This is a genomic window from Enterococcus villorum (assembly GCF_007990225.1).
In the GTDB taxonomy this organism is placed as follows: Bacteria; Bacillota; Bacilli; order Lactobacillales; family Enterococcaceae; genus Enterococcus_B; species Enterococcus_B villorum.
The window spans coordinates 1-50,110 of record NZ_BJWF01000017.1 but is presented as its reverse complement, the minus strand read 5'-3'; the positions used below and the strand labels follow the sequence as shown (position 1 = coordinate 50,110).

The 50,110-nt window shown below is 35.6% G+C and carries 48 protein-coding genes, 1 tRNA gene, 3 pseudogenes and 1 riboswitch; of the genes and pseudogenes, 42 read left to right on the top strand and 10 right to left on the bottom strand.

Annotation, left to right across the window (positions count from 1 at the left end):
• Positions 1-38: 38 nt before the first annotated feature.
• Positions 39-410, bottom strand: a complete 372-nt coding sequence (gloA, locus tag EVI01_RS07805) for a lactoylglutathione lyase (protein ID WP_010752563.1) — start codon at positions 408-410, stop codon at positions 39-41.
• 129 nt (positions 411-539) lie between these two features.
• On the opposite strand from gloA, the gene EVI01_RS07800 reads away from it, so the two are divergent.
• From EVI01_RS07800 to EVI01_RS07780, 4 genes are all read left to right on the top strand, one after another.
• The gene (locus tag EVI01_RS07800) at positions 540-992 is read left to right on the top strand and encodes an NUDIX domain-containing protein (protein WP_025480761.1); all 453 of its coding nucleotides are present in this window, start codon (positions 540-542) and stop codon (positions 990-992) included.
• A 426-nt stretch (positions 993-1,418) separates the two neighbouring features.
• Entirely contained in the window at positions 1,419-3,449 is a 2,031-nt protein-coding gene (locus EVI01_RS07790; protein ID WP_010752561.1) for an alpha/beta fold hydrolase, read from the top strand.
• Entirely contained in the window at positions 3,446-3,538 is a 93-nt protein-coding gene (locus tag EVI01_RS07785; protein ID WP_010752560.1) for a hypothetical protein, read from the top strand. Before EVI01_RS07790 ends, EVI01_RS07785 begins: the two co-directional genes overlap by 4 nt.
• Entirely contained in the window at positions 3,535-4,536 is a 1,002-nt protein-coding gene (locus EVI01_RS07780) for an alpha/beta hydrolase (protein WP_010752559.1), read from the top strand. The genes EVI01_RS07785 and EVI01_RS07780 overlap by 4 nt, the downstream gene beginning before the upstream one ends.
• A gap of 134 nt (positions 4,537-4,670) precedes the next feature.
• Here the strand turns inward: EVI01_RS07780 and yidA are convergent, their stop codons facing one another.
• From yidA to EVI01_RS07765, 3 genes are read right to left on the bottom strand one after another with little or no spacing between them, the layout of a single operon-like run.
• A complete protein-coding gene (gene yidA / locus EVI01_RS07775) occupies positions 4,671-5,480 on the bottom strand; it encodes a sugar-phosphatase (protein WP_010752558.1) in 810 nt (269 codons plus the stop codon).
• 27 nt (positions 5,481-5,507) lie between these two features.
• Positions 5,508-6,869 carry an HD domain-containing protein gene (locus EVI01_RS07770; RefSeq protein WP_010752557.1) on the bottom strand — a complete coding sequence of 454 codons (1,362 nt, stop codon included), beginning with the start codon at positions 6,867-6,869 and terminating at the stop codon, positions 5,508-5,510.
• Entirely contained in the window at positions 6,853-7,683 is an 831-nt protein-coding gene (locus EVI01_RS07765; RefSeq protein WP_010752556.1) for a lipoate--protein ligase family protein, read from the bottom strand. The genes EVI01_RS07770 and EVI01_RS07765 overlap by 17 nt, the downstream gene beginning before the upstream one ends.
• Before the next feature lie 207 nt (positions 7,684-7,890).
• On the opposite strand from EVI01_RS07765, the gene EVI01_RS07760 reads away from it, so the two are divergent.
• The 12 genes and pseudogenes from EVI01_RS07760 (at position 7,891) to EVI01_RS07705 (ending at position 18,062) form a co-directional block, all read left to right on the top strand.
• On the top strand, positions 7,891-8,328 hold the full coding sequence (locus EVI01_RS07760; RefSeq protein ID WP_010752555.1) for a YwiB family protein: 438 nt from the start codon (positions 7,891-7,893) through the stop codon (positions 8,326-8,328).
• A gap of 75 nt (positions 8,329-8,403) precedes the next feature.
• Positions 8,404-9,012 carry a DNA-directed RNA polymerase subunit delta gene (gene rpoE / locus EVI01_RS07755; protein ID WP_010752554.1) on the top strand — a complete coding sequence of 203 codons (609 nt, stop codon included), beginning with the start codon at positions 8,404-8,406 and terminating at the stop codon, positions 9,010-9,012.
• 361 nt (positions 9,013-9,373) lie between these two features.
• The gene (locus tag EVI01_RS07750) at positions 9,374-9,793 is read left to right on the top strand and encodes an RNA polymerase sigma factor (protein ID WP_081630650.1); all 420 of its coding nucleotides are present in this window, start codon (positions 9,374-9,376) and stop codon (positions 9,791-9,793) included.
• A 14-nt stretch (positions 9,794-9,807) separates the two neighbouring features.
• Positions 9,808-10,701 carry an RsiV family protein gene (locus tag EVI01_RS07745; RefSeq protein WP_010752552.1) on the top strand — a complete coding sequence of 298 codons (894 nt, stop codon included), beginning with the start codon at positions 9,808-9,810 and terminating at the stop codon, positions 10,699-10,701.
• Positions 10,702-10,772: 71 nt separating this feature from the next.
• Positions 10,773-11,642 (top strand): polysaccharide deacetylase family protein, encoded by an 870-nt coding sequence (locus EVI01_RS07740; RefSeq protein ID WP_025480759.1) that lies wholly within the window; start codon positions 10,773-10,775, stop codon positions 11,640-11,642.
• 397 nt (positions 11,643-12,039) lie between these two features.
• Positions 12,040-12,759 (top strand): GntR family transcriptional regulator, LSA1692 subfamily, encoded by a 720-nt coding sequence (locus tag EVI01_RS07735; protein WP_010752550.1) that lies wholly within the window; start codon positions 12,040-12,042, stop codon positions 12,757-12,759.
• 4 nt (positions 12,760-12,763) lie between these two features.
• Positions 12,764-14,065: a Sapep family Mn(2+)-dependent dipeptidase gene (locus EVI01_RS07730; RefSeq protein WP_010752549.1), complete on the top strand. Its 1,302-nt coding sequence runs from the start codon at positions 12,764-12,766 to the stop codon at positions 14,063-14,065.
• Between the two features lie 133 nt (positions 14,066-14,198).
• Complete coding sequence (locus EVI01_RS07725; protein WP_010752548.1) at positions 14,199-15,146, top strand: glycosylasparaginase; 948 nt, start codon at positions 14,199-14,201, stop codon at positions 15,144-15,146.
• A 62-nt stretch (positions 15,147-15,208) separates the two neighbouring features.
• Complete coding sequence (locus EVI01_RS07720; protein WP_010752547.1) at positions 15,209-15,541, top strand: PTS sugar transporter subunit IIB; 333 nt, start codon at positions 15,209-15,211, stop codon at positions 15,539-15,541.
• Positions 15,542-15,595: 54 nt separating this feature from the next.
• Positions 15,596-16,951, top strand: coding sequence for a PTS cellobiose transporter subunit IIC (gene celB, locus EVI01_RS07715; protein WP_010752546.1), 1,356 nt, complete (start codon positions 15,596-15,598; stop codon positions 16,949-16,951).
• Positions 16,952-16,963: 12 nt separating this feature from the next.
• Positions 16,964-17,481: pseudogene (locus tag EVI01_RS07710) on the top strand (GrdB-related putative oxidoreductase).
• Between the two features lie 347 nt (positions 17,482-17,828).
• Positions 17,829-18,062 (top strand): hypothetical protein, encoded by a 234-nt coding sequence (locus tag EVI01_RS07705; protein ID WP_010752544.1) that lies wholly within the window; start codon positions 17,829-17,831, stop codon positions 18,060-18,062.
• A 369-nt stretch (positions 18,063-18,431) separates the two neighbouring features.
• Here the strand turns inward: EVI01_RS07705 and EVI01_RS07700 are convergent, their stop codons facing one another.
• From EVI01_RS07700 to EVI01_RS07690, 3 genes are read right to left on the bottom strand one after another with little or no spacing between them, the layout of a single operon-like run.
• Positions 18,432-18,860: a hypothetical protein gene (locus tag EVI01_RS07700; protein WP_010752543.1), complete on the bottom strand. Its 429-nt coding sequence runs from the start codon at positions 18,858-18,860 to the stop codon at positions 18,432-18,434.
• A gap of 26 nt (positions 18,861-18,886) precedes the next feature.
• Complete coding sequence (locus EVI01_RS07695) at positions 18,887-19,525, bottom strand: ATP-binding cassette domain-containing protein (protein ID WP_010752542.1); 639 nt, start codon at positions 19,523-19,525, stop codon at positions 18,887-18,889.
• Positions 19,526-19,529: 4 nt separating this feature from the next.
• A complete protein-coding gene (locus EVI01_RS07690) occupies positions 19,530-21,563 on the bottom strand; it encodes a hypothetical protein (protein WP_010752541.1) in 2,034 nt (677 codons plus the stop codon).
• Between the two features lie 143 nt (positions 21,564-21,706).
• Between EVI01_RS07690 and EVI01_RS07685 the strand changes: the two genes are divergently transcribed.
• Positions 21,707-22,327 (top strand): helix-turn-helix domain-containing protein, encoded by a 621-nt coding sequence (locus tag EVI01_RS07685; RefSeq protein ID WP_010752540.1) that lies wholly within the window; start codon positions 21,707-21,709, stop codon positions 22,325-22,327.
• Between the two features lie 256 nt (positions 22,328-22,583).
• Here the strand turns inward: EVI01_RS07685 and EVI01_RS07680 are convergent.
• Positions 22,584-22,655: transfer RNA gene (locus tag EVI01_RS07680), tRNA-Arg, on the bottom strand.
• A gap of 59 nt (positions 22,656-22,714) precedes the next feature.
• On the opposite strand from EVI01_RS07680, the gene rpoN reads away from it, so the two are divergent.
• The 11 genes and pseudogenes from rpoN (at position 22,715) to EVI01_RS07625 (ending at position 35,506) form a co-directional block, all read left to right on the top strand.
• Positions 22,715-24,046, top strand: coding sequence for an RNA polymerase factor sigma-54 (rpoN, locus tag EVI01_RS07675; RefSeq protein WP_010752539.1), 1,332 nt, complete (start codon positions 22,715-22,717; stop codon positions 24,044-24,046).
• 152 nt (positions 24,047-24,198) lie between these two features.
• Positions 24,199-25,290 (top strand): sugar-binding transcriptional regulator, encoded by a 1,092-nt coding sequence (locus EVI01_RS07670; protein WP_174270072.1) that lies wholly within the window; start codon positions 24,199-24,201, stop codon positions 25,288-25,290.
• A 40-nt stretch (positions 25,291-25,330) separates the two neighbouring features.
• Positions 25,331-26,332: a type I glyceraldehyde-3-phosphate dehydrogenase gene (gene gap / locus EVI01_RS07665; RefSeq protein ID WP_010752537.1), complete on the top strand. Its 1,002-nt coding sequence runs from the start codon at positions 25,331-25,333 to the stop codon at positions 26,330-26,332.
• Between the two features lie 109 nt (positions 26,333-26,441).
• Positions 26,442-27,632: a phosphoglycerate kinase gene (locus tag EVI01_RS07660; protein ID WP_010752536.1), complete on the top strand. Its 1,191-nt coding sequence runs from the start codon at positions 26,442-26,444 to the stop codon at positions 27,630-27,632.
• A gap of 147 nt (positions 27,633-27,779) precedes the next feature.
• Entirely contained in the window at positions 27,780-28,535 is a 756-nt protein-coding gene (gene tpiA / locus EVI01_RS07655) for a triose-phosphate isomerase (RefSeq protein WP_010752535.1), read from the top strand.
• Positions 28,536-28,650: 115 nt separating this feature from the next.
• The gene (gene eno, locus EVI01_RS07650) at positions 28,651-29,949 is read left to right on the top strand and encodes a phosphopyruvate hydratase (protein WP_010718611.1); all 1,299 of its coding nucleotides are present in this window, start codon (positions 28,651-28,653) and stop codon (positions 29,947-29,949) included.
• Positions 29,950-30,557: 608 nt separating this feature from the next.
• Positions 30,558-30,794, top strand: coding sequence for an IS200/IS605 family transposase (gene tnpA / locus EVI01_RS07645; protein ID WP_244150158.1), 237 nt, complete (start codon positions 30,558-30,560; stop codon positions 30,792-30,794).
• An 80-nt stretch (positions 30,795-30,874) separates the two neighbouring features.
• Positions 30,875-31,218: pseudogene (locus EVI01_RS07640) on the top strand (RNA-guided endonuclease TnpB family protein); the annotation flags it as partial.
• 379 nt (positions 31,219-31,597) lie between these two features.
• Entirely contained in the window at positions 31,598-32,734 is a 1,137-nt protein-coding gene (locus EVI01_RS07635; protein ID WP_010752532.1) for a hypothetical protein, read from the top strand.
• Between the two features lie 249 nt (positions 32,735-32,983).
• Entirely contained in the window at positions 32,984-33,997 is a 1,014-nt protein-coding gene (locus EVI01_RS07630; RefSeq protein WP_010752531.1) for an alpha/beta hydrolase, read from the top strand.
• A 370-nt stretch (positions 33,998-34,367) separates the two neighbouring features.
• A pseudogene (locus tag EVI01_RS07625) lies at positions 34,368-35,506 on the top strand (ArgE/DapE family deacylase).
• 97 nt (positions 35,507-35,603) lie between these two features.
• Here the strand turns inward: EVI01_RS07625 and EVI01_RS07620 are convergent.
• Both EVI01_RS07620 and EVI01_RS07615 read right to left on the bottom strand, forming a co-directional pair.
• Positions 35,604-36,176 (bottom strand): ECF transporter S component, encoded by a 573-nt coding sequence (locus tag EVI01_RS07620; protein WP_010752528.1) that lies wholly within the window; start codon positions 36,174-36,176, stop codon positions 35,604-35,606.
• 5 nt (positions 36,177-36,181) lie between these two features.
• Positions 36,182-37,156 carry a nucleoside hydrolase gene (locus tag EVI01_RS07615; RefSeq protein WP_010752527.1) on the bottom strand — a complete coding sequence of 325 codons (975 nt, stop codon included), beginning with the start codon at positions 37,154-37,156 and terminating at the stop codon, positions 36,182-36,184.
• Between the two features lie 23 nt (positions 37,157-37,179).
• Positions 37,180-37,224, bottom strand: a riboswitch (PreQ1 riboswitch).
• Positions 37,225-37,439: 215 nt separating this feature from the next.
• On the opposite strand from EVI01_RS07615, the gene EVI01_RS07610 reads away from it, so the two are divergent.
• From EVI01_RS07610 to EVI01_RS07550, 14 genes are all read left to right on the top strand, one after another.
• Positions 37,440-38,408 (top strand): alpha/beta hydrolase, encoded by a 969-nt coding sequence (locus EVI01_RS07610; RefSeq protein ID WP_010752526.1) that lies wholly within the window; start codon positions 37,440-37,442, stop codon positions 38,406-38,408.
• Positions 38,409-38,509: 101 nt separating this feature from the next.
• Positions 38,510-38,785 carry a GNAT family N-acetyltransferase gene (locus EVI01_RS07605; RefSeq protein WP_010752525.1) on the top strand — a complete coding sequence of 92 codons (276 nt, stop codon included), beginning with the start codon at positions 38,510-38,512 and terminating at the stop codon, positions 38,783-38,785.
• A 240-nt stretch (positions 38,786-39,025) separates the two neighbouring features.
• Positions 39,026-39,262: a preprotein translocase subunit SecG gene (gene secG / locus EVI01_RS07600; protein WP_010752524.1), complete on the top strand. Its 237-nt coding sequence runs from the start codon at positions 39,026-39,028 to the stop codon at positions 39,260-39,262.
• Positions 39,263-39,559: 297 nt separating this feature from the next.
• A complete protein-coding gene (locus EVI01_RS07595; RefSeq protein ID WP_010752523.1) occupies positions 39,560-40,312 on the top strand; it encodes an alpha/beta hydrolase in 753 nt (250 codons plus the stop codon).
• The gene (rnr, locus tag EVI01_RS07590; protein WP_010752522.1) at positions 40,309-42,672 is read left to right on the top strand and encodes a ribonuclease R; all 2,364 of its coding nucleotides are present in this window, start codon (positions 40,309-40,311) and stop codon (positions 42,670-42,672) included. The genes EVI01_RS07595 and rnr overlap by 4 nt, the downstream gene beginning before the upstream one ends.
• Positions 42,673-42,705: 33 nt before the next feature.
• Positions 42,706-43,170: an SsrA-binding protein SmpB gene (smpB, locus tag EVI01_RS14080; RefSeq protein ID WP_010752521.1), complete on the top strand. Its 465-nt coding sequence runs from the start codon at positions 42,706-42,708 to the stop codon at positions 43,168-43,170.
• A gap of 300 nt (positions 43,171-43,470) precedes the next feature.
• Positions 43,471-44,190: a F0F1 ATP synthase subunit A gene (atpB, locus tag EVI01_RS07585; protein WP_010752520.1), complete on the top strand. Its 720-nt coding sequence runs from the start codon at positions 43,471-43,473 to the stop codon at positions 44,188-44,190.
• Positions 44,191-44,238: 48 nt separating this feature from the next.
• Complete coding sequence (gene atpE, locus EVI01_RS07580) at positions 44,239-44,454, top strand: ATP synthase F0 subunit C (RefSeq protein WP_010752519.1); 216 nt, start codon at positions 44,239-44,241, stop codon at positions 44,452-44,454.
• Between the two features lie 209 nt (positions 44,455-44,663).
• A complete protein-coding gene (atpF, locus tag EVI01_RS07575; RefSeq protein ID WP_010752518.1) occupies positions 44,664-45,188 on the top strand; it encodes a F0F1 ATP synthase subunit B in 525 nt (174 codons plus the stop codon).
• Entirely contained in the window at positions 45,175-45,717 is a 543-nt protein-coding gene (gene atpH, locus EVI01_RS07570) for an ATP synthase F1 subunit delta (protein ID WP_010752517.1), read from the top strand. The genes atpF and atpH overlap by 14 nt, the downstream gene beginning before the upstream one ends.
• Positions 45,718-45,739: 22 nt before the next feature.
• Positions 45,740-47,296: a F0F1 ATP synthase subunit alpha gene (gene atpA, locus EVI01_RS07565; protein WP_010752516.1), complete on the top strand. Its 1,557-nt coding sequence runs from the start codon at positions 45,740-45,742 to the stop codon at positions 47,294-47,296.
• Between the two features lie 13 nt (positions 47,297-47,309).
• Positions 47,310-48,212: a F0F1 ATP synthase subunit gamma gene (locus EVI01_RS07560; RefSeq protein WP_010752515.1), complete on the top strand. Its 903-nt coding sequence runs from the start codon at positions 47,310-47,312 to the stop codon at positions 48,210-48,212.
• A gap of 22 nt (positions 48,213-48,234) precedes the next feature.
• Positions 48,235-49,641, top strand: coding sequence for a F0F1 ATP synthase subunit beta (gene atpD, locus EVI01_RS07555; RefSeq protein WP_010752514.1), 1,407 nt, complete (start codon positions 48,235-48,237; stop codon positions 49,639-49,641).
• A gap of 13 nt (positions 49,642-49,654) precedes the next feature.
• Entirely contained in the window at positions 49,655-50,077 is a 423-nt protein-coding gene (locus tag EVI01_RS07550) for a F0F1 ATP synthase subunit epsilon (RefSeq protein WP_010718593.1), read from the top strand.
• Positions 50,078-50,110 lie beyond the last annotated feature (33 nt).

Sequence of the window (50,110 nt, the reverse complement as noted above, 5' to 3'; positions counted from 1 at the left end):
CTCCTTAATACTCAGAGCTAAACGGCTCTGTCACAACCTTATCCACGGATGACTTCGATTTTGTAGCCGTCAGGGTCGACAACAAAATAATAAGAAGGTGCTGTGCCGGGAAGGCCTTTTAAGTCTGTTACGTTGAAGCCTTCTGCTTGATGTTTTTCGTGAAGTGATTCTAGATCATCTGAAGCGATGGCAATATGACCATATCCATTGCCTAAATCATACGCTTCATGATCATAATTGTAAGTTAACTCTAACTCATAATCATCTCCAGGCAAGGTTAAATAAACAAGAGTAAATTTGTTTTCTGGAAAATCGCGGCGACGACTTTCTTCAAATCCAAATGCTTTTTGATAAAATTCTAAAGATGCGTCAAGGTCTTTTACTCGAACGCATGTGTGAGCCATTTTCATTGTTAAAATTCATCCTTTCTTTTTTTATTATCATAACAAAAAAAGAAAAAGCAAGAGAAGGTTCGTGCTTGTTTATGAGAAAACTCTTATGTAAAATGAAAGGTAAATAAGTTTAAGGTGGAAAAAATGATGAATAAACCAGTATTTGGTAAAAAAGAACAAACAGCTCAGTATTCACCTCGTTATGCTGTTTATATCGTTGTCGAAAAAGACAAAAAAATAGCGCTGATTGAAGCACCAAATGGCGCCTTTTTTTTACCCGGTGGGGAGATTGAAGGAGAAGAAACCAGAGAAGAAGCTCTTAGACGCGAGTTGATGGAAGAAATGGGAATTGTCGCAGAAGTTGGTGCTTATTTAGGTGAAGCGGATGAATATTTCTATTCAAATTATCGCAAAACTTACTATTATAATCCTGGTTATTTTTATATGGCTAGTGGATGGAAAAAAGTGGCTGCACCTTCTGAAAAAACAAATAAAATTTGGTGGGTAACACCCCAAGAAGCCATTCAAAAATTAAAACGTGGCAGTCATCGTTGGGCAGTTGAAAAGTGGCTTGCCCAAAATGGAACGTGTAAAGTTTAGTGCCTGAATATACTTAAACGTAGATGATAAAGCCAAAAAAATTTGCACAGGGATTATTCATTTAACCAAAAATGTCAAAATAGAAATACTATCTTGTGTTATATCAAACTAAATTAATTATGTACCCTGTAGGAATTGAACTTACGATCGGACGGTTATGAGCCGTCTGTTCTGACCAACTAAGCTAAGGGGCAATTGTTGGATCATCTGATATTGGTTGTCGTCAATTGGCGCTTTTTTCTTTTAAAATAATTGTTTAAAAATTTTTATTATTTGGGAGCTACGAAAATTTCGTACTCCTTTTTTATTTAAAGAAAAAAATAAATGTGTTTTATTCTTTTATGATACAAATAGTTATTTTTTTATATAAAAAATGATAGCGCTTTTATACAATACCTTTAGATTTATATCGGGGGAGTGAAAAAATTGAATAAAAAAGTAAAAGTAATGATGCATGCAGGGTTCGTTCTTATGACGGTATCGGGAACATGTGCGCCGTTAATGGTGAACGCAGAGCAACTACTAAGCTCAGAAAAAAATAAAGCGGATTCTTTGGTGGAAACTTCGAAAAACTCAAATGATCTGGATGATTCATTCATTGAAGAGGGAAACTCAAGTGAATCAGCTGAACAGGACACGACAGAACAAACGGAGTCTGATGTAGTTAAAACTCAAGTTGGAGCTGAACAAACTAATACTGTTGCAGATCAAACACAAGACACAACAGAACAAATGAATCCAGCTACAGACCAAACACAAGATACAACAGAACAAATGAGTCCCATTACAGATCAAGCGCAAGAAACGGTGGAACAGTCTGATTCCACTGCAGATCAAAACCAAAATCTTACTGAGCCAAAAGAAGAACAATCAACCGAAGCAACTACACCGGTTCAAGATGATGAACAAGCAGTGATTGAGTCAATTGGAAAAGGTGAAAATTTTAATGGTAAATTGTATTTAAATTATATCGGAGAAAAGCTAAAAAATGTTTTTAGTAGTAATTCAGGTTTTATGCTTATCATAGCGCTATCTAATCTTCTTAATGACCAATTATCAGAGCAAAATGTAAAGGAACGTTTTGACGTCGAAGTTGATACGATTCGTCACTTGATTACTACGTATATTCTTTATGATATTGCTTTTGCAAAAGACAGTGCGGTGATGTCTGTTTTAGGGCAAAACAACGATGGGACAACGCCAGATACGTATACTGGTTTTTATCCAAATACGCAGCAATTAAATGGAATGGTCTTGAATAATCAAGACGGAAAAATGATGGAGGTCTATTCTTATTATGTAGATCAACATTCTGATAAAACAGTGATCATTCACGGTGGATTTCGTGGAAATTGGAATAATGGTATTGTCACAGATGAGTACAATGAATTCTATCAAGCCGGTTACAATATGCTTTTTATTGATCCGCGAGCAACAGGTGCAAGTGGGGGTGATTTTGTCACCTATGGCCAATATGAATCAGACGATGTGTTGTATTGGATCAATCGTGTGGTAAGTAAAAATCCTCAACAAAAAATTCTATTGTATGGTGGCTCTATGGGTGCGGCAACGATGATGTCTGTACTAGCTAAAAATATTCCAACAAATGTCAAAAGAATAATTGAGAATTGTGGGTTTAAATCAATTGATGAACAATTACGTTTTACTTATAGTTCCACCCTTGTACCAACTTTAGGTAAATATTTCAGCAGTTTGAACCTCGTAGCCGGTAAAGAACACGAAGACATTTATTTAGGGTTATTAAAAGAATACTATTTTGATCAGGAAATGAATTTAAACATTACAGAAAATCTCCCTGAACAAGGGATGATGAAAAATATCCCTAAACTGATCATTCACGGAAGCGAAGACTCTGTCGTACCAGCTTCTAATGCCCAAGAGCTATTTGATCTATCTGGTGGCTACAAAGATTTATTAATCGTAGAAGGTGCTGATCATGGTGATGCACAAAAAGTAGCGCCAGAAGCTTATCAATTAAAGTTAACTTCATTTATGGATATGGTATTTAATCGTTCTGTCACTGTTAAGTATGTTGATGAAAACAATCAAAGTTTGCTGGATGATCAAGAATCATTGCAACTTCAAGGTGTTTATGGTGAAAGCTACCAAACAGAACAAAAGGAATTTGCTGGCTATGAATTTGTAAAAGTAGAAGGTGAAGAACAAGGTATTTTCAATGAAACAACACCGACGATTGTTTATCATTATAAAAAAGTAACAGAAAATCCTGATGATAACGACAATAACGGTAATAACGGAAACAATGGCAATAAAGGTTATAACGGCAACAATGGCAATAAAGGTTATAACGGCAACAATGGCAATAATAGCAATAAGGGGTCGCATATAACGAATGTGAATAATAAAATAACAAAAAAACAGACTCGAATCAAAACAAAAAAACACTTCCACTCACTGGAGAACAACGTGAAATGAAATTTTCATTAATTGGTAGCTTGCTTATGATTCTCTCATTTGGTGGATGGTTTTATCAAAAAAGAAAAGGTGGGAAAATGACAAAATGAAGTGGCTAAAAAGGATATTGATCGGCATTCCAGTAGCTATTTTACTTCTTGTTGGAATTGTCTGGATCATTAATCAGGTGACACCAAAACCAGTTAGTCTACTTGTAAGAAAACAGTTTGATACTAGCGGGGTTGAACAAGTTTATCCTAGACCAAAAGATTTTGACGAAAAAATGGAAAAAATTGCGGTGGTGGAAAATGAAGAATATCCTTCTGACTATCAACAAAATACCATGGATATTTATTTACCAAAGGATAAAGAGAAAACTTTACCAGTGTTGTTTTGGGTGCATGGGGGTGCCTACGTTGCTGGTGATAAACGGGACTGCGAAGATTATTTAAAATTATTATGTGCTGACACGCAACAAGTTGTGGTGAATATAAACTATGAATTATCTCCTGAAGTTAAACACCCAACTCCATTAAAACAATTGAATGAGGCAATTAGTTACATGGAAGACCAATATGGATCAGTCATTGATTGGAATAACGTTTCAATCGGTGGTGATTCAGCTGGGGCACAAATTGCGAGCGAATATATTCTCTCTGGTCAAAATAGTCAAATACAACAAGCAATCAAAGTAACTCCAGTTTTAAAAAATGAACAAATAACAAAATTTGTTTCTTTATCAGGATTACTAGATCCTGCAAGTTTCACACAAGTGAGTGATAACATTTCCAGTTTTCTGTATGCTAAATGTGGTTGGGCTTATTTTGGAAGCAAAAAATTTGAACAATCAGATGAAGTGAAGCAATTAGCGCTTGCAAAAAATACCAGCGATTGGACGCAAAAAGTTTTTCTAACAGACGGCAATACCAACACTTTTACAGAACAAATGGATCAAGCCGAAGAAGCTTTAAAAGAAGCAGGAGTAGAAGTAACAAAAGTGAGTTATGATGAAAAGACAGCAGTGTTAAATCATGAGTATCAATTTGATATGAATATTGAACAGTCTCAAACAACGTACCAACAACTAGTCGCTTTTATGAAAGAATAGTTTATGTATTGTATATCATTCAGAATAGATATAAAAATATCGTTCGTTGTTTTTGAAAAAATAAAAGTTTTTTAGCAAATAAAGAGGAGCATGCCTTTGGCTTTAAGCAGGCGCACTCCTCTTTTTTTGTTTACTTATAATACGTATTTTTTGATGGCTTCTGCTACGCCATGTTCGTCATTCGAAACAGTAATTACGTTAGCCGCTTCTTTTACTAACGGTACAGCATTTCCCATTGCTACACCTATTCCAGCATATTCAATCATCGAAAGATCATTTTCATTGTCTCCAATTGCCATGATTTCTTCTTGATCAATGCCAAGATGTTGCGCTAGGTTAGCAACAGCTGCCCCTTTACTTGCTTCTTTATTTAATATTTCAAAATAATAAGGAGCGCTTTTAACAGTCGTATATTTTTCACGGAAAGTTTGTGGTAAACGAGCAATTGCTGCATCTAGGATTTCTGGCTCATCAATCATCATCATTTTGACTAAGCTGATATCTGGAGTCATCTCTTCCGGTGTTCGGTATTTCAACGGCATTTTCACTAAGCTTGCTTCATGAATCGTATAATCACTGATGTCACGATTTGAAGTGTAAATTGCTTGATCATCAATTGAATGTAGATGACTACCGACACGACGAGCCATGACTTCGATTTCTAAATAGTCTTCGTGCGTCAAACCATGACGTGCGATGATTTTTCCAGATTTAGTTTGTTGAACCAGTGCACCATTATAAGTGATCACATAATCATTGTCTTGGAAAAGGTCCAATTCAATTAGTTGTTCTTGTACACCAGGTAAGGGACGACCTGTACATAAAACGATGGCTACATCTTTAGCGACAGCTTCGGCAATAGCTTCTTTTACTTCTGTTGTAATTTCTCTTTTCTCATTTAATAAGGTGCCATCGATATCAATGGCGACTAGCTTGATAGACATAATTTCCTCCAATGGTATTTAGTTTGTTTATTCAATCAGTGAGCCATTGCGTATGTGGCTTGCAAATTCTTGGTATGTTTCGTCAAATAAATCATAGTGATCGCGTAAAGAGGGATCCACCATTTCTTTAGGAAAGAAAAATCGTTCATCTCCTTGTTCTTGTCCAGCCAGAGCAGCAACAAGTTGACTCACTTCTGATAATTCTACCAAAGTTCCATCATTTCGCAAGATTTCAATTTGGGTACGGTGGCGACCTTCTTCTGGACGGTAAAAATCATAAGGAAGGTCATAGCTAGAATTAATTGCTGTATAATACACTGGGTTATAGCCAACTTTTTCAACAAGTGCGGTCATTTCTTTGATCAATGAAGATGAACGGTTGCCAGAAAAAGCCGCTGATTTTAGGGGTTTCCGATTTAAAAAACGTTTGGCTAGGTCACTTAAAATGGGATCCGCTAATTCCGTCCATTGAGTAAAGTAGGTTCCTAATACACCGTCGTCTAATTTTAAATATTCCCCAAGCGTAAAATTCTCATCAAGAAAAGGCAATAACAATTGTGAGTGAGCGTCAAAATGACTGGGGTCTTCTCGATATAATTCATGTGCCCGATGCAATAAGTGCTCTAAAATGACTTCCATTCCACGAGAAGTGGGGTGGAAATAAACTTGGACATACATCTGATAACGACTAACAATATAGTCTTCTACGGCATGCATACCATTCATTGAAAAGGCGATCCCCCCTTTGTATGGACGAATGACTCGTAAAATTCTTGTTAAATCAAATGTTCCGTATTCTGTGCCAGTAAAGTAAGCATCTCGTAATAAATAGTCCATGCGATCAGCATCAATTTGGCTAGAAATCATTTGAACAACTTGTGGATTAGGGTAGGTTTTTTGGATGACACTTGCTACTTTTTCTGGGAATCCTTCTTCTACACGATTAAGGATTTGATAGACTTCTGTTTCAGGAGAAGTAATGATTTGGATAGTGATTGCTTCATGATTTGTATGGAAAATATGTTCAAACGTATGTGAATAAGGACCGTGTCCGATATCGTGAAGTAGTGCTGCACATAAAGTCACTAGTCGTTCCTGATCATTCCAACCACTGGGACCGATTTTCTCCTGTGAAAAGTTACGGGAAAAAATATCACAAATCCGTCTAGAAATTTCATAGACACCTAATGAATGGCTAAAGCGACTATGTTCTGCTCCATGAAATGTAAAAGAAGAAGTGCCCAGTTGTTTGATGCGGCGAAGGCGTTGGACTTCTTTTGAATTGATCAAATCTAAAATAACCTGATGTTGGACATGTATATAGTTATGGACAGGATCACGAAAGACTTTTTCCATTGGTAGTGTTTGATATTTATAAGGTACTGTCATGGGCAAGCTCCTTTATTCTATTTCTGTTTTCCATTCTTTGTATTTGTTCTGTCCATTGTTTAAGAGAAACATGTTTTTCTTTCCAATCAAAGGAATCAAGAAAGAGGGTCTCTCCATAAAGTTTTTCTAAAGCCATGCTAAATTTGTCTTTGACTTCTTCTATTGTTAAGGAGACCTTAAGTAATTCTTCTAATGTTGCCATACTTTCAGGCATTACTATAGGATAGCCATCCTTACCAAGTGCTTCTTGTAACGCCATTTGATAGAAAGATTTCATTGCGTTTCCTCTGCCCTGTTGATTGCCATTGACACTTAGATACATCATTACAGAAATGCCATTTTTGATTCGTCTTTGCGCAATCCCAGCAAATTTTTTGCCATTTATACTAAGATCATATGTTCCAGGACAATAAGAATGGGTGATTTCAAATGCTTGGATGATGACATTTGGAAATGCCGTTTGAGTTAGTGCCAACATTTTTTCGTAAGCAGTATCAATAGAGATTTTTTTGGTATCGTTTTGTGGAAAAATCAGCGATAGATTTAAGATTCCATTATCCGAGATGATCCCTAGTCCGCCAGAGTTTCTAACAATAGTGAAGTATCCTAATTTTTTCAGTTCTTCGATTCCTTTACCAAAGTAAGGGGTACGTGTATCCTTCATTCCAAGAATCACTGTTTGGTCATATTGCCAAAAATGTAAAAACATTTGGTTGTTTTTTCTTGAATATTCGGTTAATATATCCGTCAGAGCAAAAGGTGTAAAATCATTCTCATGGTAGATTGCTTGATCTAATACAATCATCGGATGCATGGCATTCACTCCTTTATATAAAATCAATGGATCATCGAAGCGATGAAAAGAAGATATTTTTGTCTCATACAATCATTGTTTCTTTCCTTATTATACTCTAAAAGAATCATATGTTACGAAAAAACTTGCTCATTTTTGTACGAGTTAATTGACAAATAGAGGAAAACTAGGAAAAATGTAGCTATAAGAAGTAGAGGAGAATGAAAAATGAAACAATCAAAAGGCACACCTATTTCAATCAAATTACGCACAAAAGTTCAACAAAATGGGGAACATCAAGACTTTTTCTTTGACTTAAAAGGACAAATGGTCAAAATCGGTGATACTTTATACATACGATACCAAGAAATCCAGGAGGAAGAAAAAGAGGCGATTCCTGTGACCATTAAATTAATGCCAGATGGACATGTTCAATTGATTCGAGCTGGTGAAATGCGTATGCGGCTTAAATTTGGGTACCGTGAACGATTGGAAACAACGTATAGAACGCCTTATGGGATGCTTCAAATAGAAACATTTACGAAAGAATTACATGTGAGTTTGAAAGATCGACCAACAGCTGGGAAAGTAGTTATTGCGTATGACTTACTCATGGGTCCTGAAAAACTAGGAGAATATCATTTAACTTTAGAATTTACTGCCTAAATTACAAAGAAACGTTTGATTTTTTACGTATGATTTTGTATGATAAGGAGTAGACTGTGAAAGGACGTGTCCTGATTGGAAATTAGTGTATTTGAAGGTGCAAACAAAAGCGAATTATCAATGATCGAAGTAGCACATGCGATCTTAGAACAACGTGGCGATGTCATGGATTTTTCTGATTTAGCCAACCAAATCCAAACTTACCTTGGAAAATCAGATAGTGAAATTCGTGATTCACTCGCACAATTTTATACTGACTTAAATATTGATGGTAGCTTTATTTCATTAGGTGACAATCGTTGGGGCTTACGTTCATGGTATGCGATCGACTCAATTGACGAAGAAGTAAACCATGGAATCGACGAAGAAGATGAAGACACACCTCGTCGACGCAAACGTAAAAAAGTAAATGCCTTTATCAACGATGATGAAGATGCGATCGATTATAATGATGATGACCCAGAAGATACTGATCTATCTGATGAAGATGATGATGATCTATTTGAAGACGATGACGAAGAAGATGAAGAAATCGCTGCTTATAACTCTGACCTGCAAGAAATAGGTGCAGATGATACAAGCGATGACGAAGAAGAGTTACCAGGCAATATCGAAGAGGATCTGAGCATCATTGATGAAGATGATGAAGAAGACTACGAAGACGAAGAGTTTACAGAAGAGTAAATTCTCATACGTAAAGAAGTCGTGAACGAAAGATACTAAGAAATAAGCGGAAGAATTTGAGACAAGCAGTTAATTGTTTCGAATCTCTTCGGCTTATTTTTTCTAGGTACACGTACACTTTCTGGAATAAGGGAGTATTTTTTTAGGGATTGTCGACAGTTTTTGTCACAATCTCATTTTTATTTCATCATTTTTTTATACATAAAAAAATTTTTTTTGAAACTTTTTTACTTAGCTATACGTCTTAATAAGTTGTGAAGGAAAGGAGTGAAAAGCTATTTTCAGTCGTTATAAAAAAAAGCAACAAATAGAAAGATCGAAGTATCAATTGAAACAACTGATCGAAAATGAATATGATAAAATGTTTCAGATTACGATGAATTACGTTCATAACAAAGAAGAAGCCTTGGATGTCATCCAAGATAGTTTTTATAAAGCCTTAAATAATTTTGAAAAAGGGATAGAAATCGAACAATTCTCAGCTTGGTTTTATCGAATTCTTATTCGGACAGCTATTGACGCGTGGCGTAAGCAAAAGCGAAATAATTGGTCCCAATTAGATGAAAAATTGATTCTCGGAGAATCTTCTATGTCGTACTCGATCACTGAGTTATACGCTGTTTTGGAAAAAATCGATAGTCCAGAAAAAGAGATCTTGATACTACATTTTTTTGAAGGCTTTCGTTTAAAAGAAATCGCTGAAATTTTAGAATTGAATGAAAATACTGTGAAAACGAAAATGTATCGCTCATTGAATCAATTAAGAAAAATTTTACAGTAAAGGAGAAAAAAAGAATGTATTCTGCTAAGGAAGAACTGGATCAACTGAAAAAGACCTACCAGCAAGAAAAAATTCCTCAAGGCATCAAAAGTAACCTTATCAATCGTTATTTAATAGAAGAACAACGATTCACCAAAAAATTAAAAAGAAAAAGGAGAATCAAAAGAGGTATTTTTTCTTTTGCACTTATTACTCTGATAGTAAGTAGCGTACTTTTTAATCATCAAGTACGTAGCTTTGCGAAAGACTTACCCATTATTGGTCCAGTAGTCAAACTAATCGTAGGTGAAACTCTTTCTGATGAAAAGATTAATATTCGTGTTCCTCAAATTAGTATGGATGACGAACAAGAAAATGAAACAATTCATGGGCTCAATAAAAAATACTTTCATGAAGGGCAAGAGGCGTTTGAAAAGGCAAAAATACAATACCAAAATTTTCAAACAGAGCATATGCAGATTACAGGAGATTATCAGAAAGTATTGGATGATTCGCGCTTTTTAGTCATTGAAAGAAACCTTACACAAACGGCCGCAGATAGTTACACAGAGAAAAAATTTGACACGATTGACAAAAAAAATGGCGTGGTATTATCTCTTCCCCTTTTATTTAAAGATAACAGTTATTATTCAGTGCTTACAAATGAAGTGAAAGCTCAAATGAAAAAAAAGGTGAAAGAAAATGCTAATAACTACTATTGGACAGAAGCTGATTTTAAAGATGGTGGGGTCAAGGAAGTTCCTTTAATCACTAAAAATAGTCAATTTTATATCAATGAAAATCATGAATTAGTCCTTGTCTATGAACAATTTGCGATTGCACCTGGCTATATGGGGACACCAGAATTTGTCATTCCTAAATCTGTCACGAAAAATATCTTAGCATCAAAAGATTATTTAAATAATTAAATTCAAAATTGAGAGAGGCAACTATTAAGTGGATAAAGAGTTGAAACTAGCGTAAAGGAAGAAAAAACATGTTGAAGAGAAATTTATTAGTCATTGGTACCATTGGTTTATTTATACTTTTATTTTTTGAAATCTATTCACTCACTACTCTTATTGCTGCAGATCAAAAAACAATAAGTTCATCACAGTCTTTTAAGCAAGATAAAGTAGCAGAGACGAGTCAAAGAACAGTTTCCTCCTCTAAAGAAACCGAAAAAAGTGAACAATCTGTACCAAGTAGTGAAACACAAGTTCTGGAACCAAAACAAAATACAACACAATCACAAAATCCAACGGACAAAAGTGTTGCAATCAGTTTTGATGACGGACCCGGTGCTACAACGACACCACAGCTTTTACAAATTCTCAAAGAAAAAAAAGTACATGCTACCTTTTTCGTCTTAGGTGAAAAAGCGGCACAGCATCCAGAAATCGTAAAGCAAGCAGCTAAAGAAGGACATGAGATCGGTAATCACACATTCAATCACCAAGACCTTACGCGCCTTTCTACTCAGGCAATTATGGATGAAGTGACTAAAACAGATAATGAAATTGAAAAGGCAACGGGGAAAAAAGCCACTTTTATCCGTCCCCCATATGGTTCTATCACAAAAGTAGGGGCAGAGATCATCCAACGGCCGATTATCCAATGGTCTGTTGATTCAGAAGACTGGAGAACAAGAAATACTGAATCAATTATACAAAAAATTCAAACAACGGTATATGATGGTTCCATTATATTGTTCCATGATATTTATCATGAAACAATTAACGCCATTCCTAAAGTAATCGATTATCTAAAAGAGCAAGGTTATCGCATTACGACAGTCGGAGATCTATTGGGGCATCCAACAGCTGTAGAGAACTATTATGGTAGAAACGATCGTCAAGCGTATCAATGAATCCCTAGAATACCCCATTAAAAAACGAGCAATATAATTTTTTACTTTGGAAAAATGAGAATACAGCAAAACTTCTCAAAAATAACTACAAATTCAAAAAACTAGTCCTGGAGTGTTGAGTGTAACAGCTATTCAAATTTTATAATATAAGAGTAACAAATACGTTTTTTGAAAATGGAACGAATATTTGAGTGAATAAATCAAGCCGAAACCAGCAAATCATTTGATGGTTTTTGGCTTTTTTTTTGACTAAATAGCAAGAATATAAGTATAAGTATATACCTTTTGATATATACTTTATTTGAAAGGTAAATCGTTTCTTCTAACGCATATCCCCTTATGTATAAAAATGAATAGAGAAACACGAACTTAGGATAGTCTTTAGGGAGGAAATAAAGTGAAACAACCTAAATTTCAAGAAATCGCTAATAAAATTGAACAACGAGTAGCAGAAGGCATATATGTTTCTAGTCAAAAGCTGCCTTCAGAATATGACTTAGCAGATGAGTTTCAATGTAGTCGCTTGACTGTAAGGAAAGCAATTGAACGATTGATCAGTCAGAATCTATTGATAAAAGAAAAAGGAAAAGGCACGTACGTAATGAAACGCCCGAAAATTAAAAGTGGCTCTGGCGGCCTACAAAGTTTTACTGAAACAGCACAAATACAAGGAAAAGAAACAAAAACCAAAGTATTAGAGTATGAACTGATCAAAGAATTACCAGCAAATATTAAACAAGTATTTGGAGAATATGCAGACGAACCAATGATTCATTTAAGACGATTACGTTATTTTGAAAAAGAACCGATGACAGTCGAAAATCTCTATATTTTAAAACGCTATCTTGGTGAAGCCACGAAAAAAGAATTAAGTGGTTCACTGTATCAAGTAATTGAAAAAAATATTGAAATCGCTTATTCCCATCAAGAAGTTGAAGCGATCAAAGTCACTTCAGAGATTGCCGAACTTCTAAATGTGTCCGTCGGTGAGCCATTATTATTTGTGCATTCGTTGACTTATTCTCCTGATGCTAAACCCATTTTGTATGACTGTTCTTTTTATCGTGCAGATCGTTATACATTTAAAAACACATTGATACGTCAAAAAAAGGAGTGAGAAGATGGAAAACTTAAAAATAATGTTGGCTGACCATTGGGAGGAGTTTCTTGAATTTCTTCGAGAAGTCATGAAAGTACCTAGTGTAAAAGGACAACCTCAACCTTTGGATCCGTATGGGGAAGGACCTCGCAGTGCGTTGGCGCTCGTCATTAGAAAAGGAGAAGAGGTTGGATTTAAAACAAAAGTGATTGATGATGCCATTGGCTATGTTCAATGGGGTGAAGAGGATGAAGACTATATTGGAATTATTGGGCACTTAGATGTTGTGCCAGCTGGTTCTGGCTGGGAATTTCCGCCATTTGACTTAACAGAAAAAAAGGATCGTTTTTATGGGCGGGGGATTCTAGATAATAAAGGACCGATTATTAGTTGCTTTTATGCGTTAATATTATTGAAAAAAATGGGCTTCGTTCCTCGAAAAACCATTCGTATTATTTTTGGGACAGACGAAGAAAGTGGAATGTCTGATATTACGCATTATTTAGAAGAAGAAGTACCACCAATTTTTGGCTTTACCCCTGATTGTAAGTATCCTGTTGTTTATGGAGAAAGAGGAATAGTCAATGTAACGATTCATTTACCTCTTAGCAAAGTAGATTTAACGAAAATAAGTGAGTTTAAAGGAGACCAATCCCGTGATCATGTTCCTGATTTGTTGAGTGTCAGGATCAATGAGAAAGAATATCCTATATTGGGAAAACGTTCGCCAAGTAATGCGCCAGAATTAGGTGAAAATGCGCTGACATTACTTGCTAAAAAATTAAAAGATATACCAGATATACCAGAACAACTAAAACACTATTTTTCTTGGATTTTTCAATGTTTTCATGACAAGCATTATGGAGAAGGCCTTGGTTTAACTTTAGCAGATGAAGATTCAGGAAAACTAATCTTGACCCCCGTTACTTTACAAAAAAAAACAGATGGCTTAAATTTAGAAGTTGCTTTTCGTTACCCAGTTTCCGCTACAGAAAAACAAGTTGTTGAAGGCGTGGTGCGCAATTTACCAGAGGGTGCCACACTAACCATTAATCGAAGTATTCCCGGTATTTGTCGAAAAAAAGAGACAGAAAAGATCAAACAGTTGTCAAAAATTTATGAAGAAATGACTGGCAACGACGCAACACCTGTCACGACAACAGGCGCAACTTATGCAAGGAAAGTTCCCAATATTGTCGCATTTGGGCCTTCATTTCCTGGACAAAAAGGGATTGCCCATAATAAAAATGAATACATGGATGTGGCCGATCTTCGCATGAATTTAGAAATTTATTTGCGAAGCATCAAGGCGTTAATTGAATAATTAAACTTCGATAAAAAAGAGACTTGTCTGATAAATCAATTAGATTTTAGGAAAAGTCTCTTTTTGGTATAGACATAATAGTATATACTAATTAAAATAAATGTAAGCGTTACAACGAATAGGAGGGATAACGATGTGGGGAATCATAGCCACTTGGCGAATGGCACATGAAGGCGTGATAAATGCAAAAGAGTTATTAGAAAATGAAGGAACATGTGGGGACGCAGTCGAAGCTTCGATCAAATATGTAGAAGATTATCCATTTTATAAATCAGTTGGATACGGTGGACTACCGAATGAACGCGGGATCGTAGAAATGGATGCGGCTTTTATGGATGGGAATACTTTTAAAATTGGAGCAGTAGCAAGTATCGTAGATGTAGCGAATCCGATTTCGGTTGCAAGAAAATTAAGTAATGAAAAATTCAATAGTTTTCGTGTTGGGCAAGGAGCAACGGAATATGCAATGTTAGCAGGTTTTGAACGTAAGAACATGTTGACAAATCGAGCAAAAAAAATTTGGCAAAAACGACTAGAAGAAATCGCAAAGACGAACTTAAGTCCTTATGATGGTCATGATACAGTGGGTGTTGTTTCTTTAGACAAGCATCAAGGAATGGCAGTAGGAACTTCTAGCTCCGGTTTATTTATGAAAAAAACTGGAAGAGTAGGAGATTCGCCACTGTCGGGTTCTGGTTTTTATGTGGACAGCCAAATTGGGGGAGCGACAGCTACTGGTCTTGGAGAAGACCTGATGAAAGGGTGTTTAGCTTATGAAATTGTCCGTTTGATGGGGGAAGGGAAGACGCCACAAGAAGCTTGTGATCAAGCGGTTTATTCATTTACTCATTTACTTAAAGAACGCTATGGCAAAGCGGGTGCTTTTTCTTTAGTGGCAATGAATAAAAAAGGGGAATGGGGTGTTGCAACCAACGTCGAATTTACGTTTAGTGTGGCAACAGCTAATGAAAAACCTGCCATTTATTTAGCCAACCCTGATGATAACCAGAAAACCATTATTGAACCTATTACAAAAGAATGGTTAGAGGCATATGAAAAAAGAATCAAAGCACCGATTTGACTCCATGAGTGAGTTAGATCGGCGAATGTTCCATTGTTTTTATAGATAAAGGAGGAAGAAAAATGACCACTAAAAAAATCTATTTATTTTGTGAAGCTGGGATGTCGACAAGTATTATGGTGAATAAAATGATGGAAGTAGTGAAAAAACATCAGATGCCTTTGGAAATCCAAGCGTTTCCAGCGATTCATGCAGAAGACAAGGTAGAAAAAGAAAAACCAATAGCTATTTTATTAGGACCGCAAGTCAGACACTTGAGCGACAAGATGAAAGGAACTTTTGAAGCGCAAGGTATTCCAGTAGGGATGATTGCTACGGAAGCTTACGGCATGATGGATGGCGAACGTGCGTTAAAAGATGTATTGAAGTTAATCAAAGAAAGTAAAAAAGAATAACAGCATTTGAGAACGGATACAAATAAACTTGAAAACAAGATTGGAGGAAAACTTATGCAAAAATTTTTGAATTGGTTGGAAAAAGTATTGACACCAATGGCAAAATCAGTTGGGGAAAACAAGTATTTGATTGCGATACGAGATGGCTTTTTATTATCTACTCCATTATTAATCGTCGGGTCGTTGTTTCTTGTATTGACCAATTTCCCTATTCCTAACTGGAATGAATTGATGAGCAGTTTTTTAGGAGAAGATTGGGCAACTATGTTAAACAAACCCGCTACAGCTAGTTTTGATATTATGACAATCTTAGCTGTAGCAGGTATTGGTTATAGTTTGGCCAAACAATTTAAAGTAGATGCTATGCAAGCCGCAATTATTTCTTTAGTTTCCTTTTTTATTGTCACCCCTTTTTCAACCTTGTTTACGCCAGAAGGTTCGTCCGAAGTATATGAAGTAGGAAGTTTACCTTTGCGTTGGATGGGGTCAAGTGGTTTATTTCTAGGGATGGTTGTCGCTTTATTATCGACTCGGATGTTTGTCGCTTTGATTCGAAAAGGTTGGACGATTAAAATGCCCGATGGTGTACCGCCAACAGTCGTTAAGTCTTTTGAAGCATTGATTCCAAGTTTCGTTATTTTGACATTTTTTATGATAGTGAATTGGTTAGCCGCTCATACTACTTATGGAAATCTACAAGAAATACTATTTAAATTTTTACAAACGCCATTACTAAGTTTAGGAAATACTTTAGGAGCCATGATTATTGCGTACTTATTTTTACATTTTTTCTGTTTTTTTGGCATCAATGGTTCAAGTGTCGTAGGGGCAGTATTCAACCCTGTGCTGCGTGCGTTGTCCATTGAAAATTTAAATGCCTTCAAAGATGGTCATGCAATTCCTAATATCATTACCGGACAATTTCAAGACATGTTTGCGACTTTTGGCGGAGGTGGTTCTACTTTATCACTGATTTTAGTCATGATTATTGTGTGTAAAAGTCAGCGAGTGAAGAAACTCTCACAATTGTCGCTTGTACCAGGGATTTTTGGTATCAACGAACCAATTATTTTTGGGTTACCCATCGTATTGAATCCGATTATCTTGATTCCTTTTGTTTTGGTGCCGACGATCAACATTATTATTGCATATTTCTGCATGGATTTAGGCTTAGTTGCTTATACAAATGGAATCCAACTACCTTGGACTACGCCACCAATTATTTCGGGATTTTTAGTGAGTGGCTGGCAAGCTTCTATCCTTCAAGCGTTACTTATCTTGTTAGGCATGGGTATTTACTATCCTTTTATCAAAGTTTTGGATAATCAATATTTAAAAGAAGAGCTGGAAGCAGAAGAAACAGAAGTAGAAGAAATTAACTTTGATGATTTTGATTTCGATACGTTATAGAAGGAGAGCATTATGAAAAAAATTATTTTAATTTTGAATCATGTCATGGCGGGAATGGGGAGCGATGAACAAGCGCAATTACCTCCTGGTGGGAAAAAGTGGCCATGGGTCCAGGTGAAACCTTGGCCCCTCTATTCAAAGAAAAGAAGGCGACGATTATCGCAACCCTTTACTGTGGGGATCGTTACTATTTAGACCATCCAGAAGAAGTCAAACAAAAATTTATTGGGTTTGCCAAAAAATTTGAAGCAGATGCTGTTTTATGTGGACCAGCAATGCACTATCCTTATTTTGGAGAAATGGCTGGTAAGCTAGCTCTGGCATTTCAACAAGCAGGTATTCCTGCGGTAGCAGCCATGTCGATTGAAAATCCAGCGGTAGAAGAATACCGCACGTTCATTCCAATCATTAAAATGCCTAAAAAAGGTGGAATTGGATTAAATCAGTCTTATAAAAATATGGTCGAATGCGTCACTATTCTAGCAAATGGCCAAACCTTAGATGTAATGGAAAATGATCTTTTATTTTAAATGAAGAAGAAAGGCTCTTGATTCCTTTTAAGAGTCTTTTTTTTATTTGTAAAACTACAAAATTCTCCTAGTAATCTTGCTACAAATTATAGAGAATTGAATAGACAAAAATGAATAATGAAGAAAGAAGGCACGAAAAAAATGAGATAAAAAATGTTCAATAGAATAAAATAAAGATTTCATTCAGGATGTTATTCATTTAAACTATTATTGTCATCGGTATCAATGATAATAATGTGAAAAAAATATGTAATGAAAGAAGAAAATTTTTCTTTGCTAGTTATTTATCCATATATATGGAGAAAGTCGTGTAATTTTTTAGTGAAAAAGAGTGTAAGGAGATATAGATGATTAAACCAATCTTAAAACTAATGATTAATTTATTTGCAGGATTTAGTTTATTTGCTGTTCCATTAATCGTATCCAGTTTTCTCTCAGATAGAGGGATTTTTGGAGAGGCCTTTGTAGTAGAATTTTTAGGAGCAACTCTCATTTCTAGTTTCGCTATTTTATTTTTGGCTGTTTCTCTTAATCGGTTTATTGATGAGATCCAACCATCTTCTTCTGCTAGTAAAAATTGAGTCAATTGATGAAGGCAGAGAAAAAAATGTCAGACAAAAGATAGATAGCAGAGAGAAAAAAATAGTTCATATCAAATATTCAGTTATCGTATGGAAAAATACTAGAAGGATGACGTTTTATAAACATATTTTCTCCTTTTAAAATTTTTTCGGAGGGATATGAGCTTGTTGTACCAGACTGTTTTCCTGACAAAATAAACTTACCCTAGTCGCTAACATTTAATCTGGAGTATGTATGTTATTTTTGAGGAGCACAGACTAAAAATAATAAAAAATATGAATAGAAAATCTATGGATTTTTTATTCATATTTTTTATTTAGAGGATATTAAATAGAGTAACGCATAGATATACGAGTTAGTTCAAATTTCTAATACCATCCAGTTGGATTATACCAACAAGAAAAAGTATCATTTTTCCCTCCGGAGGCTTGTGCATATGCCCACTTTTTATTTGTAGCATTTGCTGATTTTACAGCACTTCCTACTTTTGCTTTTGCACCATGCCTGTTGTAATCACGTCTGTAGTGATTAGAATTCCCTAATTTTTTATTTCCTGATTTTTCCGAATAATAGACCCATCTCCCAGAACTATGATTAATTGTAGCTCTAGAACTGGTAGTTTTTGACACATGTGAATCTATAATATTACCTTTCGCATCAAAATGAATGTAACCTGGCTCTGTCGAAGAATCATTTATTTCTCCTGATACTTCAGTAGCTGAAACTTTTTCTGAAATAGTTGAAAGAGCCAAAGCTGTTACAATAACAATAAAAAAATTCAATCCTATTTTTTTCATTTTAGCTTTCCTCGTTTCTATTAAAATTAAAGCATCATACACTTTGTTCCTAAGTTGGCTAACTCGGTATCATGCGTTACTACTATAACTAAAAAATCTTTGGCAACTAACTCTTTCAAAAGACTGAACACTATCTTTTTGTTGGATTCATCTAACGATCCTGTAGGTTCATCTGCAAGAATGATACTTCCACCTTTCAGCAAAGTTCTAGCCAAGGCAATTCGTTGTTTTTCCCCTCCAGATAGTAAATATACGGGAGTTTTTAAATCCTTTTTTAAATTGATTTTCTTCAAGGTCTCAATCTTTAATAAATTCTTTTCTTTTAGAGACATTTTTTTAAATTTCAACCCAATATTCAAATTAAAATCAATTGTTTCATATTCAATCAAACCAAAATCTTGAAATAAAAAAGAGATTTCATTTCTTTTAATCTTCGTCTTTTCTTTCCTCGTCATTTTGTTTACAGGCTGACCAAACATATGAAATGTTCCAGAAGTAAATGTTTGATTTAAACCCAAAATATTTAACAATGTGCTTTTTCCAGCACCACTCTTCCCTAGAATCGTGATAAGTTCTCCTTTGTTAGCAGAAAAATTATCTAACTGAAAAAGTTGTTGATTATTGATTTTTTTTGTAGCATTTTTTATAGAAAAAATTTCTGACATACGGTCACCATCCTGAAAGTATAAATAGATTATTCTTTTTTTCGATATACAGTAAAAAGACAATGGTCATACTTAAATCAATCATTATAAAAATGATCATATTTATAATGATCTTTAAATCACTTTCCCAAAAAATAAACATAAATATAGTTGCTAAGCCCCATTTAAAGAAGATTTGTATGAATAGTGTACGGTACGTAGACAAGAGGGAAAAACCACTTAATCTTAATAAAGCAATTGTTCTTTTGTTATAAATGAACAGAATGCTTAGTACTAAAAAACTTAAAGAAATAAACGAAATCATTGTTACAATAAAAATGCTAATTAACTGACCTAAAGATTTGCTTATCATTTTAACTACGATTTCTTCTGCCTTAGTATAAGGAAACAATAGCTGTAAATTATCACTCAGCTGATTTTTTTCCACTAGCTTTAAAATTTTTTTCCTGTTTGTTGGATCTGCCTTTACTTTTAAGGGGGGAGAACTATCACCATTAATGATATTTCTTTCCCAAAAGGTACTATTCTTAAGTGTCAAAATCTCTATAAAAGGGTAATCGTCAATCCACGGATCATGTAAAGTGAACGTATATATAGATTGATTATCCTGAATATAATAAACTTTTGTCTTTTGTTGATAAAAATCGTTATAGTAACTAATCACTTCTTCTAATTCATTTCTCAAGTCTTTTTCTTTGTAACGCTCAGGAATCAAAAGGATGTGTTTCTGTTCTTGTTCATCAATATAAATCCGTTCTCCTTTTTCATCGAGAATTTGAAATTTCTTAAGGTAATTAGGATTTACTTTAATTCCTCTACCAAAGATTTCATTTTCCTTTATATGATAATCAGATAAATTGACAAGTATACTTCCTTGTTCATTTAATGATTCGTATAATGAATCATCCATGTGTTTTTGAAGCTGATTTGCATAGATAAACTCTATGTGGTTCTTTCCTATAGTTAAGGGATAAAATACTTCATAATTTTCAGAAACAATTTCGCTAGGTACTTCATATGTATTCCATAAATTTGTTGTTGCTAAGATAATTTCAGACAAGTTTGTACTTGTTATGGCTAAAATAAAAGAAAAAAGTAGAGTGACAGTAAAGGTTAGAAATTGGAGATATTTAAGTCTTTTTTTCATGGAGGGCAACTTGATAATTAAATAAATAAAAATAAGTGAAATGAAATAGGAACCTCCTAACAATAGTGTGAGTAAAAAAGTATATGGTAGAAATTGTTCTCGGAACATCTTCCACATCAAGAATGATTCAATGGACACTACACATAGTAGAAAAAACATAGTAGTTTTACCAATTAACGTATGCATGATATGTTTCACAGAAAAGCCATAATTGGATAGTAAATGGATTTCTTTAATTAGTATGAAATAATAAGATCCTAATGCAAAGACAAAAAATAAGATCCCAATTTGAACATAAGAAGAAAAATGATATAAATCAGTACTCGATATAGGTGAATAATTTAATTCATTATTAAAATCACTAAACACATCAACCTCATAAGTTGTCTGGAAAATTTTGTTATATCCTTTTGCGAAACCTTTTGCGTAAATCTCATATTTTTCTTTATCAGAAGTTAATAAAAAAAATTCCCCTTCGAATTCTTTTTTGGTGATTGATTGCTGGATGTTTTCGATTAGAAAACGGGTATTCGAGAACGGCAGCTTAAAATTTGTTGGTTCTTTTTGGTTTTGATAATAGAAAGTAATTTCTAATTTAGGTCTGATTTTAAAATTAAAACCTTCTTTTATTTCATTTGATTCATTTGTCACTTTTTTCATATAAGGGATATCGTTCTTTAAAGAAAGAGTTTCAAATAGAGAAATGAGTTGTCGATATTCTGATTCTTGAACAAAAATTTTTGGCACACGTAACGGAGAATAATTAGTAGTATGATTAAAAGTATGCACTGTTTTATTCAAATTTTGTTGATTAATTTTTGAAAAAGATATGGCGATAGTTACCAAAATAAAAAGAAAACATAAAAAATATTTCAAAAATTTGTTGGTCAATTTGCTTCATTCCTTTATGAAATTTTAAATCACATGTAAATAGTAAAATATTTTCAACGAAATGATAATGACTTTTCAGTATATGATCTGTAGAATAAGTCTATAATACATAGAAATTGATAGGAATAGGTGAGTGGTGTGGGTTGTCCATAGATGGAATGATAAAAAAATACCGTAAATTAAACAATTTAACTCAAAAAGAACTAGGAGCCAGAATAGGTGTCTCAGATAAAACAATCTCTAGTTGGGAAAACAACAGAACAGCTCCGGATTTAGAAATGTTAGCGCTTCTTCATGAAACATTAGATATTCCTCCAAATGAGTGTATTCCCATTACTACTGGTGGCACACAACAAATGAAACATAAAGTGAGTATGAACAGCTTTTTTTTAATTCTCTTTTTATTTATTGTATTTTTCTCTTTTTTTCTAATAAATTTTCAATATAAAAATGAGTGGCTAGACAGATTTAATCCGATTCTAAAATCACAAACAGGTTATACAACTCTCCCACTGGGAAATATAGATGGTTCTACCGAATTCTGGGTAGTAAATGACGCTTTTGGTCATGGGACATGGTTAACTTTTTCAGTAGGAGAAACAACGGATGAAAAAAAATATGCGATAGTGAAGCACAAGGGTCTCTATGTTAAAGAAGCAAGACTAATTTCATGGGATTCAATTCCTACAGACATAAAAGACTTAATCCACCTAAACTATGACGAATCCATGAAACGAATGAATGGTGAACCCAATCATCATTAAGAGGAAGAATAATAAAGTATTCAGAAAAAAAGATTTTTGAAGCGTTTTTACAGTTATCCGACCAATCTTCAAACATCAAGCACTTTCTTTTTGATTGCTTTTTGTTACTTAATTCTTAGCAAATGAAGAGCTTTTTATGTTTCCTAAAATCAAAAAAGTGGGATATTTACCAGAAGTTCTTCTGATAATGTCCCACTTTTTTCACTATAAAATTTAGAAAGCAAAATTTTCACAAATATGCTAAGATAACAATAGACGCGTCCTGAGGGAATCGAACCCCCGTCTCAAGAACCGGAATCTTACGTGATATCCACTACACTAAGGACGCAAGCACTGGAACAATTGTAACGAAACCAAAAAAAAATTACAAGGGGAATGGACAAAAAAATGAAATTTCAACAAAATTTTTCACAAAAACAACAACAAACACAGAAATTAGCCATGACACAACAACTGCAACAGTCCATTCAAGTTTTGCAATATAACAGTGAAGAGCTATTGGCATTTGTTGAAAACCAAGCGCTGGAAAATCCCTTAGTAGAAGTTGTAGAACCAGAATGGCAATCGGATTATCAAAAAATAAGAACTTCGAATGAAAGTGAAGAAACTAATTACTTAAATCAAATTCCAGATACAAGTATTTCTTTGTTTGAATCACTGATTGATCAGATTCACTTAAATTATCGGGATACTTTTTTACGTAAACTGGTTTTATATTTAGTTGAATATATTGATTTAAATGGCTTTCTGACTATTGATTTGAAAGAAGCACAAGAAAAGATGAGTGCTACTTCAATTGAAATTCTTGATGCACTAACATTGGTGCAACAACTCGAACCAGCTGGTGTTGGGGCAAGAAGTTTACAAGAATGTTTGATGTTACAAACAGAAAGAGATGACTTCGCACCAGAATTAGCTTACATTGTTTTGGAAGAATGTTTTGACTTATTAGTCGATCGTAAATGGAAAGAAATTGCGCAACGTTTTTCGATTGAATTAAGTGAAGTGCAACGAATTTTTGACTATATTCAAACCCTTAGCCCAAGCCCTGGTCGTATCTTTGATCGTAGCGATGAATTATATATTATTCCCGATGTAAAAGTGATCGTGGATCAAAATGAAAATATACGAGTGGTGTCCAAACGAGGAAATCAACCAGACGTACGCTTTCAAGAAACATATTTTAATCAAATGCAAAAAAAAGCGGACAAAGAAACACAGGCGTATTTGAAAGAACGCAAACAAGAATTTGACTGGCTGAAAAAAACGATTCTACAACGTGGAGATACGATCTTGCGGGTAGCACAAATCATTGTTTCGCATCAGCAAGCTTTTTTTACAGATAAAAATAGACCAATCAAACCACTAACTTTAAAAGAAGTAGCAAAAGAAATCGAAGTTCACGAATCTACTGTGAGTCGAGCAGTCAACGGAAAGTATTTAGAAACAACATTTGGTGTGTTTGAATTGAAAAAATTCTTTACCACAAGAATTCAGCAAGTGAATACTGAAACAGCCGAAGAGTTTTCAGCAGATACCGTGCAAAAGAAAATTCAAGAACTAGTTTCTCAAGAAGATAAAAGTAAACCCCTTTCTGATCAAAAGATTGTGGAATTATTAAAAAAAGATGAAATCTTAATTTCCAGAAGGACTGTGGCAAAGTATCGAGATTTGTTAGGAATCCCAAGTTCATCAAAAAGAAAACGTTACGATAAATAATAAAATTTAAGACTAGAAAAAAATGACAAGTTTTTCTAGTCTTTTTTGTTGAAAAAACCGAACAAAACTGTTAGACTTACAGACGTGAGGTTGAGATTTTCCTTTTTAATATTTTTAAAAGTAGGAAAGTCACATTTCTTTTTTTATCATACATGGGTCGTTTTGAGTCTACATTGGACAAATATCGTCCAACTAAGGAGATCGCTATGCTAGATGAATGGAAAATGATGGAATCTGTTGCACCTGATATGATGGAGGTTTTACAGGAACGCTATAAAATTTTACGTAATATTTATTGGATGCAACCAATCGGACGCCGTAGTTTATCAGAAAGCATGGGCATCACAGAACGAGTCTTACGGACAGAAACAGATCTATTAAAACAATTAGATTTGATCAATGCCTCTAAGAGTGGGATGATGTTAACCGACAAAGGAAAAGAAGTGTATCAAAGTCTTGAACGCTTCATGGATCAACTTTTAGGAAGGCATCAAACCGAAACAAAACTGGCTGACTATTTTGGAAATCAGCGTTGTATCGTTGTGTCAGGAAACAGTGAAGAACAACCTAAAGTGGCAGATGCTTTTGGCGAAGCATTAAATGAATCTTTAGATTTGTTACTCCCAGAAGGTAATAATATCATTGCCGTAATGGGTGGAACAACCATGGCTGTAGTTGCTGAACAATTAACGAATTTGGAAAACAACAAACGGCACAATCTATTTGTCCCGGCTCGGGGTGGAATCGGTGAAGCTGTCACTGTACAAGCAAATTCGGTCAGTGCTAGAATGGCTACAAAAGCAAGTGGAAATCACCGAGCGCTATATGTTCCAGAACAATTGAGTTTGGCTACGTACAATTCTTTACTCAACGAACCATCTATTCAAGAAGTTTTAAACTTGATTAGTCAGGCAAATTGTGTTATTCATAGTATTGGACGTGCGTTGCATATGGCAGCACGACGAAAAATGACTGAAAAAGAATTAGTCATGCTGAGACAGGCGAATGCAGTAGCGGAATCTTTCGGCTATTTCTTCAATGAAAATGGAGAAGTGGTTTATAAAGTTCCTCGAATCGGCATCGAATTAAAAGACTTAGCGAATATTCCCATCATTCTTGCAATTGCTGGGGGTAGATCAAAAGCAAAAGCAATTCGCGCCTATATGAAAAATGCACCAAAACAAACGTGGCTGATTACAGATGAAGCCGCAGCAAAAGAGATTTTAAAAGGGAAATCCCTTTAAAATAAATATTTTTTTGATTTTCATAAGGAGGAAATCTTAAATGACAGTTAAAGTAGGTATTAATGGTTTTGGACGTATCGGACGTCTAGCGTTCCGTCGTATCCAAGACGTAGATGGAATCGAAGTAGTAGCAATCAACGACTTAACAGATGCTAAAATGTTAGCACACTTGTTAAAATATGATACAACTCAAGGACGTTTCAACGGAACAGTTGAAGTTCACGAAGGTTCATTCAACGTTAACGGAAAAGAAATTAAAGTTTTAGCTAACCGTAACCCTGAAGAATTACCTTGGGGCGAACTAGGTGTTGACATCGTTCTAGAATGTACTGGTTTCTTCACTTCAAAAGCAGCTGCTGAAAAACATTTAACAGCTGGTGCTAAACGTGTTGTTATCTCAGCTCCTGGTGGAAATGATGTTCCAACAATCGTTTATAACACAAACCACGAAACATTAACTGGTAAAGAAACAGTTATCTCAGGTGCTTCATGTACTACTAACTGTTTAGCTCCTATGGCTAAAACATTAAACGATAAATTTGGTGTTGTTGAAGGATTAATGACAACTATCCACGCTTACACAGGTGACCAAATGACATTAGACGGACCTCATCCTAAAGGTGACTTCCGCCGTGCTCGCGCTGCTGCTGCAAACATCGTTCCTAACTCAACAGGTGCTGCTAAAGCAATCGGTTTAGTAATCCCTGAATTGAACGGTAAATTAGATGGAGCTGCTCAACGTGTTCCTGTAGCAACTGGTTCATTAACTGAATTGGTTACAGTTCTTGAAAAAGAAGTAACTGTTGATGAAATCAACGCTGCAATGAAAGAAGCTTCAAACGAATCTTACGGATACAACACAGACGAAATCGTTTCTTCTGATATCGTTGGTATGACTTACGGTTCATTATTTGATGCTACACAAACTAAAGTAATGACTGTTGGCGACAAACAATTAGTGAAAACTGTTGCTTGGTACGACAACGAAATGTCTTACACTGCACAATTAGTACGTACTTTAGAATACTTCGCTAACTTATAAGATAGACAAACGTACAAGTGTAATTGATAAGCATGTACACTTAAAAGCGGGGAAGCAATCGCGCTTCTTCCGCTTTTTTTGATAATAAGTTTATTTAGGAGGTCATAAAATGGCTAAAAAAACAGTGAAAGATATCGATTTAAAAGACAAAAAAGTTCTTGTTCGTGTTGACTTTAACGTGCCTTTGAAAGACGGCGTGATCACTGATGACACACGTATCAAAGCTGCTTTACCAACAATCAATTATGTTTTAGAACAAGGCGGAAAAGCTATTCTATTTTCTCACCTAGGACGTGTGAAAACAGAAGAAGACAAAGCAGGTAAATCTTTAGCTCCTGTGGCGAAACGTTTGGGCGAATTATTAGGAAAAGAAGTAACTTTTGTTCCTGAAACTCGTGGCGAAGAATTAGAAACTGCTATCAACAACATGAAAGACGGCGATGTTGTGGTCTTTGAAAACACTCGTTTTGAAGATGTTGATGGTAAAAAAGAAAGCAAAAATGATGCAGATTTAGGTAAATACTGGGCTTCATTAGGCGATGTATTTGTCAATGATGCATTTGGTACAGCTCACCGTGCACATGCTTCTAACGTAGGAATTGCTTCAACTGGTATTCCAACAGTTGCTGGATTCTTAATGGAAAAAGAAATCAAATTCATCGGTGAAGCAGTAGAAGAACCAAAACGTCCAATGATCGCAATCTTAGGTGGAGCAAAAGTTTCTGATAAAATTGGTGTTATCGAGAACTTGATTCCTAAGGCGGACAAAATCTTGATCGGTGGCGGAATGACTTATACATTTTACGAAGCAAAAGGAATCAAAATTGGTAACTCTTTAGTGGAAGCTGACAAAGTAGCTTTAGCCAAAGATTTGATCGAAAAAGCTGGAGACAAACTTGTATTACCAATTGACAACGTTTGTGCACCAGAATTTTCAAACGATGTTGAAACTCAAGTAATCGAAGGAGACATTCCTGAAGGTTTAATGGCATTAGACATCGGCCCTGCATCAGTGAAATTATTTGCGGATACTTTACAAGGTGCAAAAACAGTTGTTTGGAACGGACCGATGGGTGTGTTTGAAATGAGTAATTTTGCAAAAGGTACAATTGGTGTTTGTGAAGCTATTGCGAACCTTGAAGATGCAACAACCATTATCGGTGGTGGAGACTCAGCAGCAGCAGCAGAACAACTAGGATTTGCGGATAAATTCACACATATCTCAACAGGTGGCGGCGCAAGCTTAGAACTATTAGAAGGTAAAGAATTACCTGGACTAGCAGCAATCAACGATAAATAATCAAAAAATTGCGACGAGTAACCGCAGGAGCAATCCAACAAGGAACTTAAACTGTCAAACATTAACAAATAAATAAAAATGTAAGAGAAAAGCGATGTGAGTTTTTTACTCTACGTTCCTTTTACATTTTGAATAGGAGTGCACATCATGCGTAAACCAATTATCGCTGGTAACTGGAAAATGAATAAAACTGCATCTGAAGCAAAAGAATTTGCTGAAGCAGTGAAAAACAATATCCCTTCAAACGATAAAGTAGATTCTGTTATCGGATCTCCAGCTTTGTTCTTACAAGAATTAATGGCTTCAGCTGAAGGAACAGAATTGAAAATCTCAGCTCAAAATTGCTACTGGGAAAACTCAGGTGCGTTCACAGGTGAAACTTCACCAGCTGCTTTAGCAGACTTAGGTGTTGACTATGTAATCATCGGTCATTCAGAACGCCGTGAATATTTCCACGAAACAGATGAAGATATCAACAAAAAAGCAAAAGCAATTTTTGCAAATGGTATGATTCCAATCCTTTGCTGTGGTGAATCTTTAGAAACTTATGAAGCAGGAAAAACTGCGGAATGGATTGAAGGACAAATCACTGCAGGTCTTGAAGGCTTAACAGATGGTCAAGTAAGTAACATGGTTATTGCTTATGAACCAATCTGGGCAATCGGTACCGGTAAATCTGCAGATGCTCAAATCGCTGATGAAATCTGTGGCGTTGTTCGTCAAACAGTTGAAAAATTATACGGCAAAGAAGTTTCTGATGCTGTACGTATCCAATACGGTGGATCTGTTAAACCAGAAAACATCGCTGAATACATGGCAAAAGAAAATGTTGATGGTGCATTAGTTGGTGGCGCAAGCTTACAAGCTGATTCATTCTTAGCATTATTAGATGCTGTAAAATAATTGGTGAAAATTTGCGAAAAATGCAAGAAATGTTTGCACTAACGTAAAAAATTAACTAAAATCGTATATGAGGGAAATCCCTTAGGAAAAAACAAACTCAAAGGAGAGACAAAACATGTCAATTATTACTGATGTTTACGCTCGCGAGATCTTAGACTCACGCGGAAACCCAACAATCGAAGTAGAAGTATACACAGAAAGCGGAGCTTTTGGCCGTGGAATGGTTCCTTCAGGTGCTTCAACTGGTGAATACGAAGCAGTTGAACTACGTGACGGAGACAAAGCTCGTTATGGCGGTAAAGGTGTAACTAAAGCTGTTGATAACGTAAACAACATCATTGCTGAAGCAATCATTGGCTACGATGTACGTGACCAAATGGCTATCGATAAAGCTATGATCGCTTTAGACGGAACTCCTAATAAAGGTAAATTAGGCGCAAACGCTATTTTAGGTGTATCTATCGCTGTAGCTCGCGCAGCTGCTGACTACCTAGAAGTACCTTTATACCACTACCTAGGCGGATTCAATACAAAAGTTTTACCAACTCCAATGATGAACATCATCAACGGTGGATCACATGCAGATAACTCAATCGACTTCCAAGAATTTATGATCATGCCTGTTGGCGCTCCAACATTCAAAGAAGCATTACGTATGGGTGCAGAAGTATTCCACGCATTAGCAGCAATCTTGAAATCTCGTGGATTAGCTACTTCTGTTGGTGACGAAGGTGGATTTGCTCCTAACCTTGGTTCAAACGAAGAAGGATTCGAAGTAATCATCGAAGCAATCGAAAAAGCTGGCTATGTACCTGGTAAAGATGTTGTTCTTGCTATGGATGCTGCTTCTTCAGAATTCTACGACAAAGAAAAAGGTGTTTACGTATTAGCTGATTCAGGCGAAGGCGAAAAAACAACGGACGAAATGATCAAATTCTACGAAGAATTAGTTTCTAAATATCCAATCATCTCAATCGAAGACGGCTTAGACGAAAACGACTGGGACGGATTCAAGAAATTAACTGACGTATTAGGCGACAAAGTTCAATTAGTTGGTGACGACTTGTTCGTAACAAACACTCAAAAATTATCTGAAGGTATTGAAAAAGGAATCGCTAACTCAATCCTTATCAAAGTAAACCAAATCGGTACTTTGACAGAAACTTTTGAAGCAATCGAAATGGCTAAAGAAGCTGGTTACACAGCAGTTGTTTCTCACCGTTCTGGTGAAACAGAAGATTCAACAATCTCTGATATTGCTGTTGCAACAAACGCTGGCCAAATCAAAACAGGTTCTCTTTCACGTACTGACCGTATTGCTAAATACAATCAATTATTACGTATCGAAGATCAACTTGGTGAAGTTGCTGAATACAAAGGTTTGAAATCTTTCTACAACTTAAAAAACAAATAATTTTTAACTAGAAAATCTTATTTTTTAGTATTAAAAGTTGTTTTAATATTCTGGAGACTCTTCTTTTGAAGAGTCTTTTTTTAAAAAAAGACTCTTCAAAAAATATAGATTATTGAGGTCTCATCTTAATGAGCAAAAAGCAATAAAAAATAGTAGTTAAAAATGAAGCATTTACATAAAACTTCTAACGTTGGAAATAAATAAATGAATACGATGGATATAAAAATAAAGAAAATAACTTTTGAAAGCATAGCATGGGAGAGGGAACGCTAATAAAAGCGAGGAGAAAAATAAAGAAATCTACTTATAATAGTTGATTTATGTATATTAGCTTTAGAAGATTTGTTTTTTTTTTTTTTGAACAAGGTGATGTTGATCTAAATTTTTTAACTTAATTCTGGCAGAAGTCGCCCATTCTCTATAGGTGGGTGATGAATGCCGTTTTTGTATGAGGGTATCGTAGGGAGATCGAAGACGACACATAAGGCTTATTGCCTTTTTATTTTGCTTTATATTATAATCAGTTTATATAAGAAATGAGCAGATATCACATGGAATGAGAGACTGATAATCATTCAGTATTTCTACGCTATTATCATCTTGTACGAATTGCAGAAGCTTATCACATCACTTTAGTTGAGTGGAACCATGTTCATCTCATATTCAAAGCACAACCTAAAACAGAACGAACAAAATTCATCCATGCCTATGAAAGTGCCTGTTCACGTTTGATCAAATGTGACTTTCCACGAGTCAAACAGTTTTCTTGGAAAGAAATATTTTGGTCTAAAAGTTTTTGCCTTTTGACAACTGGTGGTGCACCTAGTGAGGTCATCGAGAAATAGTTTCAAAATCAAGGAGACAATCACAAACAGAGAGGTGAAGTTTATGGAACGGCTAAAAGCATATAAATTCAGAACCTATCCAACAAAAGAAATTGGCACATTTACACGAGAAAGTAATGAATCAGCGCACTGATTTTCTGAATAAGTTAAGTACAGAAGCCCACGATATTATCTGTATGGAAGACTTAAATACAAAAGGGATGTTGCGTAATCATAAACTAGCGAAAAGTATTTCGGATGTTCCTTGGTCTAGTTTTATGACTAAATTACAATACAGAGCGGACTGGTACGGTCGGAAAATCATCAAAGTGGATAAGTGGTTTCCATCTAGTCAAATTTGCTCAAAACGCGGACAAAAAGACGATAAGAAATCCCTCGAAATCGAGAATGGACCTGCCTTATTTGTCATACCCATCATGACTGAGATATCAATGAAAGTATCAATATTCTGACTGAAGATCTAAGACTAAAACAATTAGCATAGATAAAAGAAAGAACCATAGGCACTACGGGGATAGCTTGGTTAATAAGAGACACCGCTGTTAGTAAAAAAACAAGCGATCAAGTAGGCTCTCTTCCCAAGAAGCTCTCACTACAAGTGTTAAAAATCGTTAGGTTTAGCTAAGTGGTGAGTGGTTCACAAGTCATAGTATGAAAATGAATATTGGTTATATAATTGAAATGAATTTTTAGTAAAATTAATTTTTTATATTAGTAAAAATTATATTCGTTATATATTATTAATCATGTATAATGACGATAAAGTAATAAGTTATCAAAATGAAAGGATGTGTTTTATCTAGATGACAACTAAAAATTTAAAAAATTTTGAACGTCAAGCTGAAATTTTAGCGCTTACATTAGGGCTGGAAGACAATAATAAATTCAAATCACGTGGCGCAGGAGGCAGAGACCATTATCAGTCATTATTTTCTATTTACATAAAAATGATTAAAGATTCTGAACATAATACTTTTATTAATAACGAAAGCAAACCGCAAGTCATCCAATCACTTCAACGTACAATTGATTTTTATAATACAAAAAAAAAAGAAGATATCCAGAATTTGTTTGGAACTTTAGAAAAAAACGATCCTACTTCTTTTATTATTGTTCCAGTTAGTTATCTTACTTTGACTAATCAAAAAAATTCTAGGCATACTTCTTCACTAATTGTATATAAGATGGAAAATGAATATATTGTAACAATGATTGATAAAGAAAAATTATTTAATAGTAAAAATGGAGGTTACGTCACAATTTCCCAAGATAAATTAGAAGATTTTAGTGCGTTGCTCCTTGATAGTAAAACTACTTTTGACTATGTTCCAACGTTTGATATCAATAAAGCGTATGGGATTTTAAAGAAAATTATGGCGTTGTCAAATGAAAAAAAATTGAAAATCTTGCCTATTAAATTGAGTAAACAAACTATGGGTAATTGTATAGTAGCTGGTGCAGAAACTTCACTTAGAATGGCACTATCTAATTGTCATCAAAACATATTTGAAACGAATAAACAAATAAAGCTCTGCTCTCTTTTTCAAATGCGTGAGTGCTTTTTAAAAGCTTTAAAAGGGACCAACAGTGAACAAAATAAATATTTAGACGAAATTTTTAGTTATTATTTAAAGCGAAAAGAACAAAAAGAAAAAGTATTACCAAAATTAACTCCTGAATGGAACAGTTGGAAAAATCCAGTACATAAAATTATGTATATAGCGCAAAAAAGAAAATATATAAAGAAAAAAGAGGAAATTTCTTTACAAATTGCTAAGGAATTTAACGCTTTTTTCTCAGCGAAAACGCCACCAATGAAAAGCTCTAGTAAGTGGTCTCTTGATGAGATAAAGTTAAATGCTAAAACGAATGAAGCTATAAACTTATATTCAGTTCGTTCTGGTCCTTCTCCCAGCAAAAGCAGGGAAGAGTTGAGTTAAATAAAAAAAATACCTATTTTTTTATTTTTGATATTTATATACCTGTGTAATAATAAATAGTATTTGCACAATATCTTAACAATAATTTTTTTGAAAGCTAATAATTACTAATATAATGATAGTTATATTATAAAGAGACTTTAAAATGAGAAACATACGAAGAAATAATATTCTAAGCGAATTTACAAATATTCTATTTCTTGCTAAGATGTTATCGACAAATAGAAAATAGAATAATGAGGAAAAGAAATGAAAGCTAAGATTTTTAAGGGGTTAAAATGGTTGGGAATTTCCATTGTTGGTATCATTTTATTGGTTATTATAGCCTTTCAAGTTTCACCAAAACCTGGAGCTTATGTGATTGGACATTTATTTAGTGACACGATTACTATTACGGATGAAGCAAATTATAATAAAGCAAAGGCATCCGTTCACGTAATAGAAGATGAAGTTTATCCATCCAAATATAAGAAAAATACTTATGATATCTACTATCCAAAAAATAGCGAAAAAGCTGTGCCAGTCTTAATCTGGGTACATGGTGGTGGGTATGTAATCGGTGACAAGGTGGGTGTCAAAGAATTTGCGACAAAATTAGCTGCAGATGCACAAATAGCCGTAGTGACCATGAACTATGAACCAGCACCAAACTCACAATACCCAAATCAGGTGATGCAAGTCAATGAATTGGTTCAGCAATTAAAAAAGGATAAAAAAGCAATGTTAGATCTGTCCAACGTTCTCTTTGGTGGAGATAGCGCAGGTGCTCAAATTGCTTTACAATACGTGACGATACAAACAAATAAAAATTATGCAAAAGAAATGAAGATGAAACAAATTGTCGATCCAGAAACGATCAAAGGAACACTCTCCTATTGTGGGCCTGTGGATTTACAGCAAGTTGCTAAACAACAATCTGATAACCGATTTATGCGTTTCTTTGTTCGAACCGTGGCTTGGTCACTCTTAGGACAAAAAGACTGGAAGAATGATGATCGTTTGTTTCAAGCGAGTTTAGTCGATCATGTCACCAAAGATTTTCCACCAACTTATATTACAGATGGGAATGCCTATTCCTTCCAAGACCAAGGGATCGCATTAGAAAAGAAATTAGAAGCACTGAAGGTGCCTGTAAAAGGTTTATTCTTTAAAGATGAGGAAAAAGAAGTCAGTCATGAATATCAATTTGATTATTCTTTGCCAGAATCAAAAAAATACTATGAACAAACTCAAGCTTTTATTAAAAGCTTGTTGGGGAATTAATGCAAAAATATCAAAGATAGATAGTTGCCAAAAAGAGTTTATGTCTGAATTTTTTGGGAAGTTGATTAGACGAAAAACACTAGATTATCCAAAAATGCTTGTTTTAATTTAGATATATCATAATCATAAACGAAAAAATCTCGAAACATAAAAAGGTTTCGAGATTTTTTATCTTAGTAGACTTTTTTCGGGGATATTTTTATACCATTATCTATTTTATTTGAAGAACTAGAAAAAAGTGGAACATTGTCTTTTTTTTGGACCTAACTTTGATAGCGTTTAGGCTGAACGTTGGTTGTGTTTGAAAATCTAGATCGGATTAAGTAATTATGGTAGAGTAGAATAAAGAAATGTTAGGAGTGATGTAATAATGGAAAAAGAAGAAAAAATTTCTATTTTGCAAGAAATCGTTCGAATCAACTCAGTAAATGGTAATGAAAGAGAGGTAGCTGAATATTTAAAACAACTTTTAAATAGGTATGGCATTGAAGGAAAGATGGTTTCCTACTCAGACGGACGCGATAATTTGGTGGCTAGTTTTGAAAACGGATACCAAAAGAAAGTTCTCGGTTTATCCGGGCATATGGACGTTGTATCCGCCGGTGATGAATCAGCTTGGATATATCCACCTTTTGCAGCAGAAATACACGAAAACCGTCTTTATGGACGAGGAACAACGGATATGAAGAGTGGATTGGCCGCAATGGTGATTGCAATGATCGAATTGAAAGAATCTGGACAGACTTTTAATGGAACGGTCAAATTATTAGCCACGGTAGGAGAAGAAATCGGTGAATTAGGGAGTGAGCAGTTAACAAAAGAAGGTTACCTAGATGACTTAGATGGATTGATCATCGGAGAACCAACCAACTACAATTTAATGTACACCCATATGGGTTCGATTAACTATACAGTCATTTCACATGGAAAAGAAGCGCATAGTTCAATGCCACAAGAAGGTTATAATGCAATCAATCATTTAAATGAATTTATAACGAGAGTTAACGAAAAAATGAATCGCATAGCTAAGAATTTCAAAATCCTGTATTAGGTCAACCCATTCATAATATAACAGTGATTAGTGGGGGAAATCAGGTCAATAGTATCCCAAGCCAAGCACGTCTTCAAGGAAATATTCGCTCGATTCCAGAGTTTTCAAATGAGAAAACGATTGCTTTGTTACAAAAAATAATTAACGAATTGAATGAGGTCGCTAAATATCAGTTAGAGTTAAAGATCGATTATAATAAAATCCCTGTGAAAGCTGATCCGGATTCTCATTTGATTCGCTGTATTCAAGAGCAATTCGAACAACCATTGCCTCTAGTCGGTGCGGTAGGAACAACAGATGCGGCTGAATTTACAAAATCTAGTCATGCCTTTGATTTCGTTGTTTTCGGACCAGGAGTTGTTACGCTTCCTCATCAGATCAATGAGTATGTGGAAATTGATAATTATTTAGAGATGATTGATAAATATCAAGCGATCATTTTGTCTTATTTAGCATAAAATATAGAATGTACTAAAAAGGAGCTGATTACGGTCAGCTCCTTTTTAAAGTTTTCTAATTTATCAGTGACAGAAAGTCTATTTTTTCGTAGTTACCTTAGGAAAAAGATTTCAGTTTGTGACCTCTCTTGATTAAGGAAACGACCACTAGAGTCACCACCAGCAAAGAGAGTAACCGATCTAAGTAATCTGTACCAATTTGGACGAGGATCGTGCTGATTATTTGATTTATTCCTAATCCGTGTAACACTTGAACGATCATACTTGAACCAGAAGAAGTGATGCCACCAAAAAGTTTTACTGTAATCAGAGAAGAAATGATCGTACCTGGGATTGATAAAATAAGTGCCCAAAAGATCAAAGTCCAGCGATTTTTATTCTGATATAAGCGACCATGAAAAAGGATGCCAGCAAGTAAACCTGTGACTATTTGAACAGGTGAATAGTATAGGGAAAAAATATCTGTTGTCACGCCACTGAGTACACCGCTGATCAAACCCGTCAATAGGCCAAAAATCGGACCAAGTAAAGTACCAGCAAAAATGGTTCCTATTGAATCAAGATAAATCGGTAAGCGGAGCCATAAAGCAATGGTACCACCAAGATAATTGATTCCAATACATAAAGCGACAATGGTGATCATTCTTGTTGTTATTCTTTTTTTTGACATATTATTCATCCCATCTTTAATCTTTCCAGATCTTTTTTAATCATTTCTTCTTGTGCATTTAAAAGAATGGTCAAAAACTTCCAGAAAAATAGATGAGTGTCTACTTCTGTCAGAATCATACTATTTGGTTTTTTTTGCCAAAAATCAAAGCGATCAACGAGTGTTTGTCCGCGACTGATCCCTTGCTTTTCAACAGCGGTATAACTTTTAAAGCCATGACAAATACTGCCATCAATAAAATAGGCAACGGCTAAAGGATCATTGATGACACAACCGAGAATTCTTTCTTGTTGCCAATGAAAGTCAAAATAAAAACGAGTAATCGCTTTTAAGTAGGCGCCTTCATCAGGATTGATTTGACAGCAATATTCCAGTAAAGTAGGTGTTAAAACAATTTCTCTAGTGACATCTAGTCCGACCATTTCAATCAGCTTACCTAAGTGTTTAAAGACAAAGGCTGCTGCATCAGGATCACACCAATAATTGTATTCCGCTACTGGTGAACAGTTTCCGTGGCTTTTGTAGGTGCCTCCCATCGTAACAAAACGATCTAAGTGCTTGCCTAAATTTGGATTTTTCATCAGTGCACATGCGATATTGGTCAAAGGACCAAGCGCAATAATAGAGGTGTCTGTTTGATTAGAAAAGTATGTCGCTAAAAATTCAACGGCTGATTGTTTTTCTACCTGTTTTTCTTGTACTTTAGCAAAATTTGTTTCACCTAATCCATCTAGCCCGTGAGTGTCTTGTGCGCTTACAAATGCTTGTTGCAGAGGCTTAGCCATCCCTTGATAGACAGGGATATCTAAACGATTACAACGCTTTAAGCACTTGAAAACATTTTGGCTACCAATTTCAACCGGGACATTTCCACAGACCGTGGTGATAGCGACAACTTCAATCTCGGGTGATTTAATCGCTAATAAAAGTGCTAAAGTGTCATCGATTCCAGGATCACAGTCAATAATTACTTTTCGCATTATTTCCAATCTCCTTTCTTTAGAGATACTTAGTTTTTTATTCTGGGAAGTTTCCGAACCAGTCCAAGGATAAGCCTTGATTACAATGCACCCAACTAGTATACTGGCTTTTAAATAATTTGTAAATGTTATTTTAATCTTCTATTTTATTTTGTTGAGATTAAGTTTACATGGAAATAAGGAGAATACTTGAGTCATTTTTTTAGAAAATGTTACAATAAATAAAAAGAGAAAAAAAGATAGAGAGAATAAAGAAAACTTTTATAGAAAGTAGGGGAGATAAGTGATTGTCTTTTATCTTATTGTAGTGGTACTTCTATTATGCGTAGTCATTTATCAAGGCCTTTCTTCTTATTATGCGCAAAAGCTAATTAAATCAGGCCTGCAGCGAGGAAACAATTGGTATGAGAAAACGGGACATCAATTAATGGATCCTTCCGCTTTCACTGTTGTCAAAAAACAACGGCAAATTGCGGAAAATAAAGCTGCAGATTTCTGGGAAAAAGGAAAAGAAATTGAAGTAAAAAGTCAGGACGGCTTAAAACTGATTGGACGAGTTTTCCATTTTTCTCCATCTGATAAAAAGTGGGTTATTTGTGTCCATGATTATCGGAGTAATGGAAAAACGGACATGTCTTACATCGGGGAAAAATATGCAGAAAAAGGTTTTAATGTATTGATCCCTGACTTACGTGCTCATGGAAAAAGTGAAGGCGAAATTATCGGTATGGGGTGGCTGGATCGCTTGGATTTGATTATTTGGATTCGCTATATCTTAAATGAACAACCTGAAGCATCCATTATTTTGCACGGTAGTTCAATGGGAGCAACTGCTATTATGATGGCGAGTGGCGAAAAATTACCAGAGGCTGTCCGTGGATTTATTCTTGACAGTGGATTCGTCTCTGTATACGCAGAATTTAGGTACATGTTGAGTAAATTAACTTTTCTTCCTCAAAAAACAATCATGCGTTATGCCAATCGTTACGCAAAAAAATATGCGGGTTATTCATTAAAGCAAGCTTCAGCAACACGTCAGTTGGGGAGCAATCATCTTCCTTTGTTGATTATTCATGGAGAAGAGGATCATTTTGTGCCAGTGGCTGCAGCTTATACGATCCAAAACGCAACAGCAGGTGAAAATGAACTATACTTGGTACCAGATGGGCAGCACTTAGAAGCTGCAGTTAAAGATTCTAATACCTACTGGACTGTCGTTTTTTCATTTATTGAACAGCGCATCCATTTATAATCCTCACACTTGTCTCTAAGTATAAATAATTGTTTGTCTAGCAACAGACTGTTAAAATTAAGAAGAACAAATGATTGGGTTGAGACAAGGAGTGACAAATAATGGAAATTAAAGAAGAACAAAATCGATTGGTACTACTAAATGATGATGCACAAGAAATTGGAGAAATGACTTGGTCTGATGCAGGTCCGGATGTAATGATTATTGACCATACATTCGTTGATCCAGAATATCGCGTGCAAAAATTAGCAGAGAAATTGGTTTTTTCTGGTGTCGAATTGGCCAGACGAGAAGGTAAAAAAATTATTCCATTATGTCCATATGCTAAAAAAGAATTTGAAAGAAAATCAGAATACCAAGATGTACTTCACAAGTAATGGATTGGCGAAAAAAAGAGCAGAAGATTTGAGCAAAATATTTTAAATAAAAATAAACTGAAATCTAAAAAAACAGCTAAGTATTTTTTAGGTTTTGGTTTATTTGTCTTGTGACAACTATTCGTTTTGGGATACGACCAAAGTATAAAGGCAGAGGTTCTTTTAACTTAGGTGGTTGTCAGAGTTTTTTTTATATGATAAAGTAAAAGGGATGATATTTTGTAGAAAGGAGGCTGTTCTATGTATAATTTAATTTTAGGGATCGTGATTGTTTTATCTATTGTGATGGTGATTGCTATTATGATGCAACCAAGTAAACAAAATAGTGCAGCAAGTGCATTTACAGGCGGTGCGGATCAATTATTCGGTAAACAAAAAGCGCGTGGATTCGAAGCAGTCATGCAACGTTCAACCGCATTTATGGGTGCAATTTGGATGATTTTATTGTTTGTACTTGCCTTTTTATCTTCTAAATAAAAATTGCTTTAAACAATTAATGAGCGATGGATGACTCTTAATTCTAAGACAAAATCAATTGAAAGTCTGATAGTTGTTTTTTAGCATCCGAGTCGGAATGTTCGAAATGAATGTCTTTTTTCGAAAAATTTCGGCTTCTTTAGAGTATTTATTTTATGATGACGCATGGGAAAAAAAGATAAGCTATTTCTTGAAGAGCAGTGACAGAGGTCTCGGCTCTTTTTTTATTGTGAAAAAGCTGATTTGCCATAAGAGATCCTCCATTTATGGTAAAATGAAAAGCACGAGGTGAGCAAAATGAAAAGTCTACCAAAACCCCTTTATGTAAAACACGGTCAGCGCGCGGTTTTATTGTTGCATGCCTATTCTGGCAGTCCTAATGATGTTCGCATGTTGGCACGCTACTTGGAAAAATCTGAATACACTGTCTATGCGCCCTTATTTACTGGACACGGCACCCTAAATCCCCAAGATATCTTGACACAAAAAACTGAAACTTGGTGGGAAGATACCAAACAAGCGATTCATTTTTTAGAATCAGAGGGATTTTCTCAAATTGCTGTTTTTGGTTTATCAATGGGGGGGATTTTTGCGATCCGTGCAATGGAGGAGTTACAAATGATTGGCGGCGGTTTTTTCTGTTCGCCTATTTCTCCAGTTGAAAATCATGTGCCAGAAAATTTTGAGCGTTACGAGCGTTATGTGCTAAAGGCTGCAGGAAAATCGGAGCAAGTAATTGAAGAAACTGTTACCTCTCTTCGACCACATGTTCATCAACAATTAATAGAAATACAAAAACAAGCTGCAATTGCAGAAGAAAAACTGAATGAAATTCAAGCACCTGTTTTTTTAGCTCAAGCAGGACAAGACGAAATGATTGATCCATCTGGTGTCTATGAAACAGCAAAAAAATTGGCAGATAAACGAATGACGATTCAATGGTATCCTCAGAGCAAGCATGTGATCACTGTTGGTGAATCAAGAAGATTATTGGAAAAAGATGTGTTGGAATTTCTAGAGAATTTACCTTGGAATGAGGAATCAATATGACAAAAGAAACTTTAAAAGAAAAAATTATTTTCTTTATTGAAAAGGAACGTAAAAAAAGCTTTTCAATGGAAGAAATTGCTCAAGGATTGGGATTACAAAAAAGCGAAGACTTTAAATTACTTGTCCAAACGGTCGCACAGATGGAAAGAGAACAAATGGTGGTTTTTACGAAAAAAGGGAAAGTAAAATTACCATTAAAACCAGTTTTAATCGAAGGGACTTTTCGTGCTAACGAACGTGGTTTTGGATTTGTAACGATTGATCCAGAAGAAGACGATATTTATATTCCAAAAGAAGCAACTGGTTATGCTATGGACGGTGATACGGTAGCCATAGACATTATTAAAACAGCAGATTTTGTGATGGATCGTGGAGCGGAAGGAAAAGTAGTGGAAATCCGACAACGTGCCACGACTCAGCTAACCGGAGAATTTGTGGCTTATACAGATGAAGAGGTAAAAGAAACAGATCTTTATGGAGTTGTGATACCGAAAGATAAAAAAATGAATCAATTTAAAGTCTATGCTGTAGCTGAAGGCGTCCGTCCGGTCGACGGTAGCATTGTTATGATCGAGATCACTCACTATCCAGAGAAAAATTATGCGACGAGTTTAGAAGGCATTATCAAGCAAGTGATTGGACACAAAAATGACCCTGGCATGGATATCTTATCAGTCGTTGTATCAAATGGCATTCCTACAAAATTTCCAGATGATGTATTATCAGAAGCGGATCAGGTACCGGATAAGATTAACGAAAAGGATCTCCTTGATCGTAAAGACTTAAGAGACCAGTTGATCGTAACAATTGACGGGGAAGATGCAAAAGATTTAGATGATGCAGTAACTGTCAAAAAATTAACGAACGGCAATTATTTCTTAGGTGTTCATATCGCTGATGTTTCTTATTATGTGACGCAAGGAAGTCAATTGGATCGTGAAGCATATGAAAGAGGAACGAGTGTATACTTAACGGATCGTGTGATACCAATGATTCCACAGAGACTATCAAATGGTATTTGTTCATTGAATCCTCATGTGCCTAGATTGACAATGAGTTGTGAGATGGAAATTGACCCCAATGGACAGGTTGTTTCCCATGAAATCTTTCCAAGTGTCATTCAAACGACAGAGCGCATGACCTACACAGCCGTGAATCAAATATTAGAAGAACAAGATGAAACTGTCATGAAACGTTATGAACAGCTAGTACCTATGTTTCAAGAGATGCAAGAATTGCACCATATTTTAGAAACAATGCGGATTCGTCGTGGGGCTATTTCTTTTGAAGACCGTGAAGCTAAAATTATGGTGGAACCAGATGGGCACCCCATTGACATCTTACTTCGAAGTCGTGGGGTCGGTGAACGATTGATTGAATCGTTTATGTTAGTAGCTAATGAAACAGTAGCTGAGCATTTCAACAAGCAACATTTTCCCTTTATTTATCGTATTCACGAACAACCAAAGGAAGAAAAAATGCAACGTTTCTTTGATTTTGCCTCCGCACTGGGAATTGTTGTGCGTGGAACAAAAGGAACAATCACACCGAAAGATTTACAAAAAGTAGTAGAAGATGTAGAAGAAAAACCAGAATCAGCAGTGATCAATACAATGTTATTAAGAAGCATGCAACAAGCACGCTACTCAGAAGATAATTTTGGTCACTATGGCTTAGCAGCAGAATATTATACGCACTTCACTTCTCCGATCAGACGCTACCCCGATTTGATTGTGCATCGCTTGATTCGCTCTTATGGGCAAGATCCAAGTGAGACCAATCAAGCTTATTGGGAAGCTGAATTGCCAGAAATTGCGGATCATAGTTCGAAGATGGAGCGCCGGGCAGTGGAAGCGGAACGTGAAGTTGATGCAATGAAGAAAGCTGAATTTATGATGGATAAAGTGGGAGAAGAATTTGAGGGAATCATCAGTTCAGTCGTCAAATTTGGCTTGTTTATTGAGTTGCCAAACACGATTGAAGGATTAGTTCATATTAATGAGCTTAAACAAGATTATTTCCACTTTATTGAAAATCATCTCGCATTAGTTGGTGAACGGACGGGGTTAACGTTTAAAATCGGACAAAAAGTTCGTGTAAAAGTGATAAAAGCTGATCCAGAAGAACGTGCAATTGATTTTGAGTTGATTGAAGCTGAAGAAGTTCTGCCGCTTGAACGACCAAAAACAGCAAGAAAAGGTCGTCCCACAAATCAACAAACCAAACAGTTGAAATCTCGCTCAGAAAGAAACGGGAAAAAGAACCCTCATACCAATGAGCGGAAAAAAATGAAGATGGCAACAAATAAAAAAAGCAAAAAACCTTTTTACAAAGGAATTAAAAAGAAAAAGAAGAAGTAAATAGAAAAGAATGTTAGTTTGGAGGAATGTCTTATGCCAAAGGGCGAGGGCAAATTAATCGCACAAAATAAAAAGGCTCGCCACGATTATTCGATTATCGATACGATGGAAGCAGGAATGGTTTTACAAGGAACAGAGATCAAGTCCATTCGAAATAGCCGCATAAACCTCAAAGATGGATTTATTCGAGTACGTAATGGCGAAGCTTTTTTGCATAACGTTCATATCAGTCCATATGAGCAAGGGAACATTTTCAATCATGACCCTTTACGGACAAGAAAATTGTTACTGCACAAAAAGCAAATCACACGTCTGGAAAGCGAAACAAAAAATACGGGGATCACTATTGTGCCTTTAAAAGTGTATATTCGTGATGGCTATGCAAAAGTTTTGATTGGTCTTGCGAAAGGGAAAAAATCATATGACAAACGTGAAGATTTAAAACGTAAAGATGTCGATCGACAAATTGATCGAACATTAAAAAATTTCTCTAGATAATTTCATTATCCTTTTTCGCATATTCGGTGCTTTTAGGTTTACTTAATGATAAAATTTGTTAGCATTTAATCTGATAAAGCATGATATCACAGGTTTTTTCTTGTAATACAGCACCATGATTTTCATGGAAAAAGGAATTTTTTAGACTGAAATAAAAAAATGTCGTTTTTTCATGAAAATGTTTTGAATTTTCTGTTTCATGGTGGTATGATACCGTTTGGTTGGAAAACGATTTAGAAAAACCAGATGTACACATGAATTTGATTTTATGTGAAATTCAGGGAAAAGAGGTGAAATGGATTGGATGAACGCTCGCTAACGTTCCATATTGGACCGGTTTGGTTTGATGGTACTGTTTGTATGATGGTGTTATGGACCTGTTTAATTGTCTTCTTCTTAGTTTACTTCTTTACGAGAAACCTCAAGATGAAGCCAACGGGAAAACAAAATGCGCTAGAATGGGTCATTGATTTTACCCGTGGGATCGTAACTGATAACCTGCCTAGAAAAGAATTGAATAATTTTCATTTATTGGCTTTTACATTATTTTTATTTGTCTTTGTCGCAAATAATATCGGGTTAATCACAAAAATCGTCTTACCTAGCGAAACCACAATTTGGAAAAGTCCGACAGCAGACCCGTTTGTTACTTTAACTTTGGCATTTGTCATGATTACACTTACTCATTTATTCGGGGTGAAAAAGCTTGGCTTTAAAGGGTATTTTGTAAATTCGTTCCTGAAACCATATAGTTTTATGTTTCCAATGAAACTAATTGAAGAATTTACGAACCTATTAACACTTGCTTTACGTCTTTACGGAAATATCTATGCGGGGGAAGTTTTGCTTACCTTGATTGCAAGTATGATGAACAATTTAGGTTGGTTCTCTTTACCGTTAGCAATTCCTTTAGAGATGGTCTGGATCGCCTTCTCATTGTTTATCGGAAGCATCCAAGCATTTGTCTTTGTCACTTTATCAATGGTGTATATGAGCCATAAGATTGAAGTAGAAGAATAACATCGTTTTAAACAAACTACTATTTATCTATTTAGGAGGAAACAAATTATGAATTATATCGCATCAGCAATCGCAATCATGGGAGCAGCTATCGGAGCTGGTTATGGTAATGGTCAAGTAATTTCTAAAACAATTGAATCAATGGCACGCCAACCAGAAATGTCAGGTCAATTACGTACAACAATGTTTATCGGGGTAGCCCTAGTTGAAGCTGTTCCTATTTTAGGTGTGGTTATTGCCTTAATTCTAGTATTCGCCGTTTAATCAATTCTACTAAACGAGGATGGGACAAAATGTCACTAATCCTCTTTTCCTTGTAGAAAACTGAGAAAGAAGCGGTGTTTTTATTTTTGAAGTAAAAAACAGCTTGTTTCTTAACAAACTAGAATAAAAGGTGTGTAAAAAGCTGAACAAGAAACGTCAAGTTCCTTTACGCTCCAAACGATACACCTTAAAGAAAGGAAGGCTCGCCTATGCTGAATCAATTGGCAATTGCAGAAGTTGGGAATCCGATGTTAGGTAACATCATTGTTGTCAGCGGCTCATTTGTGATATTAATGTTCCTATTAAAGCACTTTGCTTGGGGACCAATCAGCGATATTTTGAAAAAACGTGAAGATAAGATCGCCAATGATTTAGATTCTGCTGAACAATCTCGCATCAAGGCAGCAAAAATGGAACAAGAACGCGAACAACAATTGTTAGCTTCTCGTTCAGATGCTGCTGACATCATTAAAAATGCGAAAGAAAGTGGAGAATTAAGCCGTCAAAATATTTTGAAGGATACACAAGAAGAAGTTGCACGTCTAAAAAGCAAAGCGCAAGCCGACATCACGTTAGAACGTGATTCAGCGTTAAACTCTGTAAAAGATGATGTGGCTGATTTATCCCTTCAAATTGCGGCTAAAATCTTGAATAAAGAATTATCTCCAGAGATGCATGAATCTTTAATTAATCAATATATTGAAGGTCTAGGTTCTTCAAATGAAACTAGATAAATATACTGTCGGTAGACGCTATGGTAAAGCATTGTTTGAACTGGCGATCGATTCAAATAGTGCAGAAGAAATTTACCAAGAATTATTAAGCTTACGCCAAATCTACGGTGAAGTTCCTGGATTAGGCAACGTGCTTAGTGACGTCCGCTTAGAACCTCATGAAAAACGTATCATTATGGATAAACTGATCAGTGGTTTCGACGGTATCGTAAAAAACTTTTTAGAAGTTGTCTATAGTTACAATCGTATGTCCGATTTATTATTTATGATCGATGAGTATGAACATCGCTACAATGAATATAAAGGGCTACTTTTAGGCAGTGTAAAAACTGCAGTACCACTTTCTGACGAACAATTACAAAAACTAGAAAAGAATGTTGCAAAAACAATGGACTATCAAACAGTGGAATTAAAACAAATTGTTGATTCTTCTATTATTGGTGGGGCAATTGTTGAAGCCAACCATCGAGTAATCGACGGAAGCATTCGTACGCAATTAGAAAAAATGCGTAGTCAATTAAATAGATAGTACAAAGAGGTAGGTGAATCGAATGGCTATCAAAGCAGAAGAAATTAGTGCCTTGATTAAAGAACAAATTGAAAATTATCAAAACGTGCTTTCAGTCGAAGAAATCGGTACCGTGACTTATGTTGGTGACGGAATCGCTCGTGCACATGGGTTAGAAAACGCAATGAGTGGTGAGTTGCTTGAATTTTCAAACGGCTCATACGGAATGGCGCAAAACTTAGAATCAAATGATGTAGGGATCATCATCCTTGGTGATTTCGAAACTATTCGTGAAGGAGATAAAGTAAAACGAACCGGTAAAATCATGGAAGTCCCAGTTGGGGAATCTTTGATTGGACGTGTCGTTAACCCATTAGGACAACCAATTGATGGACTAGGTGAGATCGTAACAGATAAAGCTCGTCCGGTAGAAGCCATGGCACCTGGTGTTATGCAACGTAAATCAGTAAATGAACCAATGCAAACGGGTTTAAAAGCCATTGATGCATTAGTTCCAATTGGACGCGGTCAACGTGAATTAGTCATCGGTGACCGTAAAACAGGTAAAACATCGATTGCGATTGATACGATTCTTAACCAAAAAGGTCAAGATATGATCTGTATTTATGTGGCGATCGGCCAAAAAGATTCCACTGTACGTACACAAGTGGAAACATTGAAAAAATATGGTGCGATGGATTACACAATCGTTGTCAATGCAGGCGCATCACAACCAGCTCCATTGCTTTATATTGCACCTTATGCAGGAACTGCAATGGGTGAAGAATTCATGTATAACGGCAAACATGTCTTGATTATCTTTGATGACTTATCAAAACAAGCTGTTGCCTATCGTGAACTTTCCTTACTATTACGTCGTCCTCCAGGTCGTGAAGCTTATCCAGGGGATGTATTCTATTTGCACTCACGTTTATTGGAACGTGCGGCAAAATTAAGTGATGATTTAGGTGGCGGTTCAATGACTGCCTTACCATTTGTTGAAACACAAGCGGGAGATATCTCTGCTTATATTCCAACTAACGTGATTTCAATCACTGATGGACAAATTTTCTTAGAAAGTGATTTGTTCTATGCTGGAACTCGTCCAGCGGTTGATGCTGGACTATCCGTTTCTCGTGTTGGTGGTTCTGCTCAAATCAAAGCTATGAAAAAAGTAGCAGGAACATTACGTCTTGACTTAGCAAGTTATCGTGAATTAGAAGCATTTACACAATTTGGTTCTGATTTAGATGCTGCGACACAAGCAAAATTAAATCGTGGACGTCGGACAGTTGAAATCTTGAAACAAAAACTTCATGCCCCACTTGCTGTTGAAAAGCAAGTAGTCATCTTATATGCTTTGACACACGGATTCTTAGATAGTATTCCAGTAGACAGCATCTTAGATTTTGAACATGAATTATTTGAATATCTAGATACGAACCATTCTGACATCTTTGAAACCATTCGTACAACAAAAGATCTTCCAGATGAAGAAACGTTAAATACTGCGATTCAAGAATACAAAGATATATTTTTAGCGACAAAAGGAAATACCTCTTCAACAGAAGACAAATTGAAATCCATTCAAAATGCATAGTGAGGTGAGATGAATGGGCGCTTCATTAAATGAAATCAAGACCCGGATTGCTTCAACGAAGAAAACGAGTCAAATCACTCGAGCAATGCAAATGGTGTCCGCTTCTAAACTGACAAAATCTGAAGCTTCTTCCCAGAAGTTTCAGATTTATGCAAACAAAGTCAGAGAAATCGTCACTCATTTGACAGCAACACAACTAAATGACATTGCTTCTGATAATCCTCGAGGAGATATCAATTACAATAGTATGTTGGTTAGTCGCCCAGTAAAGAAAACTGGCTACATCGTGATTACAGCTGATGGTGGTTTAGTTGGTGGCTACAATAGTTCTATTTTAAAACAAACAATGTCTATTTTAGAAGAAGACCATCAGTCGCCAGATGATTACGTAATGATTGCTATCGGAGGAACTGGCGCAGATTTCTTCAAAGCTAGAGGGATTAATTTAGCTTATGAATTACGCAATTTGTCTGATCAACCAAGTTTTGACGAAGTACGTAAAATCGTAGGTATGGCAACAACAATGTACCAAAATGAAGTATTTGATGAATTGTATGTATGCTACAATCATCATATCAATTCACTAACTAGTCAATTTCGGGTAGAAAAAATGCTACCAATATCTGATTTAGACCCAGAAGAAGCAACGACTTTTGACCAAGAATACATTTTTGAACCTTCAAAAGAAGAAATTTTGGCTCAACTGTTGCCTCAATATGCGGAAAGTTTGATTTACGGTGCAATTGTTGATGCAAAAACAGCAGAACATGCGGCAGGTATGACTGCGATGAAGACTGCAACAGATAATGCTGCAACTATCATTGATGATTTGACGGTATCTTATAACCGTGCAAGACAAGGGGCTATTACCCAAGAAATTACCGAAATTGTTGCCGGAGCTTCGGCACTAGAATAGTATTGAGATTGGAGGAAAAAAGATGAGTTCAGGCAAGATTGTTCAAGTAATCGGTCCCGTTGTCGACGTGGAATTTTCTTTAGACCAATCCTTACCAGATATCAACAACGCATTAGTTGTTTATAAAAATGATGAGAAAAAATCAAAAGTTGTTCTTGAAACAGCGTTAGAATTAGGTGACGGTGTCATCCGTACAATCGCAATGGAATCAACAGATGGTTTGCAACGTGGGATGGAAGTCATTGATACTGAAAAGGCCATTTCTGTGCCAGTAGGTAATGAAACTTTAGGTCGTGTGTTCAATGTTTTAGGAGACACGATTGACTTATCTACACCTTTCCCTGAAGATGCGCCACGTAGCGAGATCCATAAAAAAGCGCCAAACTTTGATGAATTAAGTACAAGTACAGAGATCCTTGAGACAGGAATCAAAGTAATTGATTTGTTAGCTCCTTACTTAAAAGGTGGGAAAGTTGGTTTGTTCGGTGGTGCCGGTGTAGGTAAAACCGTATTGATCCAAGAATTAATTCATAATATTGCCCAAGAACATGGTGGTATTTCTGTGTTTACCGGTGTTGGAGAACGTACTCGTGAAGGTAATGATTTGTATTACGAAATGAAAGATTCAGGCGTTATTGAAAAAACAGCCATGGTCTTCGGACAAATGAACGAACCACCAGGTGCACGTATGCGTGTTGCATTGACTGGTTTAACAATCGCTGAATATTTCCGTGACGTAGAAGATCAAGATGTGCTATTGTTTATTGATAATATTTTCCGTTTCACACAAGCGGGTTCAGAAGTATCTGCCCTTTTAGGTCGTATGCCTTCTGCCGTTGGTTATCAACCAACGTTAGCAACAGAAATGGGTCAATTACAAGAACGGATTACCTCAACGAAAAAAGGTTCAATTACATCAATCCAAGCCATTTATGTGCCAGCCGATGACTATACTGACCCTGCGCCAGCTACTGCATTCGCTCACTTAGATGCAACAACAAACTTGGAACGTAAATTAACCGAACAAGGGATCTACCCAGCCGTAGACCCATTGGCTTCATCTTCAAGTGCTTTGGCTCCTGAAATCGTAGGTGAAGAGCATTATAAAGTAGCTACTGAAGTCCAACACGTATTACAACGTTACCGTGAACTGCAAGATATTATTGCAATCTTAGGGATGGATGAATTATCTGATCAAGAAAAAGTTTTAGTTTCTCGTGCACGTAGAGTTCAATTCTTCTTGTCACAAAACTTTAACGTAGCGGAACAATTTACTGGACTTCCTGGTTCTTACGTGCCAGTAGAAGAAACGGTTAAAGGTTTCCGTGAAATCTTAGAAGGTAAATACGATGACCTTCCAGAAGAAGCATTCCGAAGTGTCGGTAGAATAGAAGACGTCGTAGAAAAAGCGAAAAAACTAGGCTACTAGAAAGGGGTGCCCCATGGATCAATATTTAACTGTGAATGTGGTGACTCCTGATGGTTTGGTCTATGATCACCATGCAGCAATCGTCGTTGCACGTACAACAGCGGGTGAACTTGGTATTTTACCAAAGCATGCGCCCATCATCGTTCCTTTAACGATTGATGAAGTACGTGTGAAAAGAACAGACTCTGACACACACGTAGACTGGATCGCTGTAAATGGCGGAATTATGGAAGTTCGTGACAACGTTGTTTCTATCGTAGCAGATAGCGCGGAACGTGAAAGAGATATTGATGTTTCCCGTGCTGAAAGAGCAAAACAACGCGCCGAACGACAAATTGCAGAAGCAAAAGAAAAAGAAGATACCAATGAATTGAAACGTGCGACCGTTGCCTTGCATCGTGCAATCAACCGAATCAAGGTTTCAAAACATTCGTAGAGGTTGTGACAGAGCCGCTTAGCTCTGAGTATT

Bases quoted from the DNA above. Each gene is read 5' to 3' on its own strand.
- gloA (WP_010752563.1), bottom strand. From the start codon at position 410: ATGAAAATGGCTCACACATGCGTTCGAGTAAAAGACCTTGACGCATCT.
- EVI01_RS07800 (WP_025480761.1), top strand. From the start codon at position 540: ATGAATAAACCAGTATTTGGTAAAAAAGAACAAACAGCTCAGTATTCA.
- EVI01_RS07785 (WP_010752560.1), top strand. From the start codon at position 3,446: ATGAAATTTTCATTAATTGGTAGCTTGCTTATGATTCTCTCATTTGGT.
- EVI01_RS07780 (WP_010752559.1), top strand. From the start codon at position 3,535: ATGAAGTGGCTAAAAAGGATATTGATCGGCATTCCAGTAGCTATTTTA.
- yidA (WP_010752558.1), bottom strand. From the start codon at position 5,480: ATGTCTATCAAGCTAGTCGCCATTGATATCGATGGCACCTTATTAAAT.
- EVI01_RS07770 (WP_010752557.1), bottom strand. From the start codon at position 6,869: ATGACAGTACCTTATAAATATCAAACACTACCAATGGAAAAAGTCTTT.
- EVI01_RS07765 (WP_010752556.1), bottom strand. From the start codon at position 7,683: ATGCATCCGATGATTGTATTAGATCAAGCAATCTACCATGAGAATGAT.
- EVI01_RS07760 (WP_010752555.1), top strand. From the start codon at position 7,891: ATGAAACAATCAAAAGGCACACCTATTTCAATCAAATTACGCACAAAA.
- EVI01_RS07750 (WP_081630650.1), top strand. From the start codon at position 9,374: ATGTTTCAGATTACGATGAATTACGTTCATAACAAAGAAGAAGCCTTG.
- EVI01_RS07745 (WP_010752552.1), top strand. From the start codon at position 9,808: ATGTATTCTGCTAAGGAAGAACTGGATCAACTGAAAAAGACCTACCAG.
- EVI01_RS07730 (WP_010752549.1), top strand. From the start codon at position 12,764: ATGGAAAACTTAAAAATAATGTTGGCTGACCATTGGGAGGAGTTTCTT.
- EVI01_RS07725 (WP_010752548.1), top strand. From the start codon at position 14,199: ATGTGGGGAATCATAGCCACTTGGCGAATGGCACATGAAGGCGTGATA.
- EVI01_RS07720 (WP_010752547.1), top strand. From the start codon at position 15,209: ATGACCACTAAAAAAATCTATTTATTTTGTGAAGCTGGGATGTCGACA.
- celB (WP_010752546.1), top strand. From the start codon at position 15,596: ATGCAAAAATTTTTGAATTGGTTGGAAAAAGTATTGACACCAATGGCA.
- EVI01_RS07705 (WP_010752544.1), top strand. From the start codon at position 17,829: ATGATTAAACCAATCTTAAAACTAATGATTAATTTATTTGCAGGATTT.
- EVI01_RS07700 (WP_010752543.1), bottom strand. From the start codon at position 18,860: ATGAAAAAAATAGGATTGAATTTTTTTATTGTTATTGTAACAGCTTTG.
- EVI01_RS07695 (WP_010752542.1), bottom strand. From the start codon at position 19,525: ATGTCAGAAATTTTTTCTATAAAAAATGCTACAAAAAAAATCAATAAT.
- rpoN (WP_010752539.1), top strand. From the start codon at position 22,715: ATGAAATTTCAACAAAATTTTTCACAAAAACAACAACAAACACAGAAA.
- EVI01_RS07670 (WP_174270072.1), top strand. From the start codon at position 24,199: ATGGGTCGTTTTGAGTCTACATTGGACAAATATCGTCCAACTAAGGAG.
- gap (WP_010752537.1), top strand. From the start codon at position 25,331: ATGACAGTTAAAGTAGGTATTAATGGTTTTGGACGTATCGGACGTCTA.
- EVI01_RS07660 (WP_010752536.1), top strand. From the start codon at position 26,442: ATGGCTAAAAAAACAGTGAAAGATATCGATTTAAAAGACAAAAAAGTT.
- tpiA (WP_010752535.1), top strand. From the start codon at position 27,780: ATGCGTAAACCAATTATCGCTGGTAACTGGAAAATGAATAAAACTGCA.
- eno (WP_010718611.1), top strand. From the start codon at position 28,651: ATGTCAATTATTACTGATGTTTACGCTCGCGAGATCTTAGACTCACGC.
- EVI01_RS07635 (WP_010752532.1), top strand. From the start codon at position 31,598: ATGACAACTAAAAATTTAAAAAATTTTGAACGTCAAGCTGAAATTTTA.
- EVI01_RS07630 (WP_010752531.1), top strand. From the start codon at position 32,984: ATGAAAGCTAAGATTTTTAAGGGGTTAAAATGGTTGGGAATTTCCATT.
- EVI01_RS07620 (WP_010752528.1), bottom strand. From the start codon at position 36,176: ATGTCAAAAAAAAGAATAACAACAAGAATGATCACCATTGTCGCTTTA.
- EVI01_RS07615 (WP_010752527.1), bottom strand. From the start codon at position 37,156: ATGCGAAAAGTAATTATTGACTGTGATCCTGGAATCGATGACACTTTA.
- EVI01_RS07605 (WP_010752525.1), top strand. From the start codon at position 38,510: ATGGAAATTAAAGAAGAACAAAATCGATTGGTACTACTAAATGATGAT.
- secG (WP_010752524.1), top strand. From the start codon at position 39,026: ATGTATAATTTAATTTTAGGGATCGTGATTGTTTTATCTATTGTGATG.
- EVI01_RS07595 (WP_010752523.1), top strand. From the start codon at position 39,560: ATGAAAAGTCTACCAAAACCCCTTTATGTAAAACACGGTCAGCGCGCG.
- rnr (WP_010752522.1), top strand. From the start codon at position 40,309: ATGACAAAAGAAACTTTAAAAGAAAAAATTATTTTCTTTATTGAAAAG.
- smpB (WP_010752521.1), top strand. From the start codon at position 42,706: ATGCCAAAGGGCGAGGGCAAATTAATCGCACAAAATAAAAAGGCTCGC.
- atpE (WP_010752519.1), top strand. From the start codon at position 44,239: ATGAATTATATCGCATCAGCAATCGCAATCATGGGAGCAGCTATCGGA.
- atpF (WP_010752518.1), top strand. From the start codon at position 44,664: ATGCTGAATCAATTGGCAATTGCAGAAGTTGGGAATCCGATGTTAGGT.
- atpH (WP_010752517.1), top strand. From the start codon at position 45,175: ATGAAACTAGATAAATATACTGTCGGTAGACGCTATGGTAAAGCATTG.
- atpA (WP_010752516.1), top strand. From the start codon at position 45,740: ATGGCTATCAAAGCAGAAGAAATTAGTGCCTTGATTAAAGAACAAATT.
- EVI01_RS07560 (WP_010752515.1), top strand. From the start codon at position 47,310: ATGGGCGCTTCATTAAATGAAATCAAGACCCGGATTGCTTCAACGAAG.
- atpD (WP_010752514.1), top strand. From the start codon at position 48,235: ATGAGTTCAGGCAAGATTGTTCAAGTAATCGGTCCCGTTGTCGACGTG.
- EVI01_RS07550 (WP_010718593.1), top strand. From the start codon at position 49,655: ATGGATCAATATTTAACTGTGAATGTGGTGACTCCTGATGGTTTGGTC.